Origin of the sequence: Kitasatospora sp. NBC_01287 (assembly GCF_026340565.1) — a bacterium.
Classification (GTDB): domain Bacteria; phylum Actinomycetota; class Actinomycetes; order Streptomycetales; family Streptomycetaceae; genus Kitasatospora.
In genome coordinates this window covers 6,050,001-6,107,671 of sequence record NZ_JAPEPB010000001.1, presented here as the reverse complement: position 1 = coordinate 6,107,671, position 57,671 = coordinate 6,050,001, and the positions used below count along the sequence as shown (strand labels likewise).

Annotated in this window: 47 protein-coding genes, 2 tRNA genes and 2 rRNA genes (2 of these 51 cut by a window edge); 13 read left to right on the top strand and 38 right to left on the bottom strand. The window is 71.7% G+C overall.

Annotated features, from left to right (window positions below; genetic code table 11):
- From mrdA to OG455_RS26395, 9 genes are all read right to left on the bottom strand, one after another.
- Positions 1-246 carry the beginning of a penicillin-binding protein 2 gene (gene mrdA / locus OG455_RS26435; RefSeq protein ID WP_266297786.1) on the bottom strand. Its footprint begins 1,968 nt before the window's first position, so only the first 246 of its 2,214 coding nucleotides appear in the window; it begins with the start codon at positions 244-246; its stop codon lies beyond the left edge, outside the window.
- A 116-nt stretch (positions 247-362) separates the two neighbouring features.
- A complete protein-coding gene (gene mreD, locus OG455_RS26430) occupies positions 363-971 on the bottom strand; it encodes a rod shape-determining protein MreD (protein WP_266297784.1) in 609 nt (202 codons plus the stop codon).
- 4 nt (positions 972-975) lie between these two features.
- Positions 976-1,998 (bottom strand): rod shape-determining protein MreC, encoded by a 1,023-nt coding sequence (mreC, locus tag OG455_RS26425; protein WP_266297782.1) that lies wholly within the window; start codon positions 1,996-1,998, stop codon positions 976-978.
- Positions 1,999-2,057: 59 nt separating this feature from the next.
- Positions 2,058-3,083 (bottom strand): rod shape-determining protein, encoded by a 1,026-nt coding sequence (locus OG455_RS26420; protein ID WP_323185649.1) that lies wholly within the window; start codon positions 3,081-3,083, stop codon positions 2,058-2,060.
- Between the two features lie 347 nt (positions 3,084-3,430).
- Positions 3,431-3,844, bottom strand: coding sequence for a nucleoside-diphosphate kinase (gene ndk, locus OG455_RS26415; RefSeq protein ID WP_266297778.1), 414 nt, complete (start codon positions 3,842-3,844; stop codon positions 3,431-3,433).
- A 91-nt stretch (positions 3,845-3,935) separates the two neighbouring features.
- Positions 3,936-4,277 (bottom strand): DUF4233 domain-containing protein, encoded by a 342-nt coding sequence (locus tag OG455_RS26410; RefSeq protein WP_266297776.1) that lies wholly within the window; start codon positions 4,275-4,277, stop codon positions 3,936-3,938.
- 1 nt (position 4,278) lies between these two features.
- Positions 4,279-5,646: a folylpolyglutamate synthase/dihydrofolate synthase family protein gene (locus OG455_RS26405; RefSeq protein WP_266300961.1), complete on the bottom strand. Its 1,368-nt coding sequence runs from the start codon at positions 5,644-5,646 to the stop codon at positions 4,279-4,281.
- Between the two features lie 102 nt (positions 5,647-5,748).
- A complete protein-coding gene (locus OG455_RS26400; protein WP_266297774.1) occupies positions 5,749-6,255 on the bottom strand; it encodes a hypothetical protein in 507 nt (168 codons plus the stop codon).
- 229 nt (positions 6,256-6,484) lie between these two features.
- Complete coding sequence (locus OG455_RS26395) at positions 6,485-9,115, bottom strand: valine--tRNA ligase (RefSeq protein WP_266300960.1); 2,631 nt, start codon at positions 9,113-9,115, stop codon at positions 6,485-6,487.
- Between the two features lie 163 nt (positions 9,116-9,278).
- On the opposite strand from OG455_RS26395, the gene OG455_RS26390 reads away from it, so the two are divergent.
- A complete protein-coding gene (locus OG455_RS26390; protein ID WP_266297772.1) occupies positions 9,279-10,217 on the top strand; it encodes a hypothetical protein in 939 nt (312 codons plus the stop codon).
- Between the two features lie 21 nt (positions 10,218-10,238).
- The gene (locus OG455_RS26385; RefSeq protein ID WP_266297770.1) at positions 10,239-11,066 is read left to right on the top strand and encodes a hypothetical protein; all 828 of its coding nucleotides are present in this window, start codon (positions 10,239-10,241) and stop codon (positions 11,064-11,066) included.
- Positions 11,067-11,151: 85 nt separating this feature from the next.
- On the opposite strand, the gene clpX is transcribed toward OG455_RS26385, so the two are convergent.
- The 5 genes from clpX to OG455_RS26360 all read right to left on the bottom strand — a co-directional run bounded on the left by clpX (position 11,152) and on the right by OG455_RS26360 (position 16,080).
- Positions 11,152-12,435: an ATP-dependent Clp protease ATP-binding subunit ClpX gene (clpX, locus tag OG455_RS26380; protein WP_266297768.1), complete on the bottom strand. Its 1,284-nt coding sequence runs from the start codon at positions 12,433-12,435 to the stop codon at positions 11,152-11,154.
- Between the two features lie 261 nt (positions 12,436-12,696).
- Positions 12,697-13,356 carry an ATP-dependent Clp protease proteolytic subunit gene (locus OG455_RS26375; protein ID WP_266297766.1) on the bottom strand — a complete coding sequence of 220 codons (660 nt, stop codon included), beginning with the start codon at positions 13,354-13,356 and terminating at the stop codon, positions 12,697-12,699.
- Between the two features lie 56 nt (positions 13,357-13,412).
- Complete coding sequence (locus OG455_RS26370; RefSeq protein WP_323185648.1) at positions 13,413-14,030, bottom strand: ATP-dependent Clp protease proteolytic subunit; 618 nt, start codon at positions 14,028-14,030, stop codon at positions 13,413-13,415.
- Between the two features lie 342 nt (positions 14,031-14,372).
- Positions 14,373-15,788, bottom strand: coding sequence for a trigger factor (tig, locus tag OG455_RS26365; RefSeq protein WP_266297764.1), 1,416 nt, complete (start codon positions 15,786-15,788; stop codon positions 14,373-14,375).
- A gap of 215 nt (positions 15,789-16,003) precedes the next feature.
- Positions 16,004-16,080: transfer RNA gene (locus OG455_RS26360), tRNA-Pro, on the bottom strand.
- Positions 16,081-16,236: 156 nt separating this feature from the next.
- Here OG455_RS26360 and OG455_RS26355 point away from each other — a divergent pair.
- Together OG455_RS26355 and OG455_RS26350 are read left to right on the top strand one after the other, a co-directional pair.
- A tRNA-Gly gene (locus OG455_RS26355) sits at positions 16,237-16,307 on the top strand.
- A gap of 73 nt (positions 16,308-16,380) precedes the next feature.
- Entirely contained in the window at positions 16,381-17,193 is an 813-nt protein-coding gene (locus tag OG455_RS26350; RefSeq protein ID WP_266297762.1) for a DUF6348 family protein, read from the top strand.
- A gap of 12 nt (positions 17,194-17,205) precedes the next feature.
- Here OG455_RS26350 and OG455_RS26345 read toward each other — a convergent pair whose 3' ends face one another.
- Together OG455_RS26345 and OG455_RS26340 are read right to left on the bottom strand one after the other, a co-directional pair.
- Positions 17,206-17,400 (bottom strand): hypothetical protein, encoded by a 195-nt coding sequence (locus OG455_RS26345; protein ID WP_266297760.1) that lies wholly within the window; start codon positions 17,398-17,400, stop codon positions 17,206-17,208.
- Positions 17,401-17,786: 386 nt separating this feature from the next.
- Positions 17,787-18,926 carry a PP2C family protein-serine/threonine phosphatase gene (locus OG455_RS26340; protein WP_266297758.1) on the bottom strand — a complete coding sequence of 380 codons (1,140 nt, stop codon included), beginning with the start codon at positions 18,924-18,926 and terminating at the stop codon, positions 17,787-17,789.
- A gap of 331 nt (positions 18,927-19,257) precedes the next feature.
- Here OG455_RS26340 and OG455_RS26335 point away from each other — a divergent pair, with 331 nt between their 5' ends.
- Positions 19,258-20,604 carry a GNAT family N-acetyltransferase gene (locus OG455_RS26335; protein ID WP_266297756.1) on the top strand — a complete coding sequence of 449 codons (1,347 nt, stop codon included), beginning with the start codon at positions 19,258-19,260 and terminating at the stop codon, positions 20,602-20,604.
- Between the two features lie 25 nt (positions 20,605-20,629).
- Here OG455_RS26335 and OG455_RS26330 read toward each other — a convergent pair whose 3' ends face one another.
- On the bottom strand, positions 20,630-21,118 hold the full coding sequence (locus OG455_RS26330; protein ID WP_266297753.1) for a ribose-5-phosphate isomerase: 489 nt from the start codon (positions 21,116-21,118) through the stop codon (positions 20,630-20,632).
- A gap of 252 nt (positions 21,119-21,370) precedes the next feature.
- On the opposite strand from OG455_RS26330, the gene OG455_RS26325 reads away from it, so the two are divergent.
- Together OG455_RS26325 and pepN are read left to right on the top strand one after the other, a co-directional pair.
- On the top strand, positions 21,371-22,774 hold the full coding sequence (locus OG455_RS26325; RefSeq protein WP_266297751.1) for an amino acid permease: 1,404 nt from the start codon (positions 21,371-21,373) through the stop codon (positions 22,772-22,774).
- Positions 22,775-22,920: 146 nt separating this feature from the next.
- Positions 22,921-25,551: an aminopeptidase N gene (pepN, locus tag OG455_RS26320; RefSeq protein WP_266297749.1), complete on the top strand. Its 2,631-nt coding sequence runs from the start codon at positions 22,921-22,923 to the stop codon at positions 25,549-25,551.
- A gap of 108 nt (positions 25,552-25,659) precedes the next feature.
- Here pepN and OG455_RS26315 read toward each other — a convergent pair whose 3' ends face one another.
- The 4 genes from OG455_RS26315 to acnA all read right to left on the bottom strand — a co-directional run bounded on the left by OG455_RS26315 (position 25,660) and on the right by acnA (position 31,991).
- Positions 25,660-26,640: a carbohydrate ABC transporter permease gene (locus OG455_RS26315; RefSeq protein ID WP_266297747.1), complete on the bottom strand. Its 981-nt coding sequence runs from the start codon at positions 26,638-26,640 to the stop codon at positions 25,660-25,662.
- A 12-nt stretch (positions 26,641-26,652) separates the two neighbouring features.
- Entirely contained in the window at positions 26,653-27,645 is a 993-nt protein-coding gene (locus tag OG455_RS26310; protein ID WP_266297745.1) for a carbohydrate ABC transporter permease, read from the bottom strand.
- 35 nt (positions 27,646-27,680) lie between these two features.
- Complete coding sequence (gene ngcE / locus OG455_RS26305) at positions 27,681-29,084, bottom strand: N-acetylglucosamine/diacetylchitobiose ABC transporter substrate-binding protein (protein WP_266297743.1); 1,404 nt, start codon at positions 29,082-29,084, stop codon at positions 27,681-27,683.
- A gap of 249 nt (positions 29,085-29,333) precedes the next feature.
- Positions 29,334-31,991 (bottom strand): aconitate hydratase AcnA, encoded by a 2,658-nt coding sequence (gene acnA / locus OG455_RS26300; RefSeq protein ID WP_266297741.1) that lies wholly within the window; start codon positions 31,989-31,991, stop codon positions 29,334-29,336.
- A 402-nt stretch (positions 31,992-32,393) separates the two neighbouring features.
- Between acnA and OG455_RS26295 the strand changes: the two genes are divergently transcribed.
- Positions 32,394-32,813, top strand: coding sequence for a type II toxin-antitoxin system VapC family toxin (locus tag OG455_RS26295; protein WP_266297739.1), 420 nt, complete (start codon positions 32,394-32,396; stop codon positions 32,811-32,813).
- Between the two features lie 116 nt (positions 32,814-32,929).
- Here OG455_RS26295 and argF read toward each other — a convergent pair whose 3' ends face one another.
- Positions 32,930-33,931 (bottom strand): ornithine carbamoyltransferase, encoded by a 1,002-nt coding sequence (argF, locus tag OG455_RS26290; protein ID WP_266297737.1) that lies wholly within the window; start codon positions 33,929-33,931, stop codon positions 32,930-32,932.
- Between the two features lie 91 nt (positions 33,932-34,022).
- Between argF and OG455_RS26285 the strand changes: the two genes are divergently transcribed.
- A complete protein-coding gene (locus tag OG455_RS26285) occupies positions 34,023-34,181 on the top strand; it encodes a hypothetical protein (protein ID WP_266297735.1) in 159 nt (52 codons plus the stop codon).
- Here the strand turns inward: OG455_RS26285 and OG455_RS26280 are convergent.
- The gene (locus tag OG455_RS26280) at positions 34,178-36,820 is read right to left on the bottom strand and encodes a polynucleotide kinase-phosphatase (protein ID WP_266297733.1); all 2,643 of its coding nucleotides are present in this window, start codon (positions 36,818-36,820) and stop codon (positions 34,178-34,180) included. The two genes, OG455_RS26285 and OG455_RS26280, sit on opposite strands and share 4 nt — an antisense overlap.
- Positions 36,817-38,565 carry a 3' terminal RNA ribose 2'-O-methyltransferase Hen1 gene (locus OG455_RS26275; RefSeq protein WP_266297731.1) on the bottom strand — a complete coding sequence of 583 codons (1,749 nt, stop codon included), beginning with the start codon at positions 38,563-38,565 and terminating at the stop codon, positions 36,817-36,819. Before OG455_RS26275 ends, OG455_RS26280 begins: the two co-directional genes overlap by 4 nt.
- A 138-nt stretch (positions 38,566-38,703) precedes the next feature.
- On the opposite strand from OG455_RS26275, the gene dapD reads away from it, so the two are divergent.
- Positions 38,704-39,705, top strand: coding sequence for a 2,3,4,5-tetrahydropyridine-2,6-dicarboxylate N-succinyltransferase (gene dapD, locus OG455_RS26270; protein ID WP_266297728.1), 1,002 nt, complete (start codon positions 38,704-38,706; stop codon positions 39,703-39,705).
- 350 nt (positions 39,706-40,055) lie between these two features.
- On the opposite strand, the gene OG455_RS26265 is transcribed toward dapD, so the two are convergent.
- The 6 genes from OG455_RS26265 to OG455_RS26240 all read right to left on the bottom strand — a co-directional run bounded on the left by OG455_RS26265 (position 40,056) and on the right by OG455_RS26240 (position 45,052).
- Positions 40,056-41,174 carry a DUF6099 family protein gene (locus OG455_RS26265; RefSeq protein ID WP_266297726.1) on the bottom strand — a complete coding sequence of 373 codons (1,119 nt, stop codon included), beginning with the start codon at positions 41,172-41,174 and terminating at the stop codon, positions 40,056-40,058.
- A 159-nt stretch (positions 41,175-41,333) separates the two neighbouring features.
- Complete coding sequence (locus OG455_RS26260) at positions 41,334-41,663, bottom strand: nucleotide pyrophosphohydrolase (RefSeq protein ID WP_266297724.1); 330 nt, start codon at positions 41,661-41,663, stop codon at positions 41,334-41,336.
- Positions 41,664-41,797: 134 nt separating this feature from the next.
- Positions 41,798-43,276 (bottom strand): AAA family ATPase, encoded by a 1,479-nt coding sequence (locus tag OG455_RS26255; RefSeq protein ID WP_266297722.1) that lies wholly within the window; start codon positions 43,274-43,276, stop codon positions 41,798-41,800.
- Between the two features lie 174 nt (positions 43,277-43,450).
- Positions 43,451-44,314 carry a putative RNA methyltransferase gene (locus OG455_RS26250; protein WP_266297720.1) on the bottom strand — a complete coding sequence of 288 codons (864 nt, stop codon included), beginning with the start codon at positions 44,312-44,314 and terminating at the stop codon, positions 43,451-43,453.
- A gap of 70 nt (positions 44,315-44,384) precedes the next feature.
- Entirely contained in the window at positions 44,385-44,810 is a 426-nt protein-coding gene (locus OG455_RS26245) for a fic family toxin-antitoxin system, toxin component (RefSeq protein WP_266297718.1), read from the bottom strand.
- Entirely contained in the window at positions 44,807-45,052 is a 246-nt protein-coding gene (locus tag OG455_RS26240; protein WP_266297716.1) for a toxin-antitoxin system HicB family antitoxin, read from the bottom strand. The genes OG455_RS26245 and OG455_RS26240 overlap by 4 nt, the downstream gene beginning before the upstream one ends.
- 165 nt (positions 45,053-45,217) lie before the next feature.
- Here OG455_RS26240 and OG455_RS26235 point away from each other — a divergent pair, with 165 nt between their 5' ends.
- Positions 45,218-45,835: an HdeD family acid-resistance protein gene (locus OG455_RS26235; RefSeq protein WP_266297715.1), complete on the top strand. Its 618-nt coding sequence runs from the start codon at positions 45,218-45,220 to the stop codon at positions 45,833-45,835.
- Between the two features lie 251 nt (positions 45,836-46,086).
- On the opposite strand, the gene OG455_RS26230 is transcribed toward OG455_RS26235, so the two are convergent.
- Positions 46,087-47,385, bottom strand: coding sequence for a class I SAM-dependent RNA methyltransferase (locus OG455_RS26230; RefSeq protein ID WP_266300958.1), 1,299 nt, complete (start codon positions 47,383-47,385; stop codon positions 46,087-46,089).
- A 947-nt stretch (positions 47,386-48,332) separates the two neighbouring features.
- Here OG455_RS26230 and OG455_RS26225 point away from each other — a divergent pair.
- Together OG455_RS26225 and OG455_RS26220 are read left to right on the top strand one after the other, a co-directional pair.
- The gene (locus OG455_RS26225; RefSeq protein WP_266297714.1) at positions 48,333-48,998 is read left to right on the top strand and encodes a TrkA family potassium uptake protein; all 666 of its coding nucleotides are present in this window, start codon (positions 48,333-48,335) and stop codon (positions 48,996-48,998) included.
- Complete coding sequence (locus OG455_RS26220; RefSeq protein ID WP_266297713.1) at positions 48,998-49,651, top strand: TrkA family potassium uptake protein; 654 nt, start codon at positions 48,998-49,000, stop codon at positions 49,649-49,651. Before OG455_RS26225 ends, OG455_RS26220 begins: the two co-directional genes overlap by 1 nt.
- 126 nt (positions 49,652-49,777) lie before the next feature.
- Here the strand turns inward: OG455_RS26220 and OG455_RS26215 are convergent, their stop codons facing one another.
- The 7 genes from OG455_RS26215 to OG455_RS26185 form a co-directional block, all read right to left on the bottom strand.
- Positions 49,778-50,554 (bottom strand): DUF3159 domain-containing protein, encoded by a 777-nt coding sequence (locus tag OG455_RS26215; RefSeq protein ID WP_266297712.1) that lies wholly within the window; start codon positions 50,552-50,554, stop codon positions 49,778-49,780.
- The gene (locus OG455_RS26210; protein WP_266297710.1) at positions 50,551-50,958 is read right to left on the bottom strand and encodes an OB-fold nucleic acid binding domain-containing protein; all 408 of its coding nucleotides are present in this window, start codon (positions 50,956-50,958) and stop codon (positions 50,551-50,553) included. The genes OG455_RS26215 and OG455_RS26210 overlap by 4 nt, the downstream gene beginning before the upstream one ends.
- 53 nt (positions 50,959-51,011) lie before the next feature.
- Positions 51,012-51,692, bottom strand: coding sequence for a response regulator (locus tag OG455_RS26205; RefSeq protein ID WP_266297708.1), 681 nt, complete (start codon positions 51,690-51,692; stop codon positions 51,012-51,014).
- Positions 51,689-54,319: a sensor histidine kinase KdpD gene (locus OG455_RS26200; RefSeq protein ID WP_266297706.1), complete on the bottom strand. Its 2,631-nt coding sequence runs from the start codon at positions 54,317-54,319 to the stop codon at positions 51,689-51,691. Before OG455_RS26200 ends, OG455_RS26205 begins: the two co-directional genes overlap by 4 nt.
- Before the next feature lie 218 nt (positions 54,320-54,537).
- Positions 54,538-55,203, bottom strand: coding sequence for an ABC transporter ATP-binding protein (locus OG455_RS26195; RefSeq protein ID WP_266300957.1), 666 nt, complete (start codon positions 55,201-55,203; stop codon positions 54,538-54,540).
- A 286-nt stretch (positions 55,204-55,489) separates the two neighbouring features.
- Positions 55,490-55,606 (bottom strand): 5S ribosomal RNA (gene rrf / locus OG455_RS26190).
- Positions 55,607-55,690: 84 nt separating this feature from the next.
- A 23S ribosomal RNA gene (locus tag OG455_RS26185) occupies positions 55,691-57,671 on the bottom strand; it runs 1,139 nt beyond the window's last position.

Below are 57,671 nucleotides of genomic sequence, written 5' to 3'. Positions count from 1 at the left end.
CAGCTTGGTCTGGTTGCCCGCCAGCACCTGCCCGTTGGCGTCCAGGATCTCGCCGCGGATGGCCGGGGAGACCACCTCGCGGATGTGGTTGTTGGACGCCTGGGCGGTGTACTGGCTGCCGTTGCGGATCTGCAGGTACCACAGGCGGCCGCCGAGCGTGCCGAGCAGCGACAGCACCAGGATCTGCAGGACGACCAGGCGGATCGTCACCCGGCGGGTGCGCCCGGTCTCCGGGATGTTGCTCACCTCAAGAACTCCCCTCCGGCAAGGCGATCAGAACAGTCAGGACTTCACAGCGTCGGACTTCACAGGGTCGGACTTCACGACGCCAGGTGCGGCACGGCGTCGGAACGGCGTCACGGCTACACGCCGCGGAACTTGCGGCCGGGCGGCGTGGCGGACGGCTCCCGGGTGGTGCGGTAGCGCGCGATGGTGCCCAGGCCGGAGCCGGTCACCTCACCGTTCGCGGACGGGTCGACCCGGCGGGCCAGCGCCATCACCGCGGGGACCACGAACGGGGCCAGCAGCAGGTCGTAGAGGAGCGCGGTGCCGGCCAGCGAGGGCAGCCCGACATGCCGGGCCGCGGTGTCGCCGACCAGCGCGCCGACCCCCGCGTACAGCACGGTGGAGAGCACCGCCGCGCCCGCCACCACCAGCAGCGGGGCGAGCACCGAGCGCTGGCGGCCCGGCTCGGCGCGCAGCAGGCCCGCGGCGTAGCCCATCAGGCAGAGCACCAGCGCGTAGCGGCCGATCGCGTGGTCGGAGGGCGGGGCGAGGTCGGCCAGCAGCCCGGCGGCGAAGCCGGTCAGGCAGCCGCCGGCGGGGCCGAAGACCAGGCCCAGCGCGACCACCACCAGCAGCAGCAGGTCCGGGGTGGCCCCGGGCAGCTGGAGCCGGCCCAGCACGCTGACCTGGACCACGAGGGCGAGCAGGATCAGCAGGGCGGAGAGCAGTACGCGCTTGACGGCCATCGGATCAGTTCCCTGTGGGCGAGTCGGCGGGCTGGGCGGGCTGCCCCGGCACACCGGCGGGCTGGGCACCGGTGGGCTGGGCGGCGGGCTGCGTGCCCGGCGCGCCCGAGGGCTGCACGGCCTGCGCGGCGGCGGCCTGGGCGGGCGCCGGCGTGGGGCTCGGGCTCGGCACCGGCGGCAGCACCGAATCCCTGGGGTCGGTGCGCGGCGGCACCACGACCACCCCGACCAGATCGAGGCTGGTGAACGAGACGAACGGCTGGACCAGCACCGTCTTGGTCAGCTCGCCGGGCGTGGCCTCCACCTCGGTGACCGAGCCGACCGGCACGCCGGGGACGAACGGGCGCCCGCTCTGCGAGCCGAAGGTCACCAGCCGGTCCCCCGGCTTGACCTGCGCCTTGCCGTTGAGCAGCTGCACCTTCAGCGGCCCCTGGCCCTGCCCGGCGGCGAAGCCGATCTCGCCGCTGCCCTCCATCCGGGTGCCGGCGGTGAAGCCCGGGTCGGTGGCGAGCAGGACGGTGGCGGTGGTCGGGGCGACGGTGGTGACCCGGCCGACCAGACCGGCGCCGTTGATCACGGTCATGTCCCGCTGCAGGCCGTCGTCGCTGCCGGCGTCGATGGTGATGGTCCAGGAGAAGCCCTGGGCCGCGCCGATGGCGATCACCTGCGCGGCCTTGATCGTGTAGCCGCCGGTCCCGGCGGTGCGCAGCAGGTCGTCCAGTTGCTTGGTGCGTCCGGTGGCGGCGTCGGAGGAGGCCAGCTTCTGGCGCAGCGCGGTGTTCTCCGCACCGATCTGGTCCAGCCGCTGCTGCTCGGTGCCGGAGTCGCGGATCGCCCGAACCGTGCGGGCTATCGGGTCGACGGCGCCCGCGGCCCCGCGCTCGACCGGGCCGAACACATCGGCCGCGGTCCGGCGGGCACCGTTCAGCGGGGAGCTCGCGCCCCCCTTGATATCCACGGTGATCAGGGCGAACGCGACGGCCACCAGCAGGATGAGCAGCAGTCGGCTCTCTCGTGTGTCCCTCACGGCGGCGGGGCTGCCCCTTCTGGAGGTGTCGGGTCTTGGCGCAGGGTCGGACACAGGCTCTAACGACGCGGCTGCGCGTCCAGTACCTGCTGCAGGTCCTCGAACTCCTCGACGCAGCGTCCGGAACCGAGGGCGACCGAGTCCAGCGGGTTCTCCGCGATGTGGATCGGCATGCCGGTCTCGCGGCGCAGCCGCTCGTCCAGTCCGCGCAGCAGCGCGCCGCCGCCGGTGAGCACCACGCCGCGGTCCATCACGTCGCCCGCCAGCTCCGGCGGGCACTGGTCCAGGGTGGTCTTGACGGCGTCGATGATCGAGTTGACCGGCTCGTCGATCGCCTCGCGGACCTCGGCGGCGGAGATCACCACGGTCTTGGGCAGGCCGCTGACCAGGTCCCGGCCGCGGATCTCGGCGTGCTCGTCCTTCTCGTTCTCCGAGCCGTGGGCCGAGCCGATGCTCATCTTGATCTGCTCGGCACTGCGCTCGCCGAGCAGCAGCGAGTACTCCTTCTTGATGTGCTGGACGATCGCGTTGTCCAGCTCGTCGCCGGCCACCCGGATGGACTGCGCGGTGACGATGCCGCCCAGCGAGATGACCGCGACCTCGGTGGTGCCGCCGCCGATGTCGACCACCATGTTGCCGGTGGGCTCGTGCACGGGGAGCCCGGCGCCGATCGCGGCGGCCATCGGCTCCTCGATGATGTGCACCTGTCGGGCGCCGGCCAGGTGGCTGGCCTCGACCACGGCCCGCCGCTCGACCCCGGTGATCCCGCTCGGCACGCAGACCACGACCCGCGGGCGGACCAGGTAGCGGCGGCGGTGGATCTTCTGGATGAAGTAGCGCAGCATCCGCTGGGTGATCTCGAAGTCGGCGATCACCCCGTCCTTGAGCGGGCGGATGGCGATGATGTTGCCGGGCGTGCGCCCGATCATCTTCTTCGCCTCGGAGCCGACCGCCAGGATGGTCCCGGTGTTGGTGTTGACCGCCACGACCGACGGCTCGTTCAGGACGATGCCCTTGCCCCTGACGTACACCAGCGTGTTGGCAGTGCCGAGGTCGATCGCCAGGTCACGGCCGATGAACGACAGGTTTTTGGCCATGGGGTGTGGAACGCCTTCCCGAACTGGACGTCATGGGCAGGGATTCGGGCCTCACATGAGGCCGCGCTGCGGCGCGCTGAGAGCGCGGCGGACCACTCGGGTCCGCAAGATGCCACCATCGTATCCACGCCCGGCGAGCTGGTCGGCGGGGTGGGCATGGCGTCCATTCTGCGTCGAAGGATCGGTTCTCCCGGCATTGGGACGCCGTGTCGGAGATGCCAGTTCCATATTTGACGATCAGATTCCCACGGTTGGCTGAGCCCGCCCGCTACCGCTCGGCCAACCGTGGCGAATCCTGACCGGACGTCAGGCCCGGACGCGGACGCGACCGGGTGTCAGGCGTGGTCGGGAAAGAAGATCTTGATCTCGCGCTCGGCCGAGGTCTCCGAGTCCGAGGCGTGGATCAGGTTCTCGCGGGTGATCGTCGCGTAGTCGCCGCGGATCGTCCCGGCCCCCGCCTGCAGCGGGTCGGTGGCGCCGGCCAGCGCGCGGATGCCGGGGACCACGTTCTCGCCCGTGACGATCAGCGCGATCGAGGGACCGGAGGTCATGAACTCCAGCAGCGGCTCGTAGAACGGCCGGCCGACGTGCTCCGCGTAGTGCTGCTCCAGCGTCGGGCGGTCGAAGGTGCGCAGCTCGACGGCGGCCAGCTGCCAGCCGGCCTTGCGCTCGATCCGGCTGATGATCTCGCCGGCCAGGCCGCGGCGGACGGCGTCGGGCTTGAGCAGGACGAGAGTGCGCTGGGTCACGGTGCGGCTCCAGTGGTATGGGAGGGGGCGGCGCGGAAATCGGCAAAAATGGTGTACGCCACTGGAGAGATTACCTTGCGTGAGCAACGGCTCAGGCAGCCGCTGCCCGGGCCTCCCGCTCCGCCTTGATGACGTCGATCTTGCGGCCGTAGTGCACCGAGCACCACCAGAGGCCGGCGAAGATCAGGCCGAGCCCGTACATCGTCGGCAGCAGCAGTCCGGCGGCGATCAGCGCCAGCTGGAGCGCCCAGCCGACGGCCACCGCGCCCGGCCGGGTGATCACCCCGCAGAGCAGTACGCAGAGCAGCATCGCCACCCCGCTCACCGACCAGATGACGGTGCTGGAGACATCGGTCATCCGCATCGCGACACAGGCCGCGAAGAGCACCACGAAGACCTCGCCGATCAGCGTGGAGGAGCAGAGGGTACGCACGTCACTTCCTCCCGAGCAGCAGGCGGGCCTCGCCCACGGTGATCACCGAACCGGTGATCAGGACTCCGGTACCGGTGAGGTCACCCTCCTCCTCGGCGAGGGTGACGGCGGCCTCGATCGCGTCGTCCAACCGCGGCTCGATCTGCACCCGGTCCTCGCCGAAGACCTCCACCGCCTGGGCGGCGAGCGCGTCGACCGGCATCGCCCGATGGGTGGAGTTCTGGGTGATCACCACCTCGGCCAGGATCGGCTCGAAGGCCTCCAGCAGGCCGATGACGTCCTTGTCGCCGCTGGTGGCGATCACCCCGACCAGCTTGTTGAAGTCGAAGGCCTCACCCACCGCGGCGGCCGTGACCCGGGCGCCGGCCGGGTTGTGCGCGGCGTCCAGCAGGATGGTGGGGCTGCGCCGGACCACCTCCAGGCGCCCGGGCGAGCTGACCCCGGAGAACGCCTGGCGCACCTTGTCCAGGTCCAGCCGGCCCTCCCGGGCCGCGCCGATGCCGAAGAAGGCCTCCACCGCGGCCAGCGCCATCGAGGCGTTGTGCGCCTGGTGCTCGCCGTGCAGCGGGATGAAGACGTCGGTGTACTCGCCGCCGCCCAGCCCGCGCAGCGTCAGCAGCTGCCCGCCGACCGCGATCTCCCGGCTGAGCACTCCGAACTCCAGGCCCTCGCGCGCCACCGTCGCCTCGACCTGTACCGCGCGCTCCAGGATCGCCTGGGCCGCGTCCAGCGGCTGCTGGGAGACCACCGCGAGCGCGCCCTGCTTGATGATGCCGGCCTTCTCGGTGGCGATCTCGCCGGTGGTGCTGCCGAGGCGGTCGGTGTGGTCCAGCGAGACCGGGGTGATCACGGAGACCGCCGCGTCGATCACGTTGGTGGCGTCCCAGCTGCCGCCCATGCCGACCTCGACCACGGCGACGTCCACCGGGGCGTCGGCGAAGGCCGCGTAGGCCATGCCGGTGAGCACCTCGAAGAAGGAGAGCGGAACGGGCTGGGCCTCGTCGACCATCAGGACGTACGGCTCGATGTCCTGGTAGGTCTCGACGAACTTCTCGGCGCTGATCGGCTGCCCGTCCAGGCTGATCCGCTCGGTCACCGACTCCACGTGCGGGCTGGTGTACCGGCCGGTGCGCAGCTCGAAGGTGTTCAGCAGCTGCTCGACCATCCGAGCCGTGGACGTCTTGCCGTTGGTGCCGGTGATGTGGATCGAGGGATAGGCGCGCTGCGGCTCCCCGAGGATGTCCATCAGCGCGTTGATCCGATCGAGCGAGGGCTCGATCTTGTTCTCCGGCCAGCGCTTGGCCAGCTCGGCCTCGATCTCGCGAAGGCCGGCCGGTTGGTCGGTTTCGTCCGCACTGGCGGGACGGATGGTGTACGGGTTCGGCCCGGCGCTGCTGCTCACCCGGCCAGTCTACGAGCGTGCCCGCCCGCTTCCCGCCCGGGGGCGGCACGGCCCGCCGCGCGCCGCGCGCTACGCCGTGGCCGGCACCGGGCTCTGCCGCAGCCGCAGCTCGGCCACCACCTCGTCGATCTCGTCCTCGGCGAGCAGCGGCAGCATCATCGCCACTGCCTGGAGCAGGCCGCCGAGCAGGAAGGTGGTGTCCGGGGTGGCCGCCACCAGTTGGCGCACGGCGGCCACCTGACCGCCGCGGACCGCCTCGATCAGCCGGGCCGCGTCCGCCGACTCCTCGTCGACCAGCACCCCGATGTCGCCCTTCGGAGCCCGCCGGGCCAGCGCGCGCAGCACCTTGTCGCCGACCGCGGGCGCGTAGGCCTTGCGCACCGCCTCCGCCGCGATCCAGGCCAGCAGGGAGACCACTTCGCGTTCGGCCGCCTCGGCCAGCAGGCGGTCCAGGGCCGCGTCGAAGGCGACCTGATTGCCGTGCCGGAACGCGAGCAGCAGGGTCGCGGCCCGCCCTTTTGCCTCCTCGACCCGCTGTGCAGGAAGTTCGCCGGCCAACTTGTGCGCTGCCACCATGCCCTGCCTTCCTTTCACGAGTGCCCGTACTCGGAACTGCAGCACACGGTATACGGCGCACCTTCGCAGGTCACCGGACCTGGCCGCAGGAACTGGCGAAAGAACGGAAAAAGCCGGTCACGGATTCAAGAAATCGGAAATTCCCCGGGTGTTTCCAAACCAAAACGCCGATCGGCCGCACCCCTGAGGCAGGGGTGCGGCCGATCGGCGTCAGTCACGTGACGGTGCGTCAGCTCTGCGGCAGGGCCGCCAGCTGCGCGGTGATCCGGGCGATGTCGGCCTCGGCCGCCTGCTGGCGGCCCCGGATCTTCACCACCACGTCCTCCGGGGCCTTGGCCAGGAAGGCCTCGTTGCCGAGCTTGCCCGCGGTCTGCGCCTTCTCCTTCTCGGCGGCCGCGAGGTCCTTCGCCAGGCGCTTGCGCTCGGCGGCCACGTCGATCGTGCCGGAGAGGTCGAGCGCCACGGTGGCGCCGGCCACCGGGAGCGAGGCGGTGGGCGCGAAGCCGGCCTCGGGCCGCGTGAGGCGCAGCAGCGAGCGGATCGCGTCCTCGTGCGCCACCAGCGCGGTACCGGCCAGCTCCAGGGCGGCCGGGACCTTCTGGGTCGGCTTGAGGTCCTGGTCCGAGCGGAACCGGCGGACCTCGGTGACCACCTGCTGCAGGGTGGCGATCTCCGCCTCGGCCGCCGCGTCGCGGTAGCCGCTGTCCGCCGGCCAGTCGGCGATCACCAGCGACTCGGCGCCGGTCAGCGTGGTCCACAGGGTGTCGGTGACGAACGGGACGATCGGGTGCAGCAGCCGCAACGTCACGTCCAGCACCTCGCCGAGCACCCGGCGGGCGGCGTCGGCCTGCGGGCCGCCCTTGGCCAGGGTGGTCTTGGAGAGCTCGACGTACCAGTCGAAGACCTCGTCCCAGGCGAAGTGGTAGAGCGCGTCGGCGGTCTTGGCGAACTGGTAGTCGTCGTAGAGCGCGTCGACCTCGGCGACGGTGGCGTTCAGCCGGGACAGGATCCAGCGGTCGACCGCGGTCATCACCTCGGGCGCCGGCAGCGGGCCCTCGACGGTGGCGCCGTTCATCAGGGCGAACCGGGTGGCGTTCCAGATCTTGTTGCAGAACTTGCCCGAGGCCTTGACCCACTCCTCGCCGATCGGCACGTCCGCACCGGGGTTGGCGCCGCTGGCCAGGGTGAAACGGACCGCGTCGGCGCCGAACTCGTCCATCCAGTCGATCGGGTCGACCGCGTTCGGGTTGGACTTGGACATCTTCTTGCCGAACTGGTCACGGACCAGGCCGGTGAGCGCCACGGTGTGGAACGGCGCCTGGCCGTCCATCGCGTAGAGGCTGAACATCATCATCCGGGCGACCCAGAAGAAGATGATGTCGTGGCCGGTGAGCAGGACGTCGGTGGAGTAGAACTTCGCCAGGTCCGGGGTCTGCTCGGGCCAGCCCAGGGTTGAGAAGGGCCACAGACCGCTGGAGAACCAGGTGTCCAGCACGTCGTGGTCCTGACTCCAACCCTCGCCGGTCGGCGGCTGCTCGTCCGGTCCGACGCAGACCACCTCGCCGTCGGGGCCGTACCAGACCGGGATCCGGTGGCCCCACCAGAGCTGCCGCGAGATGCACCAGTCGTGCATGTTGTCGACCCAGGCGAAGTAGCGGCCCTCCATCTCCTTGGGGTGGATCCGGGTTCGGCCGTCGCGCACCGCGTCGCCGGCCGCCTTGGCCAGCGGCTCGACCTTGACCCACCACTGCAGCGACAGGCGCGGCTCGACGATGGTGTGGCAGCGCGAGCAGTGGCCCACCGCGTGCATGTAGGGGCGCTTCTCCTCGACGATCCGCCCCTGCTCGCGCAGCGCGCCGACCACGGCCGAGCGGGCCTCCAGGCGGTCCAGGCCGAGGAAGGGGCCGTGCACGGTGATCGCGCCGTGCTCGTCCATCACGGTCAGGTTGGGCAGGCCGTGCCGCTGGCCGATGGCGAAGTCGTTGGGGTCGTGCGACGGGGTCACCTTGACGGCGCCGGTGCCGAACTCCGGGTCCACGTGGGTGTCGGCGACCACCGGGATCCGGCGGTCGGTCAGCGGCAGCGCGATGGTGCGGCCGATCAGGTGCTGGTAGCGCTCGTCGTCCGGGTGCACCGCGACGGCGGTGTCGCCGAGCATGGTCTCGGCCCGGGTGGTGGCGACCACGATCGAGTCGTCCCCGTCGCCGTAGCGGATCGAGACCAGCTCGCCGGGGCTGTCCTCGTGCTCCACCTCGATGTCGGAGAGCGCGGTCAGGCAGCGCGGGCACCAGTTGATGATGCGCTCGGCGCGGTAGATCAGGCCGTCGTCGAAGAGGCGCTTGAAGATGGTCTGGACGGCGTGGGACAGGCCCTCGTCCATGGTGAACCGCTCGCGCGACCAGTCCACGCCATCGCCCAGGCGGCGCATCTGACCCAGGATCTGGCCGCCGTAGTTCTCCTTCCACTCCCAGACCTTCTCGACGAAGGCCTCCCGGCCCAGGTCGTGGCGGGACTGGCCGGAGGCGGCGAGCTGCTGCTCGACCCGGTTCTGGGTGGCGATGCCGGCGTGGTCCATGCCGGGCAGCCAGAGCGCCTCGTAGCCCTGCATCCGCTTGCGGCGGGTCAGGGCGTCCATCAGCGTGTGCTGGAAGGCGTGCCCCAGGTGCAGGGCACCGGTCACGTTCGGCGGGGGGATCACGATGGTGTACGCGGGCTTGTCGCTCTTGGCGTCCGCGGTGAAGTAACCGCGCGACACCCAGCGCTCGTACAGCTCGCCCTCTACCTCGCCGGGGGCGTAGGTGGTCGGGAGGGCTGCTGCGTGGTCCCCGGACGTCTGGTCGGCGGGGCGCTGGTTCGTCATGTCGGTCACGACACACAGTTTACGGAACCAGAGGTCGTGCCCTTGCCCATTAATGGCGTACGGTAGCGTGCCCGATGCTCGGACGGGTGATCGACCGGGCCCGGCGAGGCCGGTGGGGTTCGGTCGGTGCCGCGCGATATCGCGGCGGGGGAGCGTGGGCGGGATGTACGGCCAGGGGCAGCCGCAGGACCAACCGCCTTACGGACAGCAGCCTTACGGGCAGCAGCCGTACGGCCAGCCGCCGCAGTATCCACAGCAGCAGCCGCAGCCCCCGCAGTACGGCTACCCGCAGCAACCGCCGGCGCCGCAGTACGGGCAGCCGACCTATCCGCCGCAGCAGGGTTACGGCGTGCCGCAGCAGCCGTACCCGCCCCAGCAGCCCTATCCCCCGCAGCAGCCCTACCCGCCGCAGCCGCAGGCCGGTTGGGGCCAGCTACCGGTGCCGCCGCAGCAGGCCTGGGGCCAGCAGGCACCGCCGCCGAAGAAGGGCAAGGCCGGTGTGGTGATCGGCGTGCTGGTCGCCCTCGCGGTGCTGGGCGGCGGCGGCTTCGCCCTCTCCAAGGCGATGGGCGGCGGGTCGAGTGCGGCGGGCAGCTACAAGCTCACCACCCCGCAGCTGATGCAGCTGGGCACCGGCAACGGCTACACGCAGACGACCTCCAAGACCCAGCCGGTCGACCCGACCAAGACCAACGGCTACGGCACCGACATGACCGCGCTGATGGCCGGCTACGCCAACGACGCCAACCGCAACGACACCCTCTCGATCTCCGGCCACTACGGCAAGCTCACCGACCCCGCCAAGGCGATGTCCGACTACTCCTCCGAGGTCACGGCCGGCGGCGCCACCTGGACCACACCGCTGACCGCCTACTCCGGCGGCAGCAACAAGGACGACGCGACGCTCAAGTGCGGGGTGATGGACATCAAGATCGCCGGTGTCCCGGACGCCGGCGGGCAGACCGTCTGCGTCTGGTCCAGCAAGTCGACCTTCGTGAGCGTCACCTTCATGACGGCCGGTGCCCAGTCCCTCGCCATCACGCCCGCCGCCGCGGCCGTGAAGGCGGAGAAGATCCACGACGTCATGGTGGTCTCGAACTAACCGTTCCGGAAAGGAACACCGATGTCCGAGCAGTACCCGTACGGTCAGCCGACGCCGCCCCAGGGCTACGGCCAGCCTCCGGGCTACGGCCAGCCATCGGGCTACGGCCAGGCACCGCCCCCGCCGCCCCCGGGCTACGGACCGGTGCCGCCGCAGTCGCCGGGGTACGGGCCCGTGCCGCCGGGGCAGCCCGGACAGCCCGGACAGCCCGGTCAGTCCTGGCCGGGGGCCTACTACCCGGTGACGCCGGCCAAGCGCTCCCGGCGCGGCCTGTGGGTCACGCTCGGTGTGGTCGGCGGCGCGATCGTGGTGGCCGGCGCCGTGCTGGTGTCCACCGTCGCGGACAAGGTCTCCCAACTGGGCACCCAGCAGGTGGTACTGCCGAAGAGCTTCCAGGGCCTGACCAGCGACCCGACCAACAGCCTGGCCCAGTCGCTGCAGAAGAGCATGACCGGCGATCCGGAGACCGCCAAGGAACTGACCTCCACGGTCAGCACGGTCTACAAGAGCACCTCCTCGGACCGGGCCGTGGTGGTCTACGGCGGCACCGGCAAGATCGGCTCGCCGAGCGCCGAGGAGTCCGCCTTCTGGAGCAGCTTCGAGAGCAGCGCGACGACCAACGACGTCACGTTCAGCCCCCGCCAGCACCCCTCCCCCGGTGCCAAGGGCGGGCTGCTGAGCTGCGAGGACGCGACCAGCGCGACCGAGACCGACGCCGTCTGCATGTGGGTGGACAACAGCGCGCTGGTGGTGATGATGCAGAGCACCGCGAGCGGCAAGGCGCCCACCCTGGACAAGGCCGCCCAGGACGCGCGCGACCTGCGGGCCGTGGCCGAGATACCCAAGTAGGGCCGTGCCGCGCTGCCGCCCGCACGGCGAAGGGGCCCACGACCGGATTCCGGTCGTGGGCCCCTTCGCCGTGCGGGCGGGGCGGTCAGGCGCTCTTGTCGCGCCGCTCGCGCTTGATCATGTCGCGCGGAACCAGGGTCGGGATCGCGTGCTTGGAGACCACGTCACCGGTGACCACCACGCGGGCGACGTCCTGGCGCGAGGGGACCTCGTACATCACGGACATCAGCACCTCCTCCATGATGGCTCGCAGCCCGCGCGCGCCGGTGCCGCGCAGGATCGCCTGGTCGGCGATCGCCTCCAGCGCGTCCCGGCTGAACTCCAGCTCCACGCCGTCCAGTTCGAAGAGCTTGCGGTACTGCTTGACCAGCGCGTTCTTCGGCTCGGTGAGGATCTGCAGCAGCGCCTCGCGGTCCAGGTTGTGCACGCTGGTGATCACCGGCAGGCGGCCGATGAACTCCGGGATCATGCCGAACTTGACCAGGTCCTCCGGCATCACCTGACGGAAGTGGTCGCTGGCGTCGCTCTCCCGCTTGGAGCGGATGTTGGCGCCGAAGCCGATGCCCTTGCCGCCGGCCCGGCCCTCGATGATCCGCTCCAGGCCCGCGAAGGCACCGCCCACGATGAACAGCACGTTCGTGGTGTCGATCTGGATGAACTCCTGGTGCGGGTGCTTGCGGCCGCCCTGCGGAGGCACCGAGGCGGTGGTGCCCTCAAGGATCTTCAGCAGCGCCTGCTGGACACCCTCGCCGGAGACGTCACGGGTGATCGAGGGGTTCTCGCTCTTGCGGGCCACCTTGTCGATCTCGTCGATGTAGATGATCCCCGTCTCGGCCTTCTTGACGTCGTAGTCGGCCGCCTGGATCAGCTTCAGCAGGATGTTCTCGACGTCCTCGCCGACGTAGCCGGCCTCGGTCAGCGCGGTGGCGTCGGCGATCGCGAACGGCACGTTGAGCATCCGGGCCAGGGTCTGCGCGAGCAGCGTCTTGCCGGAGCCGGTCGGGCCGAGCAGCAGGATGTTGGACTTGGCCAGCTCGATGGCGTCGTCCCGACCGCCGCCGCGCCCGGCCTCGCCGGCCTGCACCCGCTTGTAGTGGTTGTAGACCGCGACCGAGAGCGCCTTCTTGGCGAGGTCCTGGCCGACCACGTACTGGTCCAGGAACTCGTAGATCTCGCGCGGCTTCGGGAGCTCCTCGAAGCGCACCTCGGAGGACTCGGCGAGTTCCTCCTCGATGATCTCGTTGCAGAGATCGATGCACTCATCGCAGATGTACACGCCGGGTCCGGCGATCAGCTTCTTCACCTGCTTCTGCGACTTGCCGCAGAACGAGCACTTGAGCAGGTCGCCACCGTCTCCGATGCGTGCCACGAGGTGCTTCCCCTTCGCCAGGGGCCCCGCGGGGGTCCGGGGCCTGGTGCTGTGGACCGCGGCCGCCACCGCGGCGGTCAGGTCTCGGTATCCGACGGTACTCTGCCAACTCGCAGAATCCGCCGCCTTCGACAGCTCTGCCCTACGCCCTGGGCGAATTGATACCGAACAGACGCCGTCGGGCGGGCAAGGCCTGGGTGGGCCGGGGCCCGGCGGGCGGGACGTACTCGGTGTACACCCCGCCCGTCCATGATGCGCGCCTCAGTCGTTGAGCGAGGCCTTGCGCGTCGAGATGATCTGGTCGATCAAGCCGTACTCGAGGGCTTCCTCGGCGGTGAGGATCTTGTCGCGCTCGATGTCCTCGCGGACCTGCTCGACCGGCTTCTTGGAGTGCTTGGAGAGCATCTCCTCCAGCTGCTCGCGCATCCGGAAGATCTCCTTGGCCTGGATCTCCAGGTCGGAGACCTGGCCGCGGCCGGTCTCGGTGTACGGCTGGTGGATCAGGATGCGGGCGTTCGGCAGCGCCATCCGCTTGCCGGGGGTGCCGGCCGCCAGCAGCACGGCGGCGGCCGAGGCGGCCTGGCCCATGCAGACGGTCTGGATGTCCGGCTTGACGTACTGCATGGTGTCGTAGATGGCGGTGAGCGCCGTGAAGGAGCCGCCGGGCGAGTTGATGTACATCTGGATCTCGCGGTCCGGGTCCATCGACTCCAGGCAGAGCAGCTGGGCCATGATGTCGTTCGCCGAGACATCGTCCACCTGGGAGCCCAGGAAGATGATGCGCTCCTCGAAGAGCTTGGCGTACGGGTCGTACTCGCGGATGCCCTGCGAGGTGCGCTCCACGAAGCGCGGCACGATGTAGCGGCCCTCAGCGCGTGCGCCCTGGTACTCACCGCGGGCGGAAAGGGGGTTGAAGTTCATCGCTGGTCTGTCCTCCGGATACGTTCCGACGTGTCTGGGGTGCGGGGCTCGGGCGCTCAGGCGCCGGTGCCGCCGCCGCCGGGGACGTCCGCGGCGCTGTGCATGATCTCGTCGATCAGCCCGTACTCCTTGGCCTGCTCCGCGGTGAACCAGCGGTCGCGGTCGGAGTCCTTGGTGATCTGCTCGAAGGTCTGACCGCTGTGGCCGGCGATCAGCTCGGACATCCGCTTCTTGGTGCGCAGCAGCTGCTCGGCCTGGATCCGGATGTCGGTGGCCGAGCCGCCGAGGCCCGCGGAGGGCTGGTGCATCAGGATGTTGGCGTTCGGCAGCGAGAAGCGCTTGCCCGGGGTCCCGGCGGTGAGCAGGAACTGCCCCATCGAGGCGGCCATGCCCATCGCGATGGTGACCACGTCGTTCTTGATGTACTGCATGGTGTCGTAGATCGCCATGCCGGCCGTGATCGAGCCGCCCGGGGAGTTGATGTACAGGTAGATGTCCTTCTCCGGCTCGGCGGCGAGGAGGAGGAGCTGGGCGGTGATCTTGTTGGCGATGTCGTCGTCGACCTGCTGGCCGAGGAAAATGATGCGCTCGTTGAGCAGCCGGTTGTAGACCTGGTCGCCAAGGCCGCCGAGCACGTCACCACCGGCGGCGCGCGGCGTCATCAAGCCAGGCATCTGCATCTGCGGGAACGTCACTTTGCCACCTGCTCAGTCGATTCGGACGGTCCCTCTGGTTCGACCGTCGCTACGTCACATACGAGGACCGGGGCGGGAATCCCAGGCGCGCGCCCGCGTCGGGCCACCCCGCCCACGCTGTTGAAAGCTTGCTTCCGTCGACCCTAACGCGCAGGCCGGGCCCGACCATCCCCCACGCTGAACTGTTCGCTGTGAGCGCAGGGTGGCGGAAGGGTGCTGGACCAGGCGCTCCGTGCCCAGCGGGAACAGGCCGGGCGGGAACGGGCCGGGCCCGGACGCGAGTACGCGTCCGGGCCCGGTCGAGCAGCGATGCAGCGGGGCTCAGGCCTCGGTGCTCTCGGCCTCGGTGGCAGCCTCGGCCTCGACGGCGGGGGTCTCCTCGGCGGCGGGGGTCTCGACAGCCTCGGCCGCCTCGTCCTCCTCGTCGAAGTTGATCTCCTCGCCGTTGGTGTCCTTGACCGTGGCGGCCTCGACGACCAGGGCCAGCGCCTTGCCGCGGGCGACCTCGCCGACCAGCAGCGGGACCTGGTTGCCCTGGACGACCTGCTGGGCGAACTGGTCCGGGGTCAGGCCCGAACCGGCGGCGCGGCGGATCAGGTGCTCGGTGAGCTCCTCCTGGTTGACGCCCACCTCCTCCTTGGCCACGATCTCGTCCAGCACGAACTGGGTCTTGATGCCCTTCTTGGCCTGCTCCTCGGTCTCCGCGTCGAACTCCTCGCGGGTCTTGCCCTGGGTGGCGAGGTAGCTCTCCAGGGTCTGACCGATCGGCTCCAGCTGGTGGTGCTCGAGGTTGTGCGTGCGGGTCTCGATCTCGTCCTTGAGCAGCTTCTCCGGGAACTCGATCTCGACCTTCTCCAGCAGCGCGTCCAGGACGCGCTCCTGGGCCTGGGTGGCCTGGTCGAACTCCTTCATCCGGCCCAGGCGGCCGCGCGAGTCCTCGCGCAGTGCCTCCAGGGTGTCGAACTCGCTGGCCAGCTGGGCGAACTCGTCGTCCAGCGCGGGCAGCTCCTTCTCCTGCACGGCGGTGACGGTGACGGTGACCTCGGAGGTCTTGCCCGCCTGGGTGCCGCCCTTGAGCTCGGTGTCGAAGGTCTTCGACTCACCGGCCGAGAGGCCGACGACGGCCTCGTCGATCCCGTCCAGCAGGCGGCCGGAGCCGATCTCGTAGCTCACGCCGGCGGCGGTGCCGTCCTCGGGGACCTCGCCGTCGACCTTGGCCTCCAGGTCGACGACCACGATGTCGCCCTCGGCGGCGGCGCGCTCGACGTCCTTGACCGAGGAGAAGCGCTCGCGGAGCTGCTCCAGCGACTTCTCGATGTCCTCGTCGGTGACCTCGATCGGGTCGACCTCGACGGAGATCTCGGCGAAGTCCGGCAGGGTGATCTCGGGGCGGATGTCCACCTCGGCGGTGAAGGTCAGGCCGTTCTTGGCCAGGTCCTCCACGCCCTTGATGTCGGTGATGTCGGGCTGGCCGAGGACCTCGATCTTGCCCTCGTCGACCGCCTGCGTGTAGAAGCGCGGCAGGGCGTCGTTCACGGCCTCTTCGAGGACCGAGGCACGGCCGAAGCGCTGGTCGATGACCCGGGCCGGGATCTTGCCCTTGCGGAAGCCGGGAACCGTGACCTGCTGGTTGATCTTCTTGTACGCCGCGTCGAGGCTGGGCTTGAGCTCCTCGAAGGGCACCTCGACGGTGAGTCGAACCCGGGTCGGGTTCAGAGTCTCGACGGCGCTCTTCACGGTTGGGTCTCCTATGGGGCTTGCGGTCGGCTGGTCTGCGTCCGATCCGTGTCCCTGGCGGGTCGCGGGCCGGGCAGACGGGTGATGAGCCACCTGGTGCGGCATCTCCCGTATGGGGTGGACGGCGAGCGGCCCGTTCCCCGGCTGCCGGGGAGGGGCGGTGGCTCTTCCGCCAGCGGCCCATCCTACCGGTACCACGAAAGCCGTGATGGTGATGGTCGGGGTGACCGGATTCGAACCGACGGCCTTCCGCTCCCAAAGCGGACGCGCTACCAAACTGCGCCACACCCCGCACTTCGCGAGAGGAAGCGTACACGCCGGGCCCGGACGGGTCGCCAATATCGCGGACGCCCATCCGAGGACGGTGAAGGCGCGTGCGCGCCGGTCACCCGACCAGGTACGCTGATCCCCGTCCGCACCGGCCGAACCGGTTGTGTGGGGGCGTCTTGCGGGCGTAGCTCAATGGTAGAGCCCTAGTCTTCCAAACTAGTCACGCGAGTTCGATTCTCGTCGCCCGCTCCGCTGTCACAGGCCCCGGCTTTCGCGAGCCGGGGCCTTTGGCATGCCCGGGCACGACACAGGAGGAGTGCGGGTGGACCCCGAGCAGCGGCTGGCGGTCATACGGCGCGGCGTGGTGCGGGAAATGGCGCGTTTCGGGCGGGAGTTCTCCGTCGAGGGCGCCGTGGTCCGCGGCCCGGGCAGCACCGCCGTGGCGGTGCGCGAGCACCCGGGGCCGGACGGCGGCCACGTCGACCTCGGCTTCGTCCTGACCCTGGGCAGCGCCGAGGCGCCGGTGCTCTGGGACTGCACGGCGGGCCTGGGCACCACCGAGGAGGAGAAGCTCGACAGCGCGGTGCGGATGTGGGCCGGCACCACGGCCGCCGCGGTGGTGGAGTTCCTGGAGCGCGAGGGCCGGCACGGCGACCACCTGCGGCTGCCGGCGCTGCCGGGCTGGCACGCGGTGCAGGGGCCGGCCACCGTCTTCGGCTTCGGCAGCGCCGAGCTGTCCGGTTGGCTGGGCGGGCGCGAGCTGCTGGCCGAGCTGGCACCGGTGCTGGCCGGGGAGCTGACGGACCCCCGGCTCAACGGCGTGAAGCTCTTCCTCGGCGGACGGGCCGGCGACGAGGTCGCCGAGGTCCGGGTGAACGGCACGGTGGCGCACGCCGCCTCGGCCGCGCTGGGCGGCATGGACTGGCCGCGCGGCGAGCGGTTCTGCTGGGCGCGACTGTTCGTGCTGCTGGCGGCCGAGGACGGGCACGACCTGGCGGCGGTGCGGGCGGCCGAGGCCGCGCCGCCCTTGCCACCGGCATACCCGCGGGCAGCCGACGCCGCTGCCGCCGGCCCGGTGGCACGGCGGCGCGGAGCGATCGGCCGTTGGTGGCGGACCAGACGCGCGGACCAGTGAGCCGCCGGGGCGTCAGGTCCCGATGTTGGAGAGCGTCTTGGCCACCTGGGCCAGGAAGTCCTGGATCGGCTTGGCCGCCGTGGACTGGTTCAGCATGAAGCCGAAGAGCGCGGCCAGGATGGCGTGCGGGATCTTGATCTGCTTGTTGCGGATGAAGATGATGAGAATGATGCCGAACAGGACCAGCGCGGAGACGGAGAGTGCCACCCGGACTCACTTCCCTCATGTCGTGGCGAAACGGACCACGGCCTGTCCGACGGTCCCGAGGCGTAACCCGCCACCCCGTTCCCCCGAGATCCGGCCAGTCCCGCCCCGACTCAGTGTGGTCGACCGTGCCGACTGCGTAAAGGACTTGCTGCTGACCGGTGCCGAACATCCTGCGATGTGAGACGAGTTTCCGCCGGACGAGACGATAGCTCACGGGAGTTGACGGAGCGTCGGCGGGGGCGCTCAGCTGGGCCGTTCGTCCACCGAACACCTCCGGGGCCCGGTCGGCGGAAATGGCCGAAGACAACCGGTGATCATTGACAGGACGGCCGCCGCCGGGCTCGGCCCGATCTTCATCGCGAGGGGCCCCGGGCCCGCGGGATTCGTTAGGCCCGCCAGAGCAGCAGCACGGCCCGGTCGTCGTTGATGTCCTTGGCCACCGTCTCGATCAGCCGCACCGCCGCGCCCGCGCTGCCGAGCTGGGCGCCGGCCACCAGCCGGTCGGCCTCGCCCATCAGCCGGTCCATGCCCTCGGAGAGGTCGCGGCCCGGGGCCTCGACCATGCCGTCGGTGCAGAGCAGCAGCACGTCCCCGGGGCCCAGCCGCCCGCGCATCCCCTCGAACTTGGCGCCGTCGTAGAGGCCGAGCAGTGGGCCCTCGGTGGCCTCCTTGACCTCCCAGCGCCCCGCTCCGGCCAGCCGCTGCATCCCGGGCAGGTGGCCGGCCGAGAGCAGTTCGTACTCTCCGGTGTCCAGGTCGAGCGCGAGGTGCACCGCGCTGGCGAAGCCCTCCTCCCAGTCCTGGCGCAGCAGGTAGCCGTTGGCGGCGGGCAGGAAGTCGTGCGGCGGCAGCGAGCCGAGCAGTCCGCCGAAGGCGCCGGAGAGCAGCAGCGCCCGCGAGCCGGCGTCCATGCCCTTGCCCGAGACGTCGGCGAGCACGACCTCCAGCATCCGTCGCCCGGGGCCGGTGCGGGCCGCGACCACGAAGTCGCCGGAGAAGGACTGGCCGCCCGCCGGGCGCAGCGCCATGTCCGCGTGCCAGCCCTCGGGCAGCTTCGGCAGCCGGCTCTGCACCTTGAGCCGCTCGCGCAGGTCGAAGAGCATCGAGCCGCCGCCGCGCCAGGGCACCCCCACCCGGCTGCGGAACTGGGCCAGCAGCAGGCCGGCCACCCCGACCGCGCCGACCACCAGCGCCGCGCCGGGGGTGACGCCGAAGACGTACTCGCCGGGGTGCTCGCTGGCCGCCCGCTCGCCGGTGTGGATCAGCGACTCGGTGGAGAGGCCGAGGGCGGCCGTCGCGTAGAGCAGCACCAGGGAGACCGGGCGCAGCAGCAGCGAGCCGACCAGGATCGGCAGCACCAGCGCGGTCGGCGGGACCCAGGCGGGGATCCACACGTTGAACGCGACCAGCAGCGGGACCAGCAGGAGCAGCACCGCGAAGGCGAGCCAGTCGGCGGCGTCGCCGCGGAAGTAGTCGACCCCGGTTCGGCGCAGGGTCCGGCGGGCCCGGTAGAAGCGCTTGCGCAACCGGGACCTCAGGGGATCCGCGGCCGCTGTGGCGGCGGTCCCCGTCGCGCTCGTCTGGGGCGGTGAGCCCGGCGTGCTGCCAGCCATGGGGCCCGACCTTATCCAGCGGGGGCGGCCCGCGTCGACGGGCGTTCACCAGCACTCCGCGCAAGCGCTCGGTTTCGGCCGGGCGGCGGGGGGCGGCGAGGGGCGACGGGGGGCTCACCGAACGGCCGTGAGAAGCGTCGCGGGGCGCATCGCCGCAGCGTGCGCCGGGGTGCCGGACCGACCGCCGGGCGCGTCACGGCGTGATCGGCTCGCCGGGGCCGGGCCCGGGTGGTAGCTGTGGCATATGACACAGCCTGCCCACGCCCAGCATCCGACCGGCTCGTCCGCCTGGGCGGTGCCGTCGGCGCCCCAGGAGACGCTGGGCCTGCGGCCGCTCGCGGCGGCCGACTGGGACGCCTGGTACGACGCGCTGGAGACCGCCTTCGGCGAGCTGGAGTCGCCCGAGCGCCGGGCGCTGTGGCGGGGTCTGACCGAGGTGGACCGCTCCCTGGGGGTCTGGGACGGCGCGGTGCCGGTGGGCTCGGCGAGCGCCTTCTCGTTCCGGATGGCGGTGCCGGGCGGCGAGCTGCTGCCCACCGCCGGGGTGACCATGGTGGGCGTGGCCCCCACCCACCGGCGGCGCGGGGTGCTCACCGCGCTGATGCGCCAGCAGCTGGACGAGATCCACGAGCGCGGCGAGTCGCTGGCGGTACTGGAGGCCTCCGAGCCGGCCATCTACGGCCGCTACGGCTACGGGCTGGGCAGCTGGAAGCTCGGTGTGCGGGCGGAGCGGGCCCGGGTGCGGGTGGCGCTCGCCGGGGCGGCGGGCGGGGGTGAGGGGGCGCAGGGCGAGGGCACGGCGCAGGAGCGGATCGGGCTGCGACTGGCCGACCCGGCGCGGGCCTCGGCGGCCTGCGAGCGGCTGTACGCGCGCCAGGTGCCGCTGCGCCCCGGCATGCTGGCCCGCCGCCCGGGCTGGGAGCGCCTGCCGCTGCTCGACCCGCCCGGCGAGCGGGCCGGGCACTCGGCACTGCGCTGCGTGCTGGCCCAGGACCGCCAGGACGGCGAACTGCTCGGCTACGCCCGCTACTCGACCAGCGTGCGGTGGCGGCACGGCGGGGCGGCGGGCGAGGTGCGGGTGCGCGAGGTGACGGCGGCCGGCCCTGCTGCCCGGGCGGCGCTCTGGGCGTACCTGCTGGACCTCGACCTGACCGACACGGTGGTGGCGGAGAACCTGCCGGTGGACGATCCGCTGCTGCACCTGGTCCTGGACCCGCGCCGGCTGCGGCCCCGGCTCTCCGACGGGCTCTTCGTGCGGTTGGTGGAGGTGGGCGACGCGCTGCGCTCGCGGCGGTACGCGGCGCCGGTCGACCTGGTGCTGGAGGTGGCGGACGCGTTCTGCCCCTGGAACACCGGGCGCTGGCACCTGCACAGCGCGGGGCCGGCCACGGGCGCCGCCTGTGAGCCCACCGAGGCGCCGGCCGCCCTGGAGCTCCCGGTGCGGGCGCTGGGCTCGGCCTACCTGGGCGGGGTGTCGCTGACCGCGCTGGCCGCCGCCGGGCTGGTGCGCGAACTGCGGCCGGGCGCGCTGGCCGAAGCCTCGGCCGCCTTCGGCTGGGACACCGCGCCCTGGCTGCCGCACGGGTTCTGACGACCCGTGCGGCGGCGTGCGGGAATCAGCCCTGCTGCGGGTGGTGCGCGGGGATCGGCGGCAGCTCACCGGTGGCCTCGTAGGCCGTCAGCATCTCGATCCGGCGGGTGTGCCGCTCCTCGTTGCTGTACGGGGTGTTGAGGAAGACCTCGATGAACTTGGTCGCCTCCTCCCGGGTGTGCATCCGCCCGCCGACGCTGATCACGTTGGCGTTGTTGTGCTCGCGGCCCAGGGCGGCGGTCTGCTCGCTCCAGGCCAGCACGGCGCGCACGCCCTTGACCTTGTTCGCGGCGATCTGCTCGCCGTTGCCCGAGCCGCCGATCACCACGCCCAGCGCCTCGGGGTCGGCCGCGGTGCGCTCGGCGGCCCGCAGGCAGAACGGCGGGTAGTCGTCCACGGCGTCGAAGACGTGCGGGCCGCAGTCGACCGGCTCGTGGCCGGCCGCCTTGAGCCACTCGACGAGGTGGTTCTTCAGTTCGAATCCGGCATGGTCGGAACCCAGATACACGCGCATGGGGAGAAGTGTGGCACGCGCGCGCCCGGCCGTCGGCGAAGGGCAGGTACGACGTCAGGTCGGATCAACCGGCCCCCGCCGTCCAGCCCTTCGGACAATTCGGCGCAATCTCTACGCGGACGAACGCACTCCGTCACCGTCGGTCACGATCCGTCCCGGATGGTGAGTCCAGCGGGCCGCTCCTTGGCGCCCCGGGCCGCCCACCGGATAGTGAACCGGACAGTCCGCTCATCGAACGTCTGGATCACCCCGATGACCACCACCGCCCCGCCGGCGCCCAGCGCCGCCACCGAGGCGACGGCCACCGCCGGCCCGCAGCTGACCCACGGCCTGAAGCAGCGCCACCTCTCGATGATCGCCCTCGGCGGCGTGATCGGGGCCGGCCTCTTCGTCGGCTCCGGCGCGGGCATCGCGGCCGCGGGTCCTGGGGTGATCCTCGCCTTCACGCTCTCCGGCCTGCTGGTCATGCTGATCATGCGGATGCTCGGCGAGATGTCCGCGGCGCACCCCGCCTCCGGCTCCTTCTCGGTGCACGCCGAGCGGGAGATCGGCCCGTGGGCGGGTCTCACGGCGGGCTGGATGTACTGGGTGATGCTCTGCTGCGGCGTGGCGGCCGAGGCCACCGCGGCCGGCTCGATCATGAACTCCTGGCTGCCCTCGGTGCCCGGCTGGGCCTGGGTCGCCGTCTTCATGGCCTTCTTCTGCGCCAGCAACCTGACCGCGGTGAAGAACTTCGGCGAGTTCGAGTTCTGGTTCGCCGCGATCAAGATCACCGCGATCGTGGCCTTCCTGGCACTGGGCGGGCTCGGCGTCACCGGCGTGCTGGGCTCCGCCCCCGGCACCGCGAACCTGACCGGGCACGGCGGCTTCCTGCCGAACGGCGGCAGCGGCCTGATCACCGGCCTGCTCGCCTCGGTCTTCGCCTACGGCGGCCTGGAGACGGTGACCATCGCGGCCGCCGAGTCCGACGACCCGCGCCGCAACGTGGCCAACGCGGTGCGCACGGCCCTCTGGCGGATCGCCCTCTTCTACATCGGTTCGATGGCCCTGGTGGTCACCCTGGTGCCGTGGAACGACCCGGACGTGGTCAAGCTGGGCCCCTACGTGACGGTGCTCCAGTTCCTGCACGTGCCCGGCGCCGCCGAGGTGATGCGGGGCGTGGTGCTGATCGCGCTGCTCAGCGCGATGAACGCGAACATCTACGGCGCCTCCCGGATGGCCTTCTCGCTGGTCGCCCGCGGCCAGGGCCCGCGCGCGCTGGCGAGGGCGAGCGGCGGGGTGCCGCGGGCGGCGGTGCTGGCCTCCTGCGGTTTCGGCTTCGCGGCCGTGCTGGCCGGCTACTGGTGGCCGGACACCGTCTTCAGCTGGCTGATGAACACCACCGGCGTGGCGATCCTGGTGGTCTGGCTCTTCATCGCGGTGGCCCAGCTGCGGATGCGCCGCCGCCTGGAGCGCGAGGCGCCCGAGCTGCTGACCGTGCGGATGTGGGCCTTCCCGTACCTGACCTGGACCGCGCTGGCGGGCGTGGTCGGCGTACTCGCCCTGATGACCACCACACCCGGCGACCGCGCCCAGCTCTACGCGGCCGGCGTGCTGGTCGCCGCGCTCAGCGCCGCGGGCTACTGGCGCCAGCGACGGCTCGCGGCACGGGGCTGACCCGGCCGCGGCACGGCAGCGCACGGTAAGCGGCGCGCATGCGGGTAGCCCGGTACATTCCGGTCCGCCCGTGAAAGGATGCCCGCGGGGCAGGACCTGCCCCGCATCTGCACAGCACCGTGCGAGCCGGACAAAGGAGTACCGCAGTGCCGGGCAAGAACCTCAGCAGGGACGAAGCGCAGGCGCGCGCCGGGATCCTCAGCGTCGACGGCTACGAGGTCCACCTCGATGTCACCGGCGCCCCGGACGCCTCGAACGCCACGTTCCGCTCCGTCACCACCATCCGCTTCCGCTGCGCCGAGCCGGGCGCCACGAGCTTCGCCGACCTGCTCGCGCCGAGCGTGCGGGCCGTCACGCTGAACGGCCGCCGGCTCGACCCTGGCGCGGTCTTCGACGGGGCCAGGGTCGAGCTGTCCGAGCTGGCCGCCGAGAACGTCCTGGTGGTGGACGCCAACTGCGCCTACAGCCGCACCGGCGAGGGCCTCCACCGGTTCACCGACCCGGTGGACGGCGAGACCTACCTCTACACCCACTTCGAGCCCGCCGAGGCCCGCCGGGTGTTCGCCAACTTCGAGCAGCCCGACCTCAAGGCGCCCTACCGCTTCACCGTGACCGCCCCCGCCGCCTGGGACGTCTACGCCAACGCCGCCGAGGAGCCCGGCGCGGAGAACGGCACGGAGCCCGGCACGGAGAACGGCGCAGAGAACGGCACGCGGACCAGCACCGCCGACGGCGCCGCGCGGACCTGGCGCTTCCTGCCCACCCGGCCGATCTCCACCTACCTGACGGCGGTGGTGGCCGGCCCGTACCACGTGGCGCGCGACCACTGGAGCCGCCGGCTGCCGGACGGCAGCACGCTGGAGATCCCGCTCGCGGCCACCTGCCGCAAGTCGCTGGCCCGGCACTTCGACGCCGAGGAGATCTTCGAGATCACCAAGCAGGGCCTGGACTTCTTCCACGACGAGTTCGACTACCCGTACCCGTTCGGCAAGTACGACCAGTGCTTCGTGCCGGAGTACAACATCGGCGCGATGGAGAACCCGGGCTGCGTCACCTTCCGCGAGGAGTACGTCTTCCGCTCGAAGGTCACCGAGGCCGCCTACGAGGCCCGGGCCAACGTCATCCTGCACGAGATGGCGCACATGTGGTTCGGCGACCTGGTCACCATGAAGTGGTGGGACGACCTCTGGCTCAAGGAGTCCTTCGCCGACTTCATGGGCTCCGTCGCGCAGCGCGAGGCGACCAAGTACCAGGCCGCCTGGGTGACCTTCGCCAACCAGCGCAAGGCCTGGGCCTACCGGCAGGACCAGTACCCCACGACCCACCCGATCACCGCGGACATCCGCGACGTCGAGGACGCCAAGCTCAACTTCGACGGGATCACCTACGCCAAGGGCGCCTCGGTGCTCAAGCAACTGGTCGCCTACGCCGGTCGGGACGCCTTCTTCGAGGGGGCCCGGGGCTACTTCAAGGCGCACGCCTTCGGCAACACCGTGCTCGGCGACCTGCTGGAGGTGCTGGCCGCCACGTCGGGGCGCGGCGAGCAGGCGATGGCCGACTGGTCCAGGTCCTGGCTGCAGACCGCGGGCGTCAACGCGCTCACCCCGCAGCTGACCGTGGACGCCGAGGGCCGGATCACCGAACTCGCCGTGCTGCAGGACGGCGCCACGCTGCGCCCGCACCGGATCGCGATCGGCCTCTACGACCGCGAGCCCAACGGCTCGCTGCTGCGCACCGCGCGGGTGGAGCTGGACGTCACCGGCGCCCGCACCGTGGCCGAGGAGCTGGCCGGCCGGCCGCGCCCGGCCCTGGTGCTGGTCAACGACGACGACCTGACGTACTGCAAGATCCGCTTCGACCAGGAGTCGCTGGACACCCTGCGCACCTCGCTCGGCTCGATCGAGGACACCCTGGCCCGGGCACTGGTCTGGTCGGCCTGCTGGAACCTGACCAGGGACGGGCTGATGCCGGCCCGCGACTACCTGGACCTGGTGCTGCGCTTCGCCGGCCAGGAGTCGGACATCGGCGTGCTGCAGACCCTGCACACCCAGGCCAAGGGCGCCCTGGAGCTCTTCGTCGATCCCGGCTACCGCGCCGAGGGGGCCGCACTGCTCGCCGACCGCGCGCTGCGCGAGCTGCGCACGGCCGCGCCCGGCAGCGACCACCAGCTGGCCTGGGCCCGGTTCCTCGCCCTGACGGCGCACCAGGAGAACGAGCTGCGCCTGCTGGAGGAGCTGCTGGCCGGCACCGCGAGGGTGGACGGCCTGGAGGTGGACCAGGACCTGCGCTGGTCGCTCCGGATCGCGCTGGCCGCCGCCGGGCGGGTGACCGTCGAGCAGTTGGACGCCGAGCTGAAGCGGGACAACACCGCCAGCGGCAGCCAGAAGGCCACCCAGGCGCTGGCCGCCCGACCCACCGCCGAGGCCAAGGCCGCCGCCTGGTCGGCCGTGGTGGACGACGACTCGCTGCCCAACGCCATGGTCGGCGCGCAGACCGCCGGCTTCGCCCAGGCCGGGCAGCGCGAGCTGACCGCCCCGTACACCGCGCGGTACTTCGAGCTGCTGGAGCGGATCTGGGCCGAGCGGAGCATCGAGATCGCGATCCGCTTCGTCGGCGGCTTCTTCCCGCGCCTGCAGACCGACGAGGCGACGCTGGCCGCCACCGACGGCTGGCTCTCGGACCACCCGCAGGCCGCGCCGGCGCTGCGCCGGCTGGTCCTGGAGTGCCGCGACGAACTGGCCCGCGCGCTGCGGGCGCAGGCGGCCGACCGGGGCTGACCACCCGGCGACCGAACGGCCCGCCCTGGCCCGCCGGGGCGGGCCCTCGCATGTCCGGGGCCTCGCGCAGCCGGGGCCTCGCGCAGCCGGGTCGCGGCCGGGGCCTGGCTACTTGAGGGTGGCGGAGGTCAGACCGGCCTGCACCTGGCGCTGGAAGGAGAGGTAGACCACCAGCACCGGCAGCATCGCGATCGTCATACCGGCGAAGAGCGCCGGGAAGTCGCTCGCGTAGCCGGTCTGCTGAGCCAGGTTCAGCAGACCCTGGGTCAGCATCGAGTGGTCCGGGTCCCCGCCGTGCTGCTGCTGCATCAAGGTGACCGGCAGCAGGTACTGGTTCCACTGGCCGAGCACGTTGAAGATGCCGACGCTGACCAGCCCGGCCCGCGCCATCGGGACCATCACCTGGAAGAACGCCCGGGTGTGCGAGCAGCCGTCGATCATCGCCGCCTCGTGCACGGCGGTGGGCAGCGAGCGGAAGAAGGAGTGCAGGAAGAAGACGGTGAACGGCAGCGAGTACGCGACGTACACCAGGATCAGGCCCAGGTAGCTGTTCAGGCCGAGCAGCGGGGAGAGGGTCCCCAGGTCGCGCACCATGAAGAAGAGCGGGACCAGGGCCAGGTAGACCGGGAACATCGCGCCGGCCACGAAGAAGAAGTAGACGAGCCGGTTGCCGGGGAACGGGTACCGGGCCAGCACGTAGGCCGCCATCGAGCCGAGCAGCATCGTCAGGGTGACCGACCCCGCCAGCACGATCAGCGTGTTGGCGAAGTAGTCGGCGATCCCCTGGTGCCAGGCGCGCCCGAAGGCGCTCAGGCTCCAGTGCGCGGGCCGGCTCCAGGCACTGGCGCCGATCTGCGCGTCGGTCTTGAAGGAGCCGAGCACGATCCAGACCAGCGGGACGAGGACCATCAGCGCCCAGAGCACCAGGAAGCCGTGCGAGAAGACGTTGAGCACCCCGCCCCCGTCGGCGAACCGCTGCTCCCTGGCCGGCCCGCCGGGTGCGGCGGCGCGACCGGTGCGACCGGTGCGACCGGTGCGACCGGCGCGCGGCGCGCGGGGCTCGGTGGTCGGATCGGCTTCAGTGGTCATCGCGGGCCCCGTTCAGAACTCGATCCGCTCGCGCCTGGTGAACCGCAGCGCGACGACGGACAGGAGCAGCGTGACGAAGAAGATCACCACGCCCATGGCACAGGCGTAGCCCGCCGCGCCGAAGGTCATGAAGTTGCGCATCAGGTAGGTGGCCAGCACCTCGGAGCGGTTGTCGGGGCCGCCGCCGTAGTAGGCGCCCGGGGTCATGGTGGAGACCAACGCGAAGGCGTCCATCGCGGCGATGGCCAGGTACACCCAGGCGGTCCGCACGCTGTCCTGGAGCAGCGGGAGGGTGATCCGGAAGAAGATCTGGGTGCGGGTGGCCCCGTCCAGCAGCGCGGCCTCGTAGACGTCCTTGGGCACGGAGCGCATCGCGGTCGAGAAGAGCACCAGGTAGAAGCCGGTGCCGGACCAGACCAGCACGCCCGCCACGCACCAGAGGCCGAGGTCCGGATCGGCCAGCCACTGCCAGGGGCGGCTCGCGCTCAGCACGCCCAGCTTGATCAGCGCGCCGTTGAGCAGCCCGCCCTGGTCGGTGCGGAAGACCGCCTGGAAGAGCACCGACAGGATGGCCACCGAGAGCACCTGCGGGAGGAAGAAGACCAGTTGGTACAGGCCCGCGCCGCGCACCCCCCGCACCCCGCCGCGCCCGCCACCGCCACCGCCACCGCGCCCGCGCCCGCCGGTGCCGGTGCCGGTGCCGGTGCCGGTGCCGGTGCCGCCGACGCTGAGCAGGAAGGCGAAGAAGAGCGCCAGCAGGATGGTGGCCAGGGGCAGCACGGCCAGCAGCAGCAGGTTGTGCAGCAGCGCGAGCCGGAAGACGCCGTCACCGAGCAGCCGGGTGTAGTTCCGCAGTCCGATGAAGCGCATCGTCGGCGAGTCCCCGGACCAGTCGGTCAGCGAGTACCCGAAGGTCTGCAGGTACGGCCAGACCACCAGCAGCGCGTAGAGCAGCACCGGGGCGACGAGGAACCCCGCGATGAAGGGGTACGTGCGGTGACGCATGCGCCTGCTCCTGTCCGCCGCGGCCTCGGGTTCCGTCAGACCTTCCTGGCGGTGGCGGCCTTGGCCGCCGCCACCCACTGCCGCGGGGTGATCCGGCTGTTGACCAGCTCGTTGGTGGCATTCTGCAGCGCCAGGTCGAAGGCGGTCTGCAGGTCGGGATAGGTGTAGTCGAAGGTGTCGCGACCGGCGGCGGCGAGCGCCGCCGCGGCCGACCTGGTGCCCGGCTCCAGCACCACCTCGGGGCCGATGCCGTCCTTGAGCACGGTGAGCGCGTTGGCGGCCACCGCGAACCGGCCGGCCGCCTCCTTGGTCAGCATGATCCGCAGGAACTCCAGGCCGCCGGCCCGGTTCCTGGCCCTGGCCGGGACGACGAACGGCTCGCCCGCGCCGGCTCGCACCGCGTGCCGCGGCAGCCGGTCGCCGGGCAGCGCGGGCACCGGCAGGAAGGCCATGTCGAAGCCGGCCGGGGTGATCGCGGCCATCTCGTTCTCCAGCCAGGAGCCGCACGGGATGAAAGCAGCCCGGCCCTGGCACCAGGCGGTCTGCGCCTCGGTGTGGGTCATGCCGTTGGTGCCGGGCAGCAGGTAGTCCTCGCGCATGATCTCGCCGAAGGCGACCGCCCCGGCGAGCACCGCCGGATCGTCCCAAGCCGCCGGGTCCAGGGCGTCGATCCGGGCCACCAGCTCGCCGCCGCCCTGCTTGGCGATCAGGTCCAGGAGCAGGCCGCTCACGTAGGACGGGTACTTGCCCTGGTGGCAGAAGGGCGCGATGCCGGAGCGCTTGATGGTGGCGCCGAGCGAGAGGAACTCATCCCAGCTGCCGGGCGGGCTCCAGCCCCGCTCGGAGAAGAGCCGGCGGGAGTACCAGAGGCCGTGGACGGTGTAGACGTAGTTGAGCGCGTACATCCGGCCGTCGATGCTGCCCTGCTCGACGGTGCCCGGCAGCAGTGTCTCGCTCACCTTCCTGGCCGGGTCGTCGCGGCAGGGCGCGTCGAGCAGCGCGCTGAGGTCGGTGAGCTGGCTCGCGCGGCGCAGCACGTCGAGTTTCAGCTGCTGGGCGCCCGAGTCGTCGATCACGTCCGGCGGGCTGCCCGCGTTGAACCGCGGCTGCAGCTTGCCGCTGATCTCCTGGGTGGCCAGGTGGGTGACCGTGGCCCCGGGGTAGGACTGCCGGTAGATGCCCTCGATCGCCCTGGCGTAGCCGTCGCCGTAGCCGCCCTTGAAGATCACCACGTCGAGCGGGGCGCGCGCCTCGACGCCGAACGGGTTGGTGGCGGAGCCGGTGGTGGGCACGGTGGTGCTGCCGCCGCCGCTGCCGAAGCCGGCCGCGCAGGCCGCGGTGAGCGGGCCGCCGGCGGCTGCCAGCGCGGCCGCGGCGGCGGCGCGCCTGAGCAGGTCACGGCGGTGGTACTCGTCGACGGAGCCGGTGTGCGGCCTCACCCTCGCCCTCGCCCTCGCTCTCGCGCTCACCCTCGCGCTTTCGCTTGATCGCTCGATCGTAGGGAGGGTGGTGCGAGGCGGCGTGCGGGACTCGCGGAAGGGCACCCCGATGGTCGGTCCACCCGGGCGGTGCGGGAGACGGATCGCGGACGGTGCGGGAGGGCGGATCGCGTCGCCGGGTCTGCGACACGAAGCAGGCCGCGCCCCTCCACAGGAGGGGCGCGGCCCGGGTGCCACGAGGGGGCTGGGTCAGCCAATCAGGCTGCGCAGCACGTACTGCAGGATGCCGCCGTTGCGGTAGTAGTCCGCCTCACCGGGGGTGTCGATGCGCACCACCGCGTCGAACTCGACCGTCCCGGCCGCGCCGACCGCCTTGACCTTGACGGTCTTGGGGGTGCGGCCCTCGTTCAGCTCGGTGACACCGGTGAAGGAGAAGGACTCCTCGCCGGTCAGGCCCAGCGAGTCGGCACTCTGGCCCTCGGGGAACTGCAGCGGCAGCACGCCCATGCCGATCAGGTTCGAGCGGTGGATGCGCTCGTAGGACTCGGCGATGACGGCCTTGACGCCGAGCAGCGCGGTGCCCTTGGCGGCCCAGTCGCGCGACGAGCCGGAGCCGTACTCCTTGCCGGCCAGGACGACCAGCGGGGTGCCGGCGGCCTGGTAGTTCTGCGCGGCGTCGTAGATGAACGCCACCGGCGCGTCGGCCTGGGTGAAGTCGCGGGTGTAGCCGCCCTCGGTGCCCGGCGCGATCTGGTTGCGCAGGCGGATGTTGGCGAAGGTGCCGCGGATCATCACCTCGTGGTTGCCACGGCGCGAGCCGTACGAGTTGAAGTCGCGCTTGTCGACCCCGTGCTCGGTCAGGTACTGCGCGGCGGGCGTCCCGGCCTTGATGTTGCTGGCCGGGGAGATGTGGTCGGTGGTGACCGAGTCGCCCAGCTTGGCCAGCACGCGGGCGCCGGTGATGTCACTCACCGGGCTCGGGGTCTTGGCCATGCCCTCGAAGTACGGGGGCTTGCGGACGTAGGTGGACTCGGCGTCCCACTCGAAGGTGTTGCCGGTCGGGATCGGCAGCGACTGCCAGCGGTGGTCGCCGGCGAAGACGTCCGCGTAGTCCTTGGCGAACATGTCCTGGTCGATCGAGGCGGCGACCACCTCGGCCACCTCCAGCTCCGACGGCCAGATGTCGGACAGGAAGACGTCGTTGCCGTCGGCGTCCTGGCCCAGGGCGGCCTTGGTGATGTCGACGTTCATGTTGCCGGCCAGGGCGTAGGCGACCACCAGCGGCGGGGAGGCCAGGTAGTTCATCTTGACGTCCGGGTTGATCCGGCCCTCGAAGTTGCGGTTGCCGGAGAGCACCGACACCACGGCGAGGTCGGCGTCGTTGACGGCCTTGGAGACCTCCTCGGGCAGCGGGCCCGAGTTGCCGATGCAGGTGACGCAGCCGTAGCCGACCAGGTTGAAGCCCAGCTTCTCCATGTAGGGGAGCAGGCCGGCCTTCTCGTAGTAGTCCATGACGACCTTGGACCCGGGGGCCAGGGTGGTCTTGACCCAGGGCTTGACGTGCAGGCCCTTCTCCACGGCCTTCTTCGCCAGCAGGGCGGCGCCCAGCATGACGGAGGGGTTGGAGGTGTTGGTGCAGGAGGTGATCGAGGCGATCACGACCGCGCCGTTGTCGATCTCGTACGACGAGCCGTCAGGAGCGGTGACCGCGGTCGGCTTGCTCGCCTCGGCGGCGTAGGTCGGCAGCGCCTCGGCGAACTTCTGCGCGGCCTCGGCCAGCGCCACGCGGTCCTGCGGGCGCTTCGGGCCGGCGATCGAGGGGACCACGGTGCCCAGGTCCAGCTCCAGGTACTCGGAGAAGACCGGCTCGACCGACGGGTCGTGCCACAGGCCCTGCTCCTTGGCGTACGCCTCGACCAGGGCGAGCTGCTGCTCGCTGCGACCGGTCAGGCGCAGGTAGTGCAGGGTCTCGTCGTCGATCGGGAAGATCGCGCAGGTCGAGCCGAACTCCGGCGACATGTTGCCGATGGTGGCGCGGTTGGCCAGCGGGATCGCGGTGACGCCGGCGCCGTAGAACTCGACGAACTTGCCGACCACACCGTGCTTGCGCAGCATCTCGGTGATGGTGAGCACCAGGTCGGTGGCGGTGGCGCCGGCCGGCAGCTGGCCGTTGAGCTTGAAGCCGACCACTCGCGGGATCAGCATGGAGACCGGCTGGCCGAGCATGGCCGCCTCGGCCTCGATGCCGCCGACGCCCCAGCCCAGCACGCCCAGGCCGTTGACCATGGTGGTGTGCGAGTCGGTGCCGACACAGGTGTCGGGGTAGGCCTGGCCGTTGCGGACCATGATGGTGCGGGCCAGGTGCTCGATGTTCACCTGGTGCACGATGCCGGTGCCCGGCGGGACCACCTTGAACTCGTCGAAGGCGGTCTGGCCCCAGCGCAGGAACTGGTAGCGCTCCTTGTTGCGGCCGTACTCGATCTCGACGTTCTGGGTGAAGGCGTCCTTGGTGCCGAACTTGTCGGCGATCACCGAGTGGTCGATGACCAGCTCGGCCGGAGCCAGCGGGTTGATCTTGGCCGGGTCGCCGCCCAGCTCCTTCACGGCCTCGCGCATGGTGGCGAGGTCCACCACGCACGGCACGCCGGTGAAGTCCTGCATGATCACGCGGGCCGGCGTGAACTGGATCTCCTCGCTCGGCTGGGCCTTCTCGTCCCAGTTGCCGAGGGCGCGGATGTGGTCGGCGGTGATGTTCGCGCCGTCCTCGGTGCGCAGCAGGTTCTCCAGCAGCACCTTGAGGCTGTACGGCAGCCGCTCGGAACCCTCGACGGCGGAGAGCTTGAAGATCTCGTACGACTCGTCGCCCACCTGCAGCGAGCTGCGAGCGTCGAAGCTGTTCGCGGACACGACTAACTCCTTCTCGGTCCACCATTAAGGTAAGGTAAGCCTTAGCTAAGCTCACCGCGCCGATGATGAAGGCGGTACGCCTCTCGGCAAGTATCTTGATGTCGAGATAAATCCTAGCGCGGAGTTATCTCGATGTCGAGATAAACCATAGTGCATGGGCGGACGGAGAGTGACCTCAGGCACCCCTGTGGCGCGCCTGAGGCTGCACGGTGACCGGCGACCACGGGGCGTGACGCGGGCGCCCCACTCCGGCGTCCGTCAGGCACACGGGTTGGAGGGACCGCGCGGGATCGGACCAGGCTCTGCCCCGGCCTTGCCCCGGCCTTGCCCCGGCCTTGCCGCGGCCCTGCCCCGGTCCGGGCCGGCTCGGGCTGGCTCGGGCCGGAGCGCTAGCGTGAGGCCATGATCGTTGTGGATGCCTCTGCTCTGGTACTGGCGCTGGCGGAGCAGGGTGAGCGTGGGGTGGCCGCCCGGGCCGCGCTCGCGGCCGACCCTGAGTGGGCCGCGCCGGAGCACCTGCTGATCGAGGTGATGCAGTCCCTGCGCGGACGCTACCTGGCCAAGGAGAACACCGCCGAGCAGGTGGCGGCGGTGGCCGCCGCGCTGCCCGGGATCGCGTTCCGCAAGGTGGAGCTGGCTCCGCTGCTCGGCCGGGTCTGGGAGCTGAAGGACAATCTGACCCCCGACGACGCCGCCTACGTGGCGGTCGCCGAGCTGCTCGGCGCACCCCTGGTCACCGCCGACCTGCGGCTCAGCCGGGCCAGCGGACCGCGCTGCGAGATCCGCGGGATCACGGGCGAGCGGCCCGCGTCCGGCGGCTGAGCCTCGGCGCGGCCTCCCGCACAGGCCTCCCGCACAGGCCTCCCGCGCAGGCGTCAGAGGTCAGAGGTCAGAGGTCAGACGCGAGAGGTGAGAGGTCAGAGGTCAGAGGCCAGAGGTCAGGCACCCAGGGTGGCGACCAGGACGGCCTTGATCGAGTGCAGCCGGTTCTCGGCCTGGTCGAAGACGATGGAGTGCGGGGACTCGAAGAGCTCGTCCGTGCACTCCAGCTCGGCCAGGCCGGTGGCCTCGAACAGCTGCCGGCCGAGTTCGGTACCCAGGTCGTGGAAGGCCGGCAGGCAGTGCAGGAACTTGACCTGCGGGTTGCCGGTGGCCCGCACCGTGTCCATGGAGACCTGGTACGGCTTCAGCTGCTCGATCCGCTCGACCCAGACCTCCTTGGGCTCCCCCATCGAGACCCAGACGTCGGTGTAGAGGAAGTCCGCACCGGCCACTCCGGCGGCCACCTCCTCGGTGAGGGTGATTCGGGCGCCGCTCACCTCCGCGAGCCCCTCGGCAGCCCTGCGGACCTCCTCTCCCGGCCACAGCCGCTCCGGGGCGACGATCCGGATGTCCATGCCGAGCAGGGCGCCGGTGATCAGCAGCGAGTTGCCCATGTTGTTGCGGGCATCGCCGAGATAGGCGAGCGCGACCTCGCCGAGCGGCTTGGCGCAGTGCTCCCGGACGGTGAGCAGATCGGCCAGCATCTGGGTGGGGTGCCACTCGTCGGTGAGGCCGTTCCAGACCGGCACCCCGGCGTACGCGGCCAGCTCCTCGACCACCGCCTGACCGTGCCCGCGGTACTGGATGCCGTCGAACATCCGGCCGAGCACCCGGGCGGTGTCCTTGGCCGACTCCTTGTGGCCGATCTGCGAACCGGCCGGGTCCAGGTAGGTGGTGGAGGCCCCCTGGTCGGCGGCGGCCACCTCGAAGGCGCAGCGGGTCCGGGTCGAGGTCTTCTCGAAGATCAGCGCGATGTTCTTGCCGCGCAGCCGCGGCTGCTCGGTGCCCGCGTACTTGGCGGCCTTGAGCTGGGCAGCGAGGTCGACCAGGAAGTGGAACTCCTGAGCCGTGAAGTCGAGCTCCTTGAGGAAGTGCCGATTCCTGAGGTTCAAGGCCATGGCCGGGGCTCCTGGGGGACGAAGGACAGGGAGGAGAGGACGGGGAAGAGCGAGGGAGACCTGGCAATAGTATACGAGAGATCGAATTTGTATGCAGGAGGCCGAAGCCGACGGCCACCCTGGTGGTGCCAGGGTGGCCGTCGAACCGCAGCGAAGGCCCGACCTGCGCACGGGTCGGCCGGGCCGGCCGGGCTGGCCGGTGCCGGGCCAGCTGGTGCTGGACCGGCTGGTGCTGGACCGGCTGCCCTAGAGGCGCGGGTCCACTGGCTCGGACTCCAGGGCCAGCACGGCGAAGACCGGCTCGTGCACCCGCCAGAGCGGCTCGCCACCGGCCAGCCGGTCCAGCGCCTCCAGGCCCAGCGCATACTCACGCAGCGCGAGCGAGCGCTTGTGCCCGAGGGCCCGCTGGCGCAGCGCGTCGAGGTGCTCGGTGTAGTCCGGACCGTAGATCAGCCGCAGGTACTCCCGGCCGCGGACCTTCAGCCCCGGCTGCACCAGGCCACCGGGCCGCCCCTCCCCCGCGACACCGCGGACCAGCGAGGCCAGCGGCTTGACCACCATGCCCTCGCCGCCGACCGCGGTCAGCTCCTCCCACCAGGTGATTCCGGCCGCGATCGAGGCCTCGTCCTCGGTGTCGACCACCAGGCGCCCGGTCGCCCGCAGCAGCGGTTCGAGCTGCTCGGCCCCCGCCTCGGCGGACTCCTTGACCCACTGCTCGTCCGCCGCGACCAGGCGGTCGAGCCAACCGAGGTGCTCGTCGTGCGGGCGCACCGCCAGGTTGGCGCCCTCGGCGGCCAGCACTTGGAACGGCGCCAGCCGCACACCGGTCAGCCCTTCGGTGGGCCAGCAGTAGCGGCGGTATGCCGCACTGAACGCCTCGGCGTCGATCGCTCGGCGGCGGTGCCGCTCGGTCAGCTCGGCCAGCCCCTCGATCCCCCGGGCGCGGGCCTGCTCCAGCGCCGCGAGCACCTCGGGCAGCGCGGCCCCGGCCGCCGCCCCGACCGCCGCGTACTGACGGCGCAGCAGTTCCACCGCCTTGAGCGACCAGGGCAGCAGCTCGGCGTCCAGCAGCAGCCAGTCGGTGGCCAGCTCGGTGAAGAGCCCGGCGCGTTCGGCGGCCGCACGCACCCGCGCCAGCAGTGCCTCGGTCAGCTGCTGGTCGCCGAGAAAGGCGCGCCCCGTCCTGGTCCAGACCGCGCCGGGCCCGGACAGGCCGAAGCGCCGCTCCAGCGCCTGCGGGTCGCGGGCCACCAGCAGCACGGCTCGCGAACCCATGTGCTTCTCCTCGCAGACGACCTCCCGCACCCCGTCCGCGCGGTAGGCGAAGAAGGCCTCCTCGGGGTGCTCCAGGTAGCCCGCGCGCCGGGAGGTGGCGCTCGGCGCCATGGTCGGCGGCAAGTAGGCCAGCAGCCTGGGGTCGAGCGCGAAGCGACTCATCACCTCCAGCGCGGCGGCCGCGTTCTCCTCGCGCACCGAGACCCGGCCGTGCAGCGAGGTCTCCACCACGCGGCGGCCCGCGACGTCGGCCAGGTCCAGCGGACGTCCCTCCCGGGCGCCCGGGGCGTCGCTGATCAGCGGACGGACCGGCGCGTACCACTCCTGCTCGGCCGGGACGCTGACCAGCTCGCGCTCCGGGTAGCGCAGCGCGGTGAGGCTGCCGCCGAAGACGCAGCCGGTGTCCAGGCAGATGGTGTTGTTGAGGAAGCTCGCCGCCGGCACCGGGGTGTGCCCGTAGACCACCAGCGCCGAGCCCCGGTACTCCTCCGCCCACGGGTAGCGCACCGGCAGGCCGAACTCGTCGGTCTCGCCGGTGGTGTCGCCGTAGAGCGCGTGCGAGCGGACCCGGCCCGAGTTGCGGCCGTGGTACTTCTCCGGCAGGCCCGCGTGGCAGACCACCAGCCGACCGCCGTCCAGCAGGTAGTGGCTGACCAGGTCCCGCATGAAGGCCCGCACCTCGACGCGGAACTCCTCCGGCTCGGCGGCCAGTTGGTCCAGCGACTCGCGCAGGCCGTGCGCGACGGTGACCTGACGACCGCTCATCGCCCGCCCGAGCTTGTTCTCGTGGTTGCCGGGCACGCAGAGCGCGTGGCCGGCGGCCACCATGCCCATCACCAGGCGCAGCACGCCCGGGGTGTCCGGGCCCCGGTCGACCAGGTCGCCGACGAAGACCGCGGTGCGGCCCTCGGGGTGCGCCGCGTCCACCGCGCGGCCCTGCTCGTCGCGGGTGAGGCGGTAGCCGAGGCGGCCGAGCAGGGTCTCCAACTCGGCCCGGCAGCCGTGGATGTCACCGACCAGGTCGAACGGGCCGGTGCGCTCGCGCAGGTCGTTCCAGCGCTTCTCCAGGACGATCTCGGCGGCTGCCACCTCGGCCACCCCACGCAGGTGGTGGACCTTGCGGAAGCCCTCGCGCTCCAGGCCGTTCAGCGAGCGGCGGAGCTCGCGGTGCTGGCGCTGGATCACGTGCGGGCCGAAGTCGCGGTCGGGGCGGGTGAGGTTGCGCTCGGCGCAGACGCCCGGCGGCACGTCCAGCACGATCGCGATCGGCAGCACGTCGTGCGCGCGGGCGAGCGCGACCAGCTGCTTGCGCGCGGCGGGCTGCACGTTGGTCGCGTCGACCACGGTGAGCCGGCCGGCCGCCAGCCGCTTGCCGACGATGTAGTGCAGCAGCTCGAAGGCATCGGCCGAGGCGGACTGGTCGTTCTCGTCGTCCGAGACCAGGCCGCGGCAGTAGTCGGAGGAGATCACCTGGGTGGTCGCGAAGTGCTGACGGGCGAAGCTGGACTTGCCCGAGCCGCTGGTGCCGACCAGGACCACGAGGGAGAGATCGGTGACGGGCAGGCGCCGGGGTTCGGGCACGGAATCGGCGGTGTGCTGCGTCCGGTCGGTCATCGGGGTGCGCTCCTCTCAGGGGCGGTGGCGGTGGCGGTAGCGGGCTCGGGGGCGGTAGCGGGCTCGGGCTCGGAGGCGGTAGCGGAGTCGGTAGCGGGCTCGGGGGCCCCGGCGGAGGCCGTGGCGGGCTCGATGCCGTGGCGGAACATGGCGAGCTGGGTCGGCGGGCCGACCTGCGGGTCCTCCGGGCCGACCGGATGGAAGGCCACGGTGTACCCGTAGTTGGCCGCCACCTGCTCGGCCCAGGCGCGGAACTCGGCGCGATCCCACTCGAAGCGGTGGTCGGCGTGGCGGTGGTGGCCCGCCGGGAGGCTCTCCCAGCGGACGTTGTACTCGGCGTTGGGCGTGGTGACGATCACCGTGGCCGGGCGCGCGGCGCCGAACACCGCGTACTCCAGCGCCGGGAGCCTGGGCAGGTCCAGATGCTCGATCACCTCGCAGAGCACCGCCGCGTCGTACCCCTTGAGCCGGGCGTCGGTGTAGGTCAGCGCGCCCTGCACCAGGCGCACCCGTGCCGCCTGACGCTCCGGCAGCCGCTCCAGTCGCAGCTTGCGAGCGGCAGCGGCCAGCGCGCTCGTGGAGACGTCGACCCCGAGGACCTCGGTGATCCGCTTCTCCTTGAGCAGCTCGCCGACCAGCTCTCCCTGACCGCAGCCGAGATCGAGCACCCGGGCGGCGCCCACCTCGGCCAGCAGCGCGACGATGGCCGCCCGGCGCCGGCGGGCCAGTGGGACGAGCTTGCCCGCCCCATCGGCCTCGGCAGCGGCCGGCGCCTCGGCAGCGCCCGCACCGGTATCGCCTGTACCGGCATCGGCGCTCACCCTGGCGGGGACGACGGCAACGGGCTCCGCCATGGTGCCGACCAGGCTGCTGGTCACCGTGGGCTCACCGCTCTCCGGGTCCAGGGCGACCGCGTTGTCCAGCTCCTCGGCCTCGCTGTCGTCGGCCTCGGCGAGCCGGGCCAGCTCCAGGCGGCGCAGCGCCTCGTTCGCCAGCGACCAGCGGCGGTGGAGGTAGCGGCGGGTGATCAGGGCGTGGTCCGGATGGTCCGCGAGCCAGCCCTCCCCCGCTGCGAGCAGCTTGTCCACCTCGTCCGGGGCGACCCAGTAGTGCTTGGCGCCGTCCAGCACCGGCAGCAACACGTAGAGCTGCTGGAGCGCGTCCGCCAGCAGCAGGGTCCCGGTCAGCTCCAGCCGCTTGTAGCGCGAGTCGCCCCAGGCGGGAAAGGTCTCGTCCAACGGGATCGCCGAAGCCGTGACCTGCCAGCCGAGCGGTTCGAAGAGCCGCTCGACCAGTGACCGCTCGCCGGGCGTGCGCTCTTCGCCACCGCCCGCCGCCACGGCGGGCAGCACCACGGTCAGTTCGCGCGGCTGCTCGGCGAGCCCGGGGCGCTGCTCGCAGGCCCCCTTCATCGCCGTGCGGAACACCGAGCGCAGCGCGACCGCCAGCAGCGAGGACGCCGCGTACGGGCGGTCGTTGACGTACTGGGAGAGGGCAGCCGCGCCGGCCGCAGCCGAGGAGGCACCCTTGGCGTGGCCCCGGCTGCGCCGGACCAGCGCGACCGGGTCGACATCCAGCAGGAGTGCGGCCGTACACCGCTGCTCGCCCGCCTCGGGGTAGAAGACGTGCGCCTCGCCGTGGGACGTGCTGAAGCGCTGTGCCTTCCCGGGATGCTTGTGCAGCAGGTAACCCAGGTCGGTGGCCGGGTGCGCGGCGGTGCCTGTGGTGGAGATCGAAATGAACACCTGGTGCAGTATTCCGGTCACCGGAGGGCCGGGGCACGTGGTTTTGCCGCGACCGGAAGTGACCGCGCAGGCTCGGCGGACCGCCACAGCTGTCCGCTGCCCGGGCGGTTTCGGCAGGCTCGGCCGGAATTGGCTACCGTGCACGATGTGACTGCTGAAACGACTTCCGCTCCCTCCCGTGGTGCCGTCGCCGCCGGCCTGGCGACCATCGCCGCCGACGGCACCGTTCTCGACACCTGGTTCCCCGCCCCCGAGCTGACCGACCAGCCCGGCCCCTCCGGCACCGTCCGCCTGACCGCCGAGCAGGCCGAGGCCGAGCTCGGTGCCGGCGCCGGTGCCGCACTGCGCGGCGATGCCCGGCGCGGGGTCGAGGTCGTGGCCGTGCGCACCACGATCGGCTCGCTCGACGAGAAGCCGCTGGACGCGCACGACATCTACCTGCGCCTGCACCTGCTGAGCCACCGGCTGGTCCAGCCGCACGGCCAGAACCTGGACGGCATGTTCGGCCTGCTGGCGAACGTGGCCTGGACGAGCATCGGCCCCGTCCCGGTGGAGCTGGTCGAGCGGGCCCGCCTCGCGGTGCGCGCCGAGGGCGGCCAGCTGGCCGTCTACGGGATCGACAAGTTCCCACGGATGACCGACTACGTCGCGCCGAGCGGTGTGCGGATCGCGCACGCCGACCGGGTCCGCCTCGGCGCCCACCTGGCCGCCGGCACCACGGTGATGCACGAGGGCTTCGTGAACTTCAACGCGGGCACGCTGGGCACCTCGATGGTGGAGGGCCGGATCAGCGCCGGTGTGGTGGTCGGCGACCACAGCGACATCGGCGGTGGCTCCTCGATCATGGGAACCCTGTCGGGCGGCGGCAAGCAGATCGTCTCGGTGGGCGAGCGCTGTCTGCTGGGCGCCAACGCGGGCATCGGCATCTCGCTGGGCAGCGACTGCGTGGTCGAGGCGGGCCTGTACGTGACCGCCGGAACCCGGGTCACCCTGCCGGACGGCACCGTCGGCAAGGCGGTGGAGCTGTCCGGTCAGGACAACCTGCTGTTCCGTCGGAACTCGCAGTCCGGCGCGGTCGAGGTGATCGCCCGCTCCGGTTCTTGGGGCGGTCTGAACACCGAGCTGCACGCGCACAACTGACCTCCGATCCGAACTGGGGTGCTCCAACGCCCCGCCCTACTCCACCGGTGGGCCCGGGTTGTGCCGCACGGCACGGCCTGGGCCCACCGGCGTGTCAGGCCCGGCCCCACAGGCTGCCGAGCACCGAGCACCGAGCACCGAGCACCGGCAAGGGGCGCGGGGACGGGGAAGGAGGAGGCTGAGGCTGAGGGCTACGGACGGGACATAGTGCAACTGCAGGGGGCTGGGCAAGCCCGGGTCACCCGAGGGGCTGAGGCATCGGACCAGGTGGACCGCATCGGGTGGTCCGAGGTGACCCGCCGCTACCGGGGGTCGTTGGAGCGACGGGGTCACACGCCCCCACCACCGCATCACGCCGCACCCCCGAACTGGAGGGTCCCCCTCATGTCCGAGCCCAGATACGAGGCGCCCGTCGCACCGCAGCAGGACGCGACCAAGAGCCTGCTGGACCAGATGCAGGAGCTGCTCGCCTCGCTCAACGCCGACCTGGCCGACCTGGGTGCCGATCTCGGACCGGCCCGGGTCTCGGAACCGGGCGGTCTCGCCGAGGAGTTCCGCGCCGACCTGGAGGCCTCCGGTGCTCGGGCGACAGAGCGCTCCGGCGCCGCCGAGGCCGGCGGCCCCGCCGCCCGGTAGGCCCCGGCAGGTGGCGGGGTGAGGGTGATCACCAGTCGCACCTGATCGTCGACCGGCTCCTCCTCCACAGGCCCCTCCTCTACCGGCCCCTCCTCCGGCTGCGCCGACACCGCCTCGGCGGGCTCCGCCCCCGCGGCCGGCCCGGACTCGGCCCCCGGCTCCGTCACCGCCGGATCCGAGCACGTCGGGGCGCCCTCGGCCGGGTCGGCGTTCGCCGGGCCCGGGACGCGGCTCGGCGGTCCGCCGGGCCGCCCGCCCTCCGACCAGCGCACCGAGGCCGGCGCCGAGTGCGGCGCCGCACGCCCCGGCGGACCTGCGGGCGGGACCTGCGCCGGATCGGCGCCCGGCTCGGCCAGCGGCCCCCCGACGACGCCGCGGCGCAGCAACCGGAGCAGTTCGATGACCAACGAGCGGCATTCGGCGCTGGCGTCGAGCCCGTCGATGGCCAGCCAGTAGGCGCCCTGCGCCACCGAATCGGTCGACCCGGCAACAGCGACCAGCGCCTCGGCGACCTCGGCGAGGAGCAGCCGCAACTGCGAGAGCACCGGCCCGAGCTCACCGATCCGGCTGAGCCGCTCGGCCCGGCCGGCCGCGGCCCAGTCGCCGCCCTCCGGCGGATCGGCCACCGCCTCCAGCAGCCCGGCGGCGTGACCGCCGACCCGGGCCAGCGCCTGGGCGACGGAGGCCACCTCTGCGGCCGGGTGGCCGGTCAGGCGTTCGGCCAGCGCCGCCGTGAGCGAGGCGGTCTGCCAGGCCTCGGAGAGCACGTCCGGGACCGTCCTGGCCTCGGCGAGCGCGTGGCGGGTGGTCTTGATCAAACGCAGTGCGTCCATGGCGGCGTCCTGTCCCTCGCTGCTGACGGGGCCTCGGGCCGCTCGGGTCGAACGGCCCGTCAGGAGAGAGGGTGCGACGGATCCCGGATCCATGGGGCGAGCAGGTTCGAATCTGTGGACAACTCCGGACCTGTGGAGCGCGGTACTCCCCCGAACGGCTCAGCCGGCGGGCGCCGCTGGGAAACGCAACTCGTTCCGGTCGATCTTCTCGGCCAGTGCCACCAGCGGATCGACCCCGAGCACGGCGCAGAACTGCACCAGGTACGCGAGCACGTCCGCCACCTCGTCCCGCACCCGGTGCGCGCTCTTCGGGTCGTCCATCACCGCGGCGGCCTGCTCGGGGGTGAGCCACTGGAAGATCTCCAGCAGCTCACCGGCCTCGACGCTGAGCGCCGCCGCCAGGTTCTTCGGAGTGTGGAACGGCTGCCACTGCCGGGCAGCTGCGAAGTCCCGCAGCCGCAGGGCGAGTTCGGTGATCGTGGACGACATTTCGGGGCGGCCCGGCCGGTCGGGCCAGCCGGGCTGTCCTGCGGGGTGCGGTGCCGCGGGGTGCGATGTCGTGTGCGGTGCTGCGGGGTGCGGTGCTGCGGGGTGCGGTGCTGCGTGCGGTGCTGCGTTCTCGGTCACTGCCCCAGGTCTACCGCATCGCCTGCACCGCCCGCACCGCCCGGGCAACCGCCCGCCGGGCTGCCCGCAGCCCTGGCCGCCGCACCGACCGCCCCCGCACCCTCGGACCCGGCGGCGGACTCACCGGCGGACTCACCGGCGGACTCACCCTCGGCCCCGGCCGCGGACTGGGCGGGCACCCGCCCGACGGGCCGCAGCACGCTGTGCCCGCTCATCGGATCCCGCCGGCACTCCACCAGCTCGACCCCCTCGACCAGCTGAGCGGCCGCAGGATCCTGCATCGCGGCCAGCAGCCGCAGGTGCTCCTTGTCGCACATCTCCCGGGCCAGCCGGAGCAGCGAGGCGGTCTGCTCGGCACCCAGGCCCGCACCGAGGTCCTCGGCCAGCACGGTCAGCTGGCGGCGGGCCCAGGGCACCTCGGCGGCGGGGTCCACGTCCAGCACTCCGGCTCCGGTCAGCAGCACGGCGGCGAAGGCGAGCAACCGCAGCATCCCGTCCGAGGCCTGGTCGGCGCCGGTGCGTCCGAGCACCCCCTCGTCGAAGACCGCGAGCAGCCGCTCCTGCGCCTGGGTGCCGCGCCGGGCCACCTCCAGGCCGAGCAGCGGGTGCGGCGCGGCGGACTGCACGGCCTTCAGCAGCCGGCCGTAGCGGCGCACGCACTCGCCCTGCAGCCGGGCCAGCACCGCGGACAGGTTGGCGGCGGTGGGCAGCAGCCGGGCCTGCGGGTCGGGCCGGACCCAGCCGCGCATCAGCGCCGGGACGGGGTGCACCGGGAAGACCTCGCGCAGCGCGGTGAGCAGTTGCTCGGCGGCGGCCAGTACCTTGCGCTCGCCCGGGGAGGAGCCGGCCACCCGCAGCGGGATCTGCGTGGTGATCAGGCTGCCGCTGGGGAACGGCGCCCGGATGTCGCCCTGCCGGGTGTCGTTGTGCCAGCTGACGTTGACCCGGCCGCCGGCGACGTCCTGCTCGCCGGTCTCCACCAGCGTCCGGCCGTCGCAGGCGAGCCACTCGCGGGCCACCCGGACCCGCCCATCGGTGCGGATCACCAGTTCGAGCCGGATCGGCCCGTCGCAGGAGCGGACCGTGCAGCCCAGGATGATCGCGTTGCGCCCGTGCGGCACGCAACCGAGCAGCCCGCCGCGCACCGGCGCGGCGAGCGGGCCCGTGGCACCGCCCAGGCCGTCCAGCGAGGGCCCGATCTCCTCGCCCTGGGCGAGCCGGGAGAGCACGGCCAGCGCGTCCAGCGCGTTCGACTTGCCGACGCCGGAGGGGCCGTGCAGCACGGTGAGCGGGGAGAGCGGGAGGCTGGCGCGACGGTAGGACTTGAAGGAGGTGAGCCGCAGCTCCTCGACGGTCGGCCGCAGGGCGGGGCGCGGCTCCGCGCCGGCCTGGGCCGAGCGCGTGGCGGTAGGGCGCCGGACGGCCGCGCCGGGCATGGAGCCGGTGGTCACCGGACTGGATACGGGGCTGGTCACCGCGCCGACCCTAGTGACGGCCGCTCGGCCCGGGGACGGCAGAAACGTGCCTGCGCCCGGCGATTCATCCCAACGGGGAACCAGCGGGCCACCGGAAGTCGGCCGCATCCCAAATCCTGACGCCCGCCAGGCATGGTCCGCCTGCCGCCAGGCATGGTCCGCCGGCCGCTGCCCTCAGCCGCCGTCCGCCAGCCGCCGGTACACCGCGACCCGCACCGAGCCGGTGACCGCCACCGGCTCGGACAGCGAGCCGAGCGCGGCGGCGATCCGCGCCGGGTCGGTGTGCCAGGCGCTCGGTCCCATCCCCACCACCGCCGCCGCGTCCCGGTGCGAGAGCCGCAGCTCGAACTCCACCTCGCGCGCCGCGACGGGGGTGAGCCAGGGGCTGAGCTTCTCGTCGATCCGCCGGTCCTTCTCCTCGTCGACCGAGAGCAGGCCGAGCACACCGACCAGCTCGCGCAGGTGGCGGGCGGTGGGCGAGACCAGCAGCAGGCTGCCGCCGGGACGCAGCACCCGGTGGATCTCGGCGCCGCCGCGCGGTGCGAAGACGTTGAGCAGCAGATCGGCGCAGCCGTCGGCCAGCGGCAGCGGCCGCCAGGCGTCGCAGACCACCGCACCGGCCCTGGGGTGCGCCTTGGCGGCGCGGCGCAGCGCGAACTTGGAGATGTCCAGGGCCGCGCCCACCGCACCGGGCAGCGCGTCCAGGACGTGCGCGAGGTAGTGGCCGGTACCGGCGCCGAGGTCCACGACCAGCCCGTCCGCGGTGCCCGCCGGCCACACCGAACCGGCTGCCTCGGCCAGCGCCGCGGCGATCGGCCGGTAGTGCCCGGCGGTGAGGAAGTCGGCCCTGGCCGCCACCATCTCGGGCGTGTCACCGGTACCGGTGTGCGCGTCGCCGGGCAGCAGGCTGACGTAGCCCTGCTTGGCCAGGTCGAAGGTGTGGCCCTCGGGGCAGCGCAGGGCGCGCCCGGTCGCGTCGAGCGCGAGGCCGAGCGCGCAGTGGGGGCAGGTCAGGTACCGCTCGATGTCCCGGAGCACCGACCCACCCTAAACCGCGTCCCGCGCCGCGCCCGGCCGGTCTGCCGGCCGACTGGTCCGCTGGTCCGTCCTAGTCCGAGTCGTCCTCCCCGTCCTCGCCCGCGACCCCTTCGCCCTCGGCCTCGTCCACCACCCAGCCGTTGAGCCGCTCGGCCACACCGTCCACCCCGAGCCGGCCCTCGCGGATCGCGCGGGCCACGCTGCGGACCTCGCGGGCGGTGGTGGCGACGTGGCAGCCGCTGGCCACCAGATAGGCGTAGGCGGCGGCGGTGGCGAAGAGCTCGTTGGTGCGCTCCAGGGCCGGCACCCGGATCAGCTGGTGCATCAGGGCGGCGGCCCGGTCCTGCGGCTCGGGGTAGACGGCGATGTCGAAGATCTGGGCTTGGTGGCGCGTGACGGCCGCGAGCAGCGAGCCGTAGTCGGTCACCTGCGGGTCACCGGGGGTGTACTGCTCGGCGATCATGAGCAGCCAGGAGAGGTCGACCTCAAGCTTCAACGGCGTACGCCCTGGCGCTCGGCGGTGGACTCGGACTCACCGAACTCGGCGAGGAACTCGCTCTCGTACTCCTTCATGAACTGCGCCGCCGCGTCGACGAAGCGCAGCCCGGCCTCGCCCATGTCCTGCTGGACGAGCCGCTCGATGTACTGGTTCATGCTGATCCCCTGCTGCTCCGCCCGCTCGCGGGCCATCTCGGCGGTGGTGGCGTCCACCCGCACGTTGAGCTGCTTCTTACCCATGCAATCGAAGCTAGCGCTCACCTGCTAGCACCACAAGGGCGCGTGCGGCCGCGATCCGCGCGCCCCCGCGCGCCGTCCGACACCGCGCGCCGCCCGGGTCACGCACCGCCCGGGTCACGCGCCGCCCGGGTCGCGGGCCGCCCCTGCGGCTCCGAGGCTGGAGGCATGACCTTTCCTTCCACTGAATCCCTGCCAGGCCCGTTCCGGCAGCTGGCCCGCTCCGCCTGGCAGGCCCTGCTGCTCGCGGGGCTGGCGGCCGCGCTGCTCGGGGTGCTGGTCCTCGTCTGGCCGCATGCCACGCTGACCGTCATCGGGGTGCTCTTCGGGCTGTTCCTACTGCTCAGCGGGCTGGTCCAGCTGGTCGCGGCGTTCGGTACGCATGTCAGCACCGCGCTGCGGGTGATGGCGTTCATCAGCGGGGCGCTGTCGATCCTGCTCGGGCTCTTCTGCTTCCGCGGCACGCTGGAGTCGCTGGTGCTGCTGGGCCTGTGGATCGGCATCGGCTGGCTCTTCCGCGGCATCACCCAGGTGGTCGCCGCCGCCTCCGATCCCGGCACCCCGGCGCGCGGCTGGCTGATCTTCCTCGGACTGGTCAACGCGGCGGCCGGGATCGTGCTGATCAGCTGGCCGATCAAGTCGGTCACGGTGCTCACCGTGGTCGCCGGCTGCTGGCTGCTGGTGGTCGGCCTGGTCGAGGTGGCGGCGGCGCTGCGGCTGCGGCACGCGGCGAAGCAGCTGGACGGGCCGGACCGCCACGGCCGCCTCGACCCCCGGCAGGCCTGACCGCTGCGGCCGACCGCTGAGGCCTGGCCGCTGAGGCCTGACCCCCGGCGGCCTCCGGCAGTCGGCCCCGCTCAGGCCCCCGGCCGGCCACCGCCAGGTGGCGGTGGCCGGCCGTCTGCCGGGCTCCCGGCTCCCGGCCTCCTCGCCCGCCGGGCCGGGCTCAGCGGCGGTGCTGTCGCCTCCGCACCGCTCGGCACCCACCCCGCGGTGGCCGACCTGGTGCCGGCGCGCCACGGCCGGGCGGCGGCCGGCTACTCCTCGCCGATCGGCTCCAGGATCGCCACGCACTCGAAGTGGTGGGTCATCGGGAACAGGTCGAAGGCCCGCAGCGAGACCGGGCGGTAGCCGCCCTCACGGAAGAAGGCCAGGTCCCGGGCGAGGGCGGCCGGGTCACAGGCCACGTACGCGATCCGGCGGGCTGCCAGCCCCGCCAGGTGGCGGACGGTCTCCCGGCCGGCCCCCGCGCGCGGCGGGTCGAGCACGATGAGGTCGGTGGCGGTGATCCCGGTGCGCGGCAGCAGGGTCTCCACCTTGTCGCACTCGATCCGCACGTTCTCCAGCTCGGCCAGGTTGTGCCGGGCGTCGAGCACCGACTGCTTGGCCGACTCGATGCCCAGCACCGCGCCGTCCTCGCCGACCCGGTCGGCCAGCGCGCCGGCGAACAGGCCGACCCCGCAGTACAGGTCCAGCGCGTTCTCGCCCCACTGCGGGTCGAGCCCGTCGAGCACCGCGCGCACCAGGGTGTCCGGGGCCTCGGGGTGGATCTGCCAGAAGCCGCCGTTGCTGACCCGCCAGGTCCGCCCGGCCGCCCGCTCGCGCACGAAGGTGCGCCCGTGCACCCGGTGGAAGAGCTCCTGCTCGTCGATCCGGGAGAGCGAGACCGGCTTGGCCAGTTCGACCAGCGGCAGCTGCTCGCCCGGCATCGGACGCATGATCAGCTGACGGTCCGAGGAACCGCTCGCGGCGATCGCCTCGACCGAGGCGAGGCCGGTCCAGTCCTCGGCCTCGATGTTCAGCTCGGTCACGCCCTCGGCGGCGATCAGGCAGCGGTCGATCAGCTGGACCTCGTGCGAGCGGTGCTTGCGCAGCCCGACCTGGCCGCTCTCCTGGTCCACCGTGTACTGGACGCGGGTGCGCCAGGCGGGCACCTCACCGGCGGGCAGCTTGCCGCCGACCGGTTCGACGCTGCCGTCCCAGCCCGCCTCGGCCGGGGTGAGGCCGGCCAGCTGGGCCAGCTGATCGGTCAGCACCTGCACCTTGAGCTTGCGCTGGCCGCCGGGGCTGACGTGCTGCCAGTCGCAGCCGCCGCAGCGACCCGGGCCGGAGAACGGGCAGGGCGCCTCGATCCGGTCCTTGGCCGGGGTCAGGATCTCCACGGCGTCGGCCCGCAGGAAGCGCGACTTGGTGGTGCCCTCGGTGACCTGGACGACCACCCGCTCGCCGGGCAGCGCGTGCCGCACGAAGATCACCCGGCCCTCGTGCCGGGCCACGCAGTGGCCGCCGCCGTGCGCCACCTGGCCGACCTCGACCTCGTAGCGCTCGCCGACCAGCGGATCGCCGCCCGGGCCCTTGGGCGCCTGCGGCGCCGCGGGGCGGGGCGCGCGGGCCGGGCGCGCGGGCCTGCCCTTCGCGCCGGGCTGCTTGGCCTGACCGGGCTGGGGGGCCTTGGTGCCCTTGTCCGCCTTCTCGGCCCGCTCGGCCTTGGCGGCACCGGCGCCCTTGCCCGCGCCACCAGCCTTGCCCGCGCCACCAGCCTTGCTCACGCCACCGGCCTTGGCGGCCTGGTCGGCCCTGGCCGACTTCGCGGCACCCGGACGCACACCGCCGACCGGTGCCGGCCCCGACTGCTCGACCCGCTGCTCGGCCGGGGCCAGCGGCGCCGTCTGCGCCGTGTAGCCGTCCCGGTCGGTGGCGGCCGGGCGGACCTGCTTGGCCCCCCAGCGCGGCCTGGCCACCTGGCCGGGCTTGCCCGACTGCCCGGCCTTCCCGGACTTGCCTGCCTTCCCGGACTGCGACCCCGAGCGGGGCGATCCTGACTTGCCCGAGGAGCGGGGAGGGGTGTTGCGACTCACGAAGTGGTGTCCTTGCTGGGCTCGGCGGGATTCGGCGGGATTCGGCACGGGGTCGAGGACCTCGACCGGACAGGGTTCTCGACGGAACCCGACGGTACCGTGCGCCACCCCAATTCGCCGCGCCGCAGGCTGATACCGGGGCGCGCGGACCGGTCTCCCGGCGCCCCCGCGGCCCGTGGCGGGTCCCTGGGCCACAGTGCCGTCGACCCGGCGCCGCCCCGCCGTCGACCCGGCGCCCATCGCGTCCCGGTCTGATGAACCGGATAGCGTGTCGGATGATGAAGATACGGGCAACACTCGGTTGCCAGGCCGGCGCCCGACTCGCGGGCACGGCAGCCACACGCCCGGGCCACTGGGCACGGAAGGATGATGAGCGGTGTTTGCGCAGGTCAAGACCCCAACGGACCGGGTGAGGTAAGAACACCGTGCACATCGTCATCATGGGCTGCGGACGTGTCGGCTCCGCGCTGGCCAGAGCCCTGGAGAAGCACGGCCACTCGGTGGCCGTGGTCGACCAGGACCCCACCGCCTTCCGCCGGCTCGGCGCCGGCTTCAACGGCCGTCGGGTGACCGGGGTCGGTTTCGACCAGGACACCCTGCGCGAGGCCGGCATCGAGGAGGCGGGCGCCTTCGCGGCCGTCAGCAGCGGCGACAACTCGAACATCATCGCGGCCCGGGTGGCCCGGGAGAACTTCGGCGTCGAGCACGTCGCGGCCCGGATCTACGACCCCCGCCGCGCCGAGGTCTACCAGCGCCTGGGCATCCCGACCGTCGCCACCGTCCGCTGGACCGCCGACCAGATGCTGCGCCGGCTGCTGCCCAGCGGCGCCGAGCCGCTCTGGCAGGACCCGAGCGGCACCGTCCAGCTCGCCGAGGTGGCCTTCGCCCCGTCCTGGGTCGGCCACCGGGTCAGCGAACTGGAGGAGGCGGTCGGCGCTCGGGTGGCGTTCATCACCCGGCTCGGCGAAGGCGTGCTGCCCACCCCGCACATGGTGGTGCAGGAAGGCGATCTGGTGCAGGTGATGCTGCGCCGGGCGGATCAGGCGGCGGTCGAGGCCGCGTTCGCCAAGGGCCCGGAGGAGGGTCACTGATGCGGGTAGCGATTGCGGGAGCGGGTGCGGTCGGGCGGTCCATCGCCGCCGAGCTCCTGGAGAACGGCCACGAGGTGCTGCTCGTGGACAAGAACCCGAACTCCATCTCGGTGGAGCGGGTCCCGATGGCCGAGTGGCTGCTGGCCGACGCCTGCGAGATCACCTCGCTGGACGAGGCGGCGCTGCAGCGCTGCCACGTGGTGATCGCGGCGACCGGTGACGACAAGGTCAACCTGGTGGTCTCGCTGCTCGCGAAGACCGAGTACGGCGTGCCACGGGTGGTCGCCCGGGTGAACAACCCGAAGAACGAGTGGCTCTTCAACGAGTCCTGGGGCGTGGACGTCGCCGTCTCCACCCCGCGCCTGATGTCGGCGCTGGTCGAGGAGGCGGTGAGCGTCGGCGACCTGGTCCGGCTGATGCGCTTCAGCCAGGGCAACGCCAACCTGGTCGAGCTGACCCTGGCCGAGGACACCGCACTGGTCGGCACCCGGGTCGGCGATGTCAGCTGGCCCACCGACACGGCGCTGGTGACGATCATCCGCGAGGGCCGGGTACTGGTGCCGAGCCGGGACGACACCCTGGAGGGCGGCGACGAGCTGCTCTTCGTCGCCGCGCAGGAGCGCGAGGAGGAGCTGGAGCAGCTGCTCTCGTAGCCGCACCGCGCCCACCGGCCGGCCGGCCACCAGCGGCTCTGACACTACGGAGGGCCCGGCTCCCGATCGAGATCGGGAGCCGGGCCCTCCGCGTCGTACCGGCCCGGGCGGCTACGCCTCCTCGGGCTACTCCTCCTCGGGCTGCTCCGCCTTGATCGGCGCCGGCGCGGTGAGCAGGATCCGCCAGGTCACGTACATCGCCAGCAGCATCGGCGGGATGCCGAGCGCGACCTTCAGCCAGCCCAGCAGGTTGACGTTGCCGGTGAAGTAGAGCGGGAAGAGGATCAGCGGCTTGATGCCCATGATCACCACCCAGGCCCAGGTGGCCTTGGTGTAGGCGGCCAGCCGGCCCGGGTTCTGGGTGCGCCAGGTGAACATCTCACCGGTGACCGGACCGAGGGTGAGGCCGATCAGCGGCCAGCGCACCAGCGCGGAGACGGCCAGGCCCAGGCAGTAGCCGACGTTCCAGAGCAGCCCCGGCAGGTAGAAGTCCTGCGCCTTGCCGGTGTGCATCGAGATCCAGGCGCCGATCGCCACCCCGAAGACCCCGCTGAACGCGTGCTGGATGGTCTCCCGGCGCAGCAGCCGCACCACCACGAAGAGCGCGCTCAGCGCGAGGGCGCCCCAGGCGGCCGTCGACACCTGGTGGGTCAGGTTGAAGGTGACGATGAAGACCAGGCCCGGCAGGGTCATGTCGATCATGCCCCGGACGCCGCCGAAGGCCTGGATGATCGAGTCGGCCGCCTCCTTGGCCGCGGCCTCCTGTGCGGCCGCCGCACGGGCCTGCGCCTGCTCGGGTGTCTCCTGCGGCAGCTCCGCGGGCACGGCTGCCGGATCGGACTGCCGGCTCTCAGTGATCAGTACGTGCGGGGCGGCGTGGTCGCCGCCGGGCGGATTGGTCACTGGTGATCGCTCCCCTGTCCCACTGGACGCAGCTCGTAGCGAGGGTTGAAGAGCACGCGCCGTCCGCGTGCGTGGCTGATCCGGCCGCTGGCGGTCAGCCGGCGGCCGGGCTCTATGCCCGCGATCGAGCGGCGGCCGAGCCAGACCACGTCCAGCGCGTCCGAGCCGTCGAAGAGCTCGGCCTCCAGCGCCGGCACACCGGCCCGGGGGCGGAGCGTCACGGTCCGCAGGGTGCCCGAGACGGTGACCACGTCGCGGTCACCCGCCTCCGCGATCGGCGTGCAACCCGAGACCACGGCGTCCTGGCGCAGCTCCTCGGCCTGGAGCTCCTCCGGACTGGAGGTGAGCCGGCTGAACATCCGGCGCAGGCGGCCCTGCGGCTGGTCGCTGCTGTTACCACTCATGCGGAAAGGCTACCGGCTACAACCCCACCGGCGGGGTGCCGAGCACCGCCGCCTTACGGTTCGAAGCGGTAGCCCATGCCCGCCTCGGTGATGAAGTGGCGCGGGTGCGAGGGGTCCGCCTCCAGCTTGCGGCGCAGCTGGGCCAGGTAGACCCGCAGGTAGTTGGTCTCGGTGCGGTAGGCCGGGCCCCACACCTCCTGCAGCAGCTGGGTCTGGCTGACCAGGCGGCCCGCGTTGCGCACCAGCACCTCCAGCAGGTGCCACTCGGTGGGCGTGAGGCGGACGTCGGTGCCGCCCCGGTTGACCTTCTTCGCCGCCAGGTCGACGGTGAAGGCCTCAGTGGTCACCAGCGAGTCGTCCTCGCCGGCCACCGGCTCCGCCCGGCGGATCGCGGCGCGCATCCGGGCCAGCAGCTCGTCCATGCCGAAAGGCTTGGTCACGTAGTCGTCGGCGCCGGCGTCCAGCGCCTCGACCTTCTCGTCCGAGGCGTGCCGGGCCGAGAGCACGATGATCGGGACCCGGGTCCAGCCGCGCAGGCCCTTGATCACCTCGACCCCGTCCATGTCCGGCAGGCCGAGGTCGAGCACCACCACGTCCGGGTGGCGGGCGGCGGCCAGTTCCAGCGCGCCGGCGCCGTCGTGGGCGGCGTCGACCTCGTACTTGCGGGCCTTGAGGTTGATCACCAGGGCGCGGACGATCTGCGGTTCGTCGTCCACGACGAGGACCCGGGTCATGCGAGCTCCGCCTTTCGGGGGGCCTGGGAAGCGGTGGTCAGGGGGGATTCGGCGGTGGGCGGCGGCTCGCCGGCCAGGTCCGCGTCCGGGTCCGGTTCGGGCGGACGGTCGACGGCGGGCAGCGAGACCACCATCGTCAGGCCGCCACCCGGGGTGTCCTCGGCCGTGAGGGTGCCACCCATGGCCTCGACGAAGCCGCGCGCCACCGCGAGCCCCAGCCCGACGCCGGCACCGCGCGGGGCGTCGCCGTAGCGCTGGAACGGGGCGAAGATCCTCTCCTTGACCTCCTCCGGCACGCCGGGCCCGCGGTCCACCACCCGCAGCTCGACCCGCCCGCGTCCCGCCGCCGGTTCCAGCGCGTCCGCCTTGACCAGCACCTTGAGCTCCGGCGGGCTGTACTTGACGGCGTTCTCGATCAGGTTGGCCAGCGCCCGCTCCAGCAGCCCGGCGTCGGCCGGGACCATCGGCAGGTACTCCGGGATGTCCAGCCGCACCGACTCCAGCGGGACCCCGCCGAGCGCGATGGGGACCACCTCGTCCAGGTCGACCTCCTGGATCAGCGGGGTCACCGTCCCGGTCTGCAGGCGGCTCATGTCCAGCAGGTTGTTGATCAGGTGGTCCAGCCGGTCCGCGCCCGCCTCGATGCCCGCGAGCAGCTCCTGCTCGTCGGCCTCGTCCCACTCCACGTCCTCCGCGCGCAGCGAGGAGACGTTCGCCTTGATCCCGGCCAGCGGGGTGCGCAGGTCGTGCGAGACCGCGGCCAGCAGTGCGGTGCGGATCCGGTTGCCCTCGGCCTGGCGGCGCGCCGCGGCGGCCTCCTTGGCCAGCCGGCGCCGCTCCAGCAGCACCGAGGCCTGGGCGGCGAAGGCACCCAGCAGCCGGCGGTCGGCGGCCGGCAACACCCGGCCGGAGAGCACCAGCGCCAGGTGCTCGCCCACCGGGACGTCCACGTCGCCGTCGTCCGGGCGGGTGGGCGGGGCGGTGCCGGCGAACGCGGTGCAGGTCCACGGCGCGCGCTCGTCGGCGCGCTCCAGCAGGGCCACCGCGTTCTGCCCGAAGGTCTCCCTGACCTGTTCGAGCAGCGCGGTCAGCCCCTCGCCCGTGGGCGCGCGCAGCACGGTGCCGGCCAGCGCGCTCAGCGTCTGCGCCTCGGTCTGGCTGCGGGCCGCCTCATGGGTGCGCCGGGCGGCAACGTCCACCACCGTGGCCACCGCGATGCCCACCGCGGCGAAGATCCCCACCGCCAGGATGTTCTCCGGGTCGGAGATGGTCAGCGTGTGGGTCGGCGGGGTGAAGTAGTAGTTCAGCGCGGTCGAGCTGACCAGAGCCGAGGCGATCGCCGGGAAGAGACCGCCGACCAGTGCCGCGCTGATCGTCACCGAGAAGAAGAGCAGCATGTCGGTGGGCAGCCCGGTGTCGCGGACATGGGTCAGCAGCAGCGCGAGCAGCGGCGGCCCGGCCACGCCGAGCAGCCAGCCGCCGATCGCCCGGGGGCGGCCGAGGTCGGTGACCTTGCGCAGCGGCAGCCGCCCCTGCCGTCCGTTGGCGACGTGCTCATGGGTGACGATGTGAACGTCGATGTCGCCCGAGTCGCGGGCCACCGTGGAGCCGACGCCCGGGCCGTAGATGTACTGCCAGGCCTTGCGGCGGCTGGAGCCGAGCACCACCTGGGTCGCGTTGACGCCGCGCGCGAAGTCCAGCAGGGCGTGCGACGGGTCGTCGCCGAGCACCGTGTGGAAGCTGCCGCCCAGGCTCTCCACCAGTGCCCGCTGCTCGATCAGCGCCTGCGGGGAGCCGCCGTTCGCCAGGCCGTCGGAGCGGGAGATGTGCACCGCGAGCAGCTCGCTGCCCGAACCCTTGGCGGCGATCCGGGCCGCTCGGCGGATCAGCGTGGCGCCTTCGGGGCCCCCGGTCAGGCCGACCACGATCCGCTCGCGGGCCTGCCAGGTGCTGTCTATGCCCTGCTCGGCCCGGTAGGTCTGCAGGTACTCGTCCACCCGGTCCGCGGTCCAGAGCAGCGCCAGCTCCCGCAGCGCGGTCAGGTTGCCGGGGCGGAAGTAGTTGGAGAGGGCGGCGTCGATCTTCTCCGGCGCGTACACGTTGCCGTGCGCGAGCCGGCGACGCAGGGCCTGCGGCGACATGTCGACCAGCTCCAGCTGGTCGGCCCGGCGGACCACATCGTCCGGCACCGTCTCGCGCTGACGGACACCGGTGATGCCCTCCACCACGTCGCCAAGCGACTCCAGGTGCTGGATGTTGACCGTGGAGATGACGTCGATGCCGGCGGCCAGCAGCTCTTCGACGTCCTGCCAGCGCTTGGCGTTGCGGCAGCCGGGGACGTTGGTGTGGGCCAACTCGTCCACCAGCGCGACCTGCGGGCGGCGGGCGAGCAGCGCGTCCAGGTCCAGCTCGGTGAACTCGGCGCCCCGGTGCTCCATCACCCGGCGCGGCACCGCCTCCAAGCCATGCAGCAGGTCGGCGGTGTTCGATCGGTTGTGGTGCTCGACGAAGCCGATCACCACATCCGTGCCGCGGACCAGCCGGCGGTGCGCCTCACAGAGCATCGCGTACGTCTTCCCCACCCCGGGGGCCGCCCCGAGGTAGATCCGCAGCCTTCCGCGTGCCATGCGTCCCATTCTTGATCGAGCCCGCTCCGGGGACCACCCCCGGACACCTGTTCGCGCAATCGAGACTACGGGGTAGGCGGGCCACCACCTTCGATCAAGCTGGTCGAAAGGCAGCTTTAGCGACATCTTGACGGCTCCCGGCGGCCGTTCGGCGAGGTCTGCCGACCGTGCCCGGCCACCGCCGCGCGGGGATGCACGGGGATGCGCCAAGGGGGCGGCTACTCCACGATGTGGCCGTCCCGCAGCTCCACCACCCGGTCGGCGAGCTCCATCAGCTGCGGGTCATGGGTGGCCACCAGGACGGTGACGCCTTCGCTGCGCACCACCGCGCGCAGCAGCTCCATCACCGAGCGCCCGGTCTCCGAATCGAGCTGCCCCGTCGGCTCGTCCGCGATGATCAGGGCCGGCTCGTTCGCCAGCGCCCGAGCGATCGCGACCCGCTGCTGCTGGCCGCCGGAGAGTTCGGTCGGCCGCTGCTCGGCGTGGTCCGCCAGGCCCACCAGGGCCAGCAGCGTCGCCACCCGCTCCTCGCGCTGTGCGGCGGGCACCTTGCGCAGGCGCATCGGCACCCCGACGTTCTCGGCCGCGGTCAGGATCGGGATCAGCCCGAAGGACTGGAAGACGAAACCGATCCGCTCGCGTCGCAGCGCCAGCCGCCCGGCCTCGTCCAGGTCCGCCAGGTTCGCGCCGTCCAGCGTGATCTGCCCCGAGCTGGGCGCGTCCAGGCCACCGACCAGGTTGAGCAATGTGGTCTTGCCGGAGCCGGAGCGGCCGCGCAGTGCGGTCAGCTCGCCGCGCCCGGCCGCGAACGACACTCCGCGCAGCGCGTGGACGGCGGTCGCCCCGCTCCCGAAGCTGCGCCAGACGTCGGTGACCTCGACCATCGGCGCGAGGGTGGCGACCGCGCTGCCGGCCGTGCCCGCGGCGCTGGTGGCGGAGCTGGTGGTGGCGGAGCTGGTGCTGCGGCCTGCGTCGTGCTGCTGATCACTCACGGTGGAGTCCCCCCGATGCCAAGTTCCTGACGGCCAGTGATCAGTACGGTAATACCAACCCAGCAACGGGTGAAGGTGCTGTCCATGACGAACTGCCCCGGGCCGGCCCCCGGACGGACCGTGTGGTGAACGCGAAGAAGCCCCCAGCCGAAAGGCTGGGGGCTTCTCCTGAATGATTGTTCGGCGGCGTCCTACTCTCCCACAGGGTCCCCCCTGCAGTACCATCGGCGCTGTAAGGCTTAGCTTCCGGGTTCGGAATGTAACCGGGCGTTTCCCTCACGCTATGACCACCGAAACACTATGAAACTATCGGCCGCACCGTCCCATGGCCATGGAACGGGGTCGTTGTTTCAGAACAACACAGTGGACGCGAGCAACTGAGGACAAGCCCTCGGCCTATTAGTACCGGTCAGCTCCACCCATTACTGGGCTTCCACATCCGGCCTATCAACCCAGTCGTCTACTGGGAGCCTTACCCTCTCAAGGAGGTGGGAGTGCTCATCTCGAAGCAGGCTTCCCGCTTAGATGCTTTCAGCGGTTATCCCTCCCGAACGTAGCCAACCAGCCATGCCCTTGGCAGGACAACTGGCACACCAGAGGTTCGTCCGTCCCGGTCCTCTCGTACTAGGGACAGCCCTTCTCAACACTCCTACGCGCACAGCGGATAGGGACCGAACTGTCTCACGACGTTCTAAACCCAGCTCGCGTACCGCTTTAATGGGCGAACAGCCCAACCCTTGGGACCTACTCCAGCCCCAGGATGCGACGAGCCGACATCGAGGTGCCAAACCATCCCGTCGATATGGACTCTTGGGGAAGATCAGCCTGTTATCCCCGGGGTACCTTTTATCCGTTGAGCGACGGCGCTTCCACAAGCCACCGCCGGATCACTAGTCCCTGCTTTCGCACCTGCTCGACCCGTCGGTCTCACAGTCAAGCTCCCTTGTGCACTTACACTCAACACCTGATTGCCAACCAGGCTGAGGGAACCTTTGGGCGCCTCCGTTACTCTTTAGGAGGCAACCGCCCCAGTTAAACTACCCACCAGACACTGTCCCTGATCCGGATCACGGACCCAGGTTAGACATCCAGCACGACCAGAGTGGTATTTCAACGTCGACTCCACGACAACTGGCGTTGCCGCTTCAAAGTCTCCCACCTATCCTACACAAGCCGAACCGAACACCAATATCAAGCTATAGTAAAGGTCCCGGGGTCTTTCCGTCCTGCTGCGCGAAACGAGCATCTTTACTCGTAATGCAATTTCACCGGGCCTATGGTTGAGACAGTCGAGAAGTCGTTACGCCATTCGTGCAGGTCGGAACTTACCCGACAAGGAATTTCGCTACCTTAGGATGGTTATAGTTACCACCGCCGTTTACTGGCGCTTAAGTTCTCAGCTTCGCCCCACCGAAGTGGAGCTAACCGGTCCCCTTAACGTTCCAGCACCGGGCAGGCGTCAGTCCGTATACATCGCCTTACGGCTTCGCACGGACCTGTGTTTTTAGTAAACAGTCGCTTCTCGCTGGTCTCTGCGGCCACACCCAGCTCAGAGAGCAAGTCTCCTCACCAGACATGGCCCCCCTTCTCCCGAAGTTACGGGGGCATTTTGCCGAGTTCCTTAACCATAGTTCACCCGAACGCCTCGGTATTCTCTACCTGACCACCTGAGTCGGTTTGGGGTACGGGCCGCCATGAAACTCGCTAGAGGCTTTTCTCGACAGCATAGGATCATCCACTTCACCACAATCGGCTCGGCATCAGGTCTCAGCCTCAATGAGTGGCGGATTTGCCTACCACTCGGCCTACACCCTTACCCCGGGACTACCACCGCCCGGGCTGGACTACCTTCCTGCGTCACCCCATCGCTCACCTACTACCCTGTTGGATCAGCGGCTCCACCACGTCCCTTCGTCCGAAGACTCCAGGCCGGCTTCACGGCTTTAGCATCCAGAGGTTCGACGTTGGCGCTTCAAAGCGGGTACGGGAATATCAACCCGTTGTCCATCGACTACGCCTGTCGGCCTCGCCTTAGGTCCCGACTTACCCTGGGCAGATCAGCTTGACCCAGGAACCCTTGGTCAATCGGCGCAAGAGTTTCCCACTCTTGTATCGCTACTCATGCCTGCATTCTCACTCGTATCCCGTCCACGACTCGATTCCTCGGCCGCTTCACCCGGAACACGACGCTCCCCTACCCATCCACAGCGCCGTTGGACGTATTCTGTGAATGACACGACTTCGGTGGTGTGCTTGAGCCCCGCTACATTGTCGGCGCGGAATCACTTGACCAGTGAGCTATTACGCACTCTTTCAAGGGTGGCTGCTTCTAAGCCAACCTCCTGGTTGTCTCTGCGACT

What these genes read in the sequence shown, in the direction of transcription:
- mreD (WP_266297784.1), bottom strand. Translation starts at nt 971, where the DNA reads ATGGCCGTCAAGCGCGTACTGCTCTCCGCCCTGCTGATCCTGCTCGCC.
- OG455_RS26400 (WP_266297774.1), bottom strand. Translation starts at nt 6,255, where the DNA reads ATGGTGGCAGCGCACAAGTTGGCCGGCGAACTTCCTGCACAGCGGGTC.
- OG455_RS26395 (WP_266300960.1), bottom strand. Translation starts at nt 9,115, where the DNA reads ATGACGAACCAGCGCCCCGCCGACCAGACGTCCGGGGACCACGCAGCA.
- OG455_RS26390 (WP_266297772.1), top strand. Translation starts at nt 9,279, where the DNA reads ATGTACGGCCAGGGGCAGCCGCAGGACCAACCGCCTTACGGACAGCAG.
- OG455_RS26385 (WP_266297770.1), top strand. Translation starts at nt 10,239, where the DNA reads ATGTCCGAGCAGTACCCGTACGGTCAGCCGACGCCGCCCCAGGGCTAC.
- OG455_RS26375 (WP_266297766.1), bottom strand. Translation starts at nt 13,356, where the DNA reads ATGAACTTCAACCCCCTTTCCGCCCGCGGTGAGTACCAGGGCGCACGC.
- OG455_RS26370 (WP_323185648.1), bottom strand. Translation starts at nt 14,030, where the DNA reads ATGCCTGGCTTGATGACGCCGCGCGCCGCCGGTGGTGACGTGCTCGGC.
- OG455_RS26335 (WP_266297756.1), top strand. Translation starts at nt 19,258, where the DNA reads ATGACACAGCCTGCCCACGCCCAGCATCCGACCGGCTCGTCCGCCTGG.
- OG455_RS26330 (WP_266297753.1), bottom strand. Translation starts at nt 21,118, where the DNA reads ATGCGCGTGTATCTGGGTTCCGACCATGCCGGATTCGAACTGAAGAAC.
- OG455_RS26325 (WP_266297751.1), top strand. Translation starts at nt 21,371, where the DNA reads ATGACCACCACCGCCCCGCCGGCGCCCAGCGCCGCCACCGAGGCGACG.
- OG455_RS26315 (WP_266297747.1), bottom strand. Translation starts at nt 26,640, where the DNA reads ATGACCACTGAAGCCGATCCGACCACCGAGCCCCGCGCGCCGCGCGCC.
- OG455_RS26310 (WP_266297745.1), bottom strand. Translation starts at nt 27,645, where the DNA reads ATGCGTCACCGCACGTACCCCTTCATCGCGGGGTTCCTCGTCGCCCCG.
- OG455_RS26295 (WP_266297739.1), top strand. Translation starts at nt 32,394, where the DNA reads ATGATCGTTGTGGATGCCTCTGCTCTGGTACTGGCGCTGGCGGAGCAG.
- argF (WP_266297737.1), bottom strand. Translation starts at nt 33,931, where the DNA reads ATGGCCTTGAACCTCAGGAATCGGCACTTCCTCAAGGAGCTCGACTTC.
- OG455_RS26285 (WP_266297735.1), top strand. Translation starts at nt 34,023, where the DNA reads ATGCAGGAGGCCGAAGCCGACGGCCACCCTGGTGGTGCCAGGGTGGCC.
- OG455_RS26280 (WP_266297733.1), bottom strand. Translation starts at nt 36,820, where the DNA reads ATGACCGACCGGACGCAGCACACCGCCGATTCCGTGCCCGAACCCCGG.
- OG455_RS26265 (WP_266297726.1), bottom strand. Translation starts at nt 41,174, where the DNA reads ATGGACGCACTGCGTTTGATCAAGACCACCCGCCACGCGCTCGCCGAG.
- OG455_RS26260 (WP_266297724.1), bottom strand. Translation starts at nt 41,663, where the DNA reads ATGTCGTCCACGATCACCGAACTCGCCCTGCGGCTGCGGGACTTCGCA.
- OG455_RS26240 (WP_266297716.1), bottom strand. Translation starts at nt 45,052, where the DNA reads ATGGGTAAGAAGCAGCTCAACGTGCGGGTGGACGCCACCACCGCCGAG.
- OG455_RS26235 (WP_266297715.1), top strand. Translation starts at nt 45,218, where the DNA reads ATGACCTTTCCTTCCACTGAATCCCTGCCAGGCCCGTTCCGGCAGCTG.
- OG455_RS26220 (WP_266297713.1), top strand. Translation starts at nt 48,998, where the DNA reads ATGCGGGTAGCGATTGCGGGAGCGGGTGCGGTCGGGCGGTCCATCGCC.
- OG455_RS26210 (WP_266297710.1), bottom strand. Translation starts at nt 50,958, where the DNA reads ATGAGTGGTAACAGCAGCGACCAGCCGCAGGGCCGCCTGCGCCGGATG.
- OG455_RS26205 (WP_266297708.1), bottom strand. Translation starts at nt 51,692, where the DNA reads ATGACCCGGGTCCTCGTCGTGGACGACGAACCGCAGATCGTCCGCGCC.
- OG455_RS26200 (WP_266297706.1), bottom strand. Translation starts at nt 54,319, where the DNA reads ATGGCACGCGGAAGGCTGCGGATCTACCTCGGGGCGGCCCCCGGGGTG.
- OG455_RS26195 (WP_266300957.1), bottom strand. Translation starts at nt 55,203, where the DNA reads ATGGTCGAGGTCACCGACGTCTGGCGCAGCTTCGGGAGCGGGGCGACC.